This is a genomic window from Vibrio sp. Vf1514 (assembly GCF_052076135.1).
GTDB classification, from domain to species: domain Bacteria; phylum Pseudomonadota; class Gammaproteobacteria; order Enterobacterales; family Vibrionaceae; genus Vibrio; species Vibrio furnissii.
In genome coordinates, this window is the sequence record NZ_CP197268.1 from 1,554,374 (window position 1) to 1,612,044 (window position 57,671).

At 53.0% G+C, this 57,671-nt stretch carries 51 protein-coding genes and 1 riboswitch (2 of these 52 running past the window's edge); of the genes, 16 read left to right on the forward strand and 35 right to left on the reverse strand.

Annotated features, from left to right (window positions below):
- On the forward strand, positions 1–181 hold the 3' end of the coding sequence (locus ACS18Q_RS21910; protein WP_441257884.1) for a DMT family transporter. Its footprint begins 719 nt before the window's first position; the window shows 181 of its 900 coding nt (coding positions 720–900); the start codon falls outside the window, past its left edge; it ends in the stop codon at positions 179–181.
- Positions 182–254: 73 nt separating this feature from the next.
- Here ACS18Q_RS21910 and ACS18Q_RS21915 read toward each other — a convergent pair whose 3' ends face one another.
- Positions 255–890, reverse strand: a complete 636-nt coding sequence (locus ACS18Q_RS21915; RefSeq protein WP_014257834.1) for an NAD(P)-dependent oxidoreductase — start codon at positions 888–890, stop codon at positions 255–257.
- 142 nt (positions 891–1,032) lie between these two features.
- Here ACS18Q_RS21915 and ACS18Q_RS21920 point away from each other — a divergent pair, with 142 nt between their 5' ends.
- The gene (locus tag ACS18Q_RS21920; protein WP_014257835.1) at positions 1,033–1,926 is read left to right on the forward strand and encodes a LysR family transcriptional regulator; all 894 of its coding nucleotides are present in this window, start codon (positions 1,033–1,035) and stop codon (positions 1,924–1,926) included.
- A 72-nt stretch (positions 1,927–1,998) separates the two neighbouring features.
- On the opposite strand, the gene solA is transcribed toward ACS18Q_RS21920, so the two are convergent.
- The 3 genes from solA to ACS18Q_RS21935 all read right to left on the reverse strand — a co-directional run bounded on the left by solA (position 1,999) and on the right by ACS18Q_RS21935 (position 5,588).
- Positions 1,999–3,126 (reverse strand): N-methyl-L-tryptophan oxidase, encoded by a 1,128-nt coding sequence (gene solA / locus ACS18Q_RS21925; RefSeq protein WP_441257885.1) that lies wholly within the window; start codon positions 3,124–3,126, stop codon positions 1,999–2,001.
- 105 nt (positions 3,127–3,231) lie between these two features.
- Positions 3,232–4,545 carry a methyl-accepting chemotaxis protein gene (locus ACS18Q_RS21930; protein WP_143679738.1) on the reverse strand — a complete coding sequence of 438 codons (1,314 nt, stop codon included), beginning with the start codon at positions 4,543–4,545 and terminating at the stop codon, positions 3,232–3,234.
- Between the two features lie 242 nt (positions 4,546–4,787).
- A complete protein-coding gene (locus ACS18Q_RS21935) occupies positions 4,788–5,588 on the reverse strand; it encodes a DeoR/GlpR family DNA-binding transcription regulator (protein WP_014257838.1) in 801 nt (266 codons plus the stop codon).
- A gap of 266 nt (positions 5,589–5,854) precedes the next feature.
- Here ACS18Q_RS21935 and ltnD point away from each other — a divergent pair, with 266 nt between their 5' ends.
- Genes ltnD through ACS18Q_RS21965 form a run of 6 tightly spaced genes read left to right on the forward strand, consistent with a single transcriptional unit; the run spans position 5,855 to position 11,943 of the window.
- Complete coding sequence (gene ltnD, locus ACS18Q_RS21940) at positions 5,855–6,760, forward strand: L-threonate dehydrogenase (RefSeq protein WP_441257886.1); 906 nt, start codon at positions 5,855–5,857, stop codon at positions 6,758–6,760.
- A 2-nt stretch (positions 6,761–6,762) separates the two neighbouring features.
- On the forward strand, positions 6,763–8,019 hold the full coding sequence (gene otnK, locus ACS18Q_RS21945; protein WP_441257887.1) for a 3-oxo-tetronate kinase: 1,257 nt from the start codon (positions 6,763–6,765) through the stop codon (positions 8,017–8,019).
- Positions 8,016–8,648, forward strand: a complete 633-nt coding sequence (gene otnC, locus ACS18Q_RS21950) for a 3-oxo-tetronate 4-phosphate decarboxylase (protein WP_286281417.1) — start codon at positions 8,016–8,018, stop codon at positions 8,646–8,648. Before otnK ends, otnC begins: the two co-directional genes overlap by 4 nt.
- A complete protein-coding gene (gene otnI / locus ACS18Q_RS21955; protein ID WP_441257888.1) occupies positions 8,648–9,424 on the forward strand; it encodes a 2-oxo-tetronate isomerase in 777 nt (258 codons plus the stop codon). Before otnC ends, otnI begins: the two co-directional genes overlap by 1 nt.
- 44 nt (positions 9,425–9,468) lie before the next feature.
- The gene (denD, locus tag ACS18Q_RS21960; protein WP_238809850.1) at positions 9,469–10,440 is read left to right on the forward strand and encodes a D-erythronate dehydrogenase; all 972 of its coding nucleotides are present in this window, start codon (positions 9,469–9,471) and stop codon (positions 10,438–10,440) included.
- Positions 10,441–11,943, forward strand: a complete 1,503-nt coding sequence (locus tag ACS18Q_RS21965) for a GntP family permease (RefSeq protein WP_441257889.1) — start codon at positions 10,441–10,443, stop codon at positions 11,941–11,943.
- A 91-nt stretch (positions 11,944–12,034) separates the two neighbouring features.
- On the opposite strand, the gene ACS18Q_RS21970 is transcribed toward ACS18Q_RS21965, so the two are convergent.
- Positions 12,035–12,505: an Lrp/AsnC family transcriptional regulator gene (locus ACS18Q_RS21970; RefSeq protein WP_441257890.1), complete on the reverse strand. Its 471-nt coding sequence runs from the start codon at positions 12,503–12,505 to the stop codon at positions 12,035–12,037.
- Positions 12,506–12,642: 137 nt separating this feature from the next.
- Between ACS18Q_RS21970 and ACS18Q_RS21975 the strand changes: the two genes are divergently transcribed.
- Entirely contained in the window at positions 12,643–13,884 is a 1,242-nt protein-coding gene (locus tag ACS18Q_RS21975; protein WP_441257891.1) for an aminotransferase class V-fold PLP-dependent enzyme, read from the forward strand.
- A gap of 109 nt (positions 13,885–13,993) precedes the next feature.
- Positions 13,994–14,233: an RNA recognition motif domain-containing protein gene (locus tag ACS18Q_RS21980; protein ID WP_004727419.1), complete on the forward strand. Its 240-nt coding sequence runs from the start codon at positions 13,994–13,996 to the stop codon at positions 14,231–14,233.
- A gap of 67 nt (positions 14,234–14,300) precedes the next feature.
- On the opposite strand, the gene ACS18Q_RS21985 is transcribed toward ACS18Q_RS21980, so the two are convergent.
- Positions 14,301–14,717, reverse strand: coding sequence for a MerR family transcriptional regulator (locus ACS18Q_RS21985; RefSeq protein ID WP_014257846.1), 417 nt, complete (start codon positions 14,715–14,717; stop codon positions 14,301–14,303).
- Positions 14,718–14,896: 179 nt separating this feature from the next.
- Here ACS18Q_RS21985 and ACS18Q_RS21990 point away from each other — a divergent pair, with 179 nt between their 5' ends.
- Positions 14,897–15,832, forward strand: a complete 936-nt coding sequence (locus ACS18Q_RS21990; protein ID WP_441257892.1) for a GNAT family N-acetyltransferase — start codon at positions 14,897–14,899, stop codon at positions 15,830–15,832.
- Here ACS18Q_RS21990 and ACS18Q_RS21995 read toward each other — a convergent pair.
- The 4 genes from ACS18Q_RS21995 to ACS18Q_RS22010 all read right to left on the reverse strand — a co-directional run bounded on the left by ACS18Q_RS21995 (position 15,810) and on the right by ACS18Q_RS22010 (position 20,227).
- Positions 15,810–17,162, reverse strand: a complete 1,353-nt coding sequence (locus ACS18Q_RS21995; RefSeq protein WP_441257893.1) for an APC family permease — start codon at positions 17,160–17,162, stop codon at positions 15,810–15,812. The two genes, ACS18Q_RS21990 and ACS18Q_RS21995, sit on opposite strands and share 23 nt — an antisense overlap.
- A 108-nt stretch (positions 17,163–17,270) precedes the next feature.
- A complete protein-coding gene (locus ACS18Q_RS22000) occupies positions 17,271–18,563 on the reverse strand; it encodes an NAD(P)/FAD-dependent oxidoreductase (RefSeq protein ID WP_238772036.1) in 1,293 nt (430 codons plus the stop codon).
- A gap of 54 nt (positions 18,564–18,617) precedes the next feature.
- Positions 18,618–19,040, reverse strand: coding sequence for a RidA family protein (locus ACS18Q_RS22005; RefSeq protein WP_055465435.1), 423 nt, complete (start codon positions 19,038–19,040; stop codon positions 18,618–18,620).
- Positions 19,041–19,087: 47 nt separating this feature from the next.
- Complete coding sequence (locus tag ACS18Q_RS22010) at positions 19,088–20,227, reverse strand: tyramine oxidase subunit B (protein WP_055465434.1); 1,140 nt, start codon at positions 20,225–20,227, stop codon at positions 19,088–19,090.
- 227 nt (positions 20,228–20,454) lie between these two features.
- Here ACS18Q_RS22010 and ACS18Q_RS22015 point away from each other — a divergent pair, with 227 nt between their 5' ends.
- Positions 20,455–21,288, forward strand: coding sequence for an AraC family transcriptional regulator (locus tag ACS18Q_RS22015; RefSeq protein ID WP_143679749.1), 834 nt, complete (start codon positions 20,455–20,457; stop codon positions 21,286–21,288).
- A 182-nt stretch (positions 21,289–21,470) separates the two neighbouring features.
- Here ACS18Q_RS22015 and ACS18Q_RS22020 read toward each other — a convergent pair whose 3' ends face one another.
- Both ACS18Q_RS22020 and ACS18Q_RS22025 read right to left on the reverse strand, forming a co-directional pair.
- Positions 21,471–22,202: a class I SAM-dependent methyltransferase gene (locus tag ACS18Q_RS22020; RefSeq protein WP_154179467.1), complete on the reverse strand. Its 732-nt coding sequence runs from the start codon at positions 22,200–22,202 to the stop codon at positions 21,471–21,473.
- A gap of 341 nt (positions 22,203–22,543) precedes the next feature.
- The gene (locus ACS18Q_RS22025; protein ID WP_441257894.1) at positions 22,544–23,512 is read right to left on the reverse strand and encodes a LysR substrate-binding domain-containing protein; all 969 of its coding nucleotides are present in this window, start codon (positions 23,510–23,512) and stop codon (positions 22,544–22,546) included.
- A 281-nt stretch (positions 23,513–23,793) separates the two neighbouring features.
- Here ACS18Q_RS22025 and ACS18Q_RS22030 point away from each other — a divergent pair, with 281 nt between their 5' ends.
- Positions 23,794–24,981, forward strand: coding sequence for an MFS transporter (locus tag ACS18Q_RS22030; protein ID WP_441257895.1), 1,188 nt, complete (start codon positions 23,794–23,796; stop codon positions 24,979–24,981).
- 105 nt (positions 24,982–25,086) lie between these two features.
- Here the strand turns inward: ACS18Q_RS22030 and ACS18Q_RS22035 are convergent, their stop codons facing one another.
- From ACS18Q_RS22035 to ACS18Q_RS22085, 11 genes are all read right to left on the reverse strand, one after another.
- Positions 25,087–26,280, reverse strand: a complete 1,194-nt coding sequence (locus tag ACS18Q_RS22035) for a DEAD/DEAH box helicase (RefSeq protein WP_032081627.1) — start codon at positions 26,278–26,280, stop codon at positions 25,087–25,089.
- A gap of 211 nt (positions 26,281–26,491) precedes the next feature.
- Positions 26,492–27,574, reverse strand: a complete 1,083-nt coding sequence (locus tag ACS18Q_RS22040; RefSeq protein WP_004727412.1) for a glycosyltransferase family 9 protein — start codon at positions 27,572–27,574, stop codon at positions 26,492–26,494.
- Positions 27,575–27,935: 361 nt separating this feature from the next.
- Positions 27,936–28,592, reverse strand: coding sequence for a 3,4-dihydroxy-2-butanone-4-phosphate synthase (gene ribB, locus ACS18Q_RS22045; protein WP_004727411.1), 657 nt, complete (start codon positions 28,590–28,592; stop codon positions 27,936–27,938).
- 112 nt (positions 28,593–28,704) lie between these two features.
- Positions 28,705–28,845: riboswitch (FMN riboswitch) on the reverse strand.
- A 127-nt stretch (positions 28,846–28,972) separates the two neighbouring features.
- Positions 28,973–30,403, reverse strand: coding sequence for a coniferyl aldehyde dehydrogenase (locus ACS18Q_RS22050; protein ID WP_441257896.1), 1,431 nt, complete (start codon positions 30,401–30,403; stop codon positions 28,973–28,975).
- A 12-nt stretch (positions 30,404–30,415) separates the two neighbouring features.
- Positions 30,416–30,892, reverse strand: a complete 477-nt coding sequence (locus ACS18Q_RS22055; RefSeq protein ID WP_004727409.1) for an Lrp/AsnC family transcriptional regulator — start codon at positions 30,890–30,892, stop codon at positions 30,416–30,418.
- Between the two features lie 146 nt (positions 30,893–31,038).
- Positions 31,039–32,928 carry a methyl-accepting chemotaxis protein gene (locus ACS18Q_RS22060; protein ID WP_038151796.1) on the reverse strand — a complete coding sequence of 630 codons (1,890 nt, stop codon included), beginning with the start codon at positions 32,926–32,928 and terminating at the stop codon, positions 31,039–31,041.
- A gap of 197 nt (positions 32,929–33,125) precedes the next feature.
- On the reverse strand, positions 33,126–33,353 hold the full coding sequence (locus tag ACS18Q_RS22065) for a hypothetical protein (RefSeq protein WP_014257854.1): 228 nt from the start codon (positions 33,351–33,353) through the stop codon (positions 33,126–33,128).
- Between the two features lie 216 nt (positions 33,354–33,569).
- On the reverse strand, positions 33,570–35,060 hold the full coding sequence (putP, locus tag ACS18Q_RS22070; RefSeq protein ID WP_004727406.1) for a sodium/proline symporter PutP: 1,491 nt from the start codon (positions 35,058–35,060) through the stop codon (positions 33,570–33,572).
- A 72-nt stretch (positions 35,061–35,132) separates the two neighbouring features.
- On the reverse strand, positions 35,133–35,831 hold the full coding sequence (locus tag ACS18Q_RS22075; protein ID WP_004727405.1) for a 1-pyrroline-5-carboxylate dehydrogenase: 699 nt from the start codon (positions 35,829–35,831) through the stop codon (positions 35,133–35,135).
- A 24-nt stretch (positions 35,832–35,855) separates the two neighbouring features.
- Positions 35,856–38,975 carry a bifunctional proline dehydrogenase/L-glutamate gamma-semialdehyde dehydrogenase PutA gene (gene putA / locus ACS18Q_RS22080; protein WP_432582010.1) on the reverse strand — a complete coding sequence of 1,040 codons (3,120 nt, stop codon included), beginning with the start codon at positions 38,973–38,975 and terminating at the stop codon, positions 35,856–35,858.
- A gap of 271 nt (positions 38,976–39,246) precedes the next feature.
- Entirely contained in the window at positions 39,247–40,071 is an 825-nt protein-coding gene (locus tag ACS18Q_RS22085; protein WP_014257857.1) for an AraC family transcriptional regulator, read from the reverse strand.
- A 428-nt stretch (positions 40,072–40,499) separates the two neighbouring features.
- Here ACS18Q_RS22085 and ACS18Q_RS22090 point away from each other — a divergent pair, with 428 nt between their 5' ends.
- The 3 genes from ACS18Q_RS22090 (at position 40,500) to ACS18Q_RS22100 (ending at position 44,599) form a co-directional block, all read left to right on the forward strand.
- Positions 40,500–41,603 (forward strand): PEGA domain-containing protein, encoded by a 1,104-nt coding sequence (locus ACS18Q_RS22090; protein ID WP_014257858.1) that lies wholly within the window; start codon positions 40,500–40,502, stop codon positions 41,601–41,603.
- Between the two features lie 144 nt (positions 41,604–41,747).
- Entirely contained in the window at positions 41,748–43,568 is a 1,821-nt protein-coding gene (locus tag ACS18Q_RS22095) for an SUMF1/EgtB/PvdO family nonheme iron enzyme (protein WP_441257897.1), read from the forward strand.
- Positions 43,569–43,879: 311 nt separating this feature from the next.
- Positions 43,880–44,599, forward strand: coding sequence for a helix-turn-helix transcriptional regulator (locus ACS18Q_RS22100; RefSeq protein WP_004727401.1), 720 nt, complete (start codon positions 43,880–43,882; stop codon positions 44,597–44,599).
- A gap of 32 nt (positions 44,600–44,631) precedes the next feature.
- Here ACS18Q_RS22100 and pdxH read toward each other — a convergent pair whose 3' ends face one another.
- From pdxH to ACS18Q_RS22160, 12 genes are all read right to left on the reverse strand, one after another.
- Entirely contained in the window at positions 44,632–45,267 is a 636-nt protein-coding gene (gene pdxH, locus ACS18Q_RS22105; protein ID WP_014257860.1) for a pyridoxamine 5'-phosphate oxidase, read from the reverse strand.
- Positions 45,268–45,414: 147 nt separating this feature from the next.
- The gene (locus ACS18Q_RS22110) at positions 45,415–47,088 is read right to left on the reverse strand and encodes a DUF342 domain-containing protein (protein ID WP_441257898.1); all 1,674 of its coding nucleotides are present in this window, start codon (positions 47,086–47,088) and stop codon (positions 45,415–45,417) included.
- Between the two features lie 148 nt (positions 47,089–47,236).
- Positions 47,237–48,928 (reverse strand): ATP-binding SpoIIE family protein phosphatase, encoded by a 1,692-nt coding sequence (locus ACS18Q_RS22115; RefSeq protein ID WP_172475444.1) that lies wholly within the window; start codon positions 48,926–48,928, stop codon positions 47,237–47,239.
- Positions 48,929–48,954: 26 nt separating this feature from the next.
- A complete protein-coding gene (locus ACS18Q_RS22120) occupies positions 48,955–49,254 on the reverse strand; it encodes an STAS domain-containing protein (protein ID WP_238820214.1) in 300 nt (99 codons plus the stop codon).
- A gap of 9 nt (positions 49,255–49,263) precedes the next feature.
- Positions 49,264–50,454: a methyl-accepting chemotaxis protein gene (locus tag ACS18Q_RS22125; RefSeq protein ID WP_158141607.1), complete on the reverse strand. Its 1,191-nt coding sequence runs from the start codon at positions 50,452–50,454 to the stop codon at positions 49,264–49,266.
- Positions 50,455–50,481: 27 nt separating this feature from the next.
- Complete coding sequence (locus tag ACS18Q_RS22130; RefSeq protein WP_441257899.1) at positions 50,482–51,528, reverse strand: protein-glutamate methylesterase/protein-glutamine glutaminase; 1,047 nt, start codon at positions 51,526–51,528, stop codon at positions 50,482–50,484.
- Positions 51,525–52,169: a chemotaxis protein CheD gene (locus tag ACS18Q_RS22135; RefSeq protein WP_441257900.1), complete on the reverse strand. Its 645-nt coding sequence runs from the start codon at positions 52,167–52,169 to the stop codon at positions 51,525–51,527. Before ACS18Q_RS22135 ends, ACS18Q_RS22130 begins: the two co-directional genes overlap by 4 nt.
- A 9-nt stretch (positions 52,170–52,178) precedes the next feature.
- A complete protein-coding gene (locus ACS18Q_RS22140) occupies positions 52,179–53,009 on the reverse strand; it encodes a CheR family methyltransferase (protein WP_014257866.1) in 831 nt (276 codons plus the stop codon).
- A 14-nt stretch (positions 53,010–53,023) separates the two neighbouring features.
- On the reverse strand, positions 53,024–55,441 hold the full coding sequence (aer2, locus tag ACS18Q_RS22145; RefSeq protein ID WP_441257901.1) for an aerotaxis transducer Aer2: 2,418 nt from the start codon (positions 55,439–55,441) through the stop codon (positions 53,024–53,026).
- 10 nt (positions 55,442–55,451) lie between these two features.
- Positions 55,452–55,916 carry a chemotaxis protein CheW gene (locus tag ACS18Q_RS22150; protein ID WP_055465421.1) on the reverse strand — a complete coding sequence of 155 codons (465 nt, stop codon included), beginning with the start codon at positions 55,914–55,916 and terminating at the stop codon, positions 55,452–55,454.
- Positions 55,916–56,407 (reverse strand): chemotaxis protein CheW, encoded by a 492-nt coding sequence (locus tag ACS18Q_RS22155; protein WP_082469462.1) that lies wholly within the window; start codon positions 56,405–56,407, stop codon positions 55,916–55,918. Before ACS18Q_RS22155 ends, ACS18Q_RS22150 begins: the two co-directional genes overlap by 1 nt.
- A 58-nt stretch (positions 56,408–56,465) precedes the next feature.
- Positions 56,466–57,671, reverse strand: partial view of a chemotaxis protein CheA gene (locus ACS18Q_RS22160; RefSeq protein ID WP_158141601.1) — the 3' portion only. 1,005 nt of this gene lie beyond the right edge of the window; the window shows 1,206 of its 2,211 coding nt (coding positions 1,006–2,211); the start codon falls outside the window, past its right edge; the stop codon is at positions 56,466–56,468.

Below are 57,671 nucleotides of genomic sequence, written 5' to 3' on the forward strand. Positions count from 1 at the left end.
CGGCTTGGTGTTCGTGACTTGGTTTGGCGTGATGTGGTTTGACGAAGTGCCGGACATGCTCACCGTGGTGGGCATCTTGCTCATCGTGGTGCCGATGATGCCAGTCAAATGGCGTCGCTTGTGGCGCAAAATGTGGCGCACGAAACGCAACAAAGCGCTCGCGCAGCAAGAGCTGTCCTAAGCGTATTGCAGATGAAAAAGCCAGCCGTTTCGGGCTGGCTTTTGGTTTTCATTTAACCGTGAATGGCGTGAGATTAGTAAGCAAAACCGATGCGTTGACGGGGGTGCGCGCCGCTTTCTAGCTCGTCAACCAAGGCTGCTGCGTAATCTGCCACAGAGATGCGGCTGTTGCCTTGTGCATCGCTCAGCAGTTGGTCACCGCCAACGCGGTAAGCGCCTTGTTTTTCACCCGGGAAGATTTCCGCCGCTGGGCTCATGAAAGTCCAGTTCACGCTGCTGTCAGTGGCGTTGAATACATCCAGTGCTTCACCTTGCGCCAATGATTCGGCTTTGTACGCTTCTGGGAAATCAGGCACGGTCACCAGTTTCACGCCCGGCGCCACTTCCAGTGAACCTGCGCCACCCACCCAAAGCAAGCGTTCAACGCCAGCGTTTGGTAGTTGAGCAAGAAGCGTTGCTGCGCTTTGCGCCACAATCGCATGTGCGCCTGTGGCACGGCCACCAATGGAAGCGATCACTGCATCAGCACCCGCCACAGCTGCTGCCAAGTCGCCACCGGCTTGCAGATCATATTGACGAACTTCAACGCCTTCGGCGCTGACTTTGGCTGGGTCGCGCACCACTGCAATCACTTCATGACCACGTGCTTTGGCTTCTTCAACAATGTGACTACCAATCCAACCGGTTGCACCAAATACTGCTACTTTCATCTGAACTCTCCTCATCTGGAATCTGAATTTTTCAATGGATGTTTCCAATCAACGGAACTCAGTTTAGTTGCTAACCAAACCGTGAAAAATACACATAAACGATGTAGATTGTTTCAATATAAGTTACTAATCGGAGATCGTGATGGACCGACTGACCGCGATGCGCAGCTTTGTTGAAGTCGCCAACACTGGCAGTTTTACCAAAGCCGCCGACAACCTGACCCTGAGTCGTTTGCAGGTCACGCGCCATGTGCAGGAAATTGAAGACTGGCTCAAGCAGCGCTTGCTGCACCGCACCACACGCAAAGTGAGCCTGACCGCCGCCGGCGAAGAGGCGCTGACGCGCTGCGAGCAAATTCTCGACCAAACGGCCGAACTGGAGATTCGCGCGCTGGAGCAATCACAATCGCTCACCGGCAGCATTCGCATTTCCGCCCCCATAGGGTTGGCGCAGCACCTGCTGCTCGATACCGTCGAAGCCTTTACCGAGCTACACCCGCAAGTGACGATTGATATTCTGGCTTCGGATCGCCTGTCGCAACTGGTCGACGATCGGGTCGATGTGGCGCTGCGATTTACCCAACAGCCCGATGAGAGCTTGATCGCCCGCCGCCTGATTCAAGTCGACACCGTGGTGTGCGCCTCGCCGCAGTACTTGCAAACGCACGACCCCATCATCGAACCCGCCGATCTCAGCCGCCACAACTGCTTTGTTCACCTCACCAACCACACTTGGGATTTGGTGCGCGACAATCAACACTTCAGCGTCAGGGTGAGCGGCACCGTTCGCGCCAATGACATGGAAATTTTGCGCAGTGCGGCGCTGCATCACAAAGGCGTGGTGTGGCTGCCGTGCGATCTCGCCAATCCGTGCCTACGCCGTGGTGAACTGGTCAAAGTGTTAGCCGATTATCACAGCCCCAGCAGCCATCTGTGGGCGGTGTATCTGTCGCGCAGCTATCAAACGCCCTTGGTGCGCCAGTTCATCGACTTTGTCGCCGAACGCTGGCAAGACGACATTCGCGTGCCGATTTAAGCGCCATCCCGCAGAAACGCAGATGATAAAAAAGGAAGTCAAATGGCTTCCTTTCACTGAACATGCGCGTGGTTATGCCTGAAAACGGCTGAGTGAGAACAGCGAGATATCGTGCTCTGTTTCGCCGCGCACAGCCAAATCACTGAGAATTTCGCCGATCACGCTGGCGAACTTAAACCCATGGCCAGAAAAGCCAGCCGCGATAATGATGTTGTCGTGTTTCGGATGCGTATCGATGATGAAGTGCTCATCGGCGGTCATGCTGTACAGGCAGGTTTTGCCATACATCAGGCCCGATGTTTGGGGCATAACCGTCGCCAGAAAACGCTCCAAATCAACACTGTCGACCACCGTGTCAAACGGGGCAATCGGCGTGTCGGGATCTTGCGCCTCGCCGCCATCGTGGCGACCCACTTTCAGCCCCGCGCCATCAATGCTCGGGAAACCGTAGTACATGCCTTGCGGGGAATCAAACGAGAATGCCGGGAACAAACCTTCGCCGTAGAGCGCTTCATCGGCTTCAAACCAAGCAAAGGTTTTGCGATTGGGCTGCATCGGCAGTGTGAAATCCAGCGCGCTCATCAGTTTGGTCGCCCACGCACCTGCTGAAACAATCACTTTATCCGCCACAATCACGGTGTCACCGCTGCGCAGTGTCACGCCATGGTCCTGAACGTCAATCTCATCCAGCGGATGGTAGGTCAATAGCTCCGCGCCATGCGCCAGCGCCAACTGACGATAAGCGCTGATACAGTCTTCACAGCGCAGCACGCCCGAAGTCGATTCAAAGCAGCCGATGTAGTTGTCAGGCAGCGTGATCCCGGGAAAACGTTGGTGAATCTCCGCAGCAGTCAACACCTCGATTGGCAGCTGGTACTGCTTCGCACTCGCGATAATCATCTGAATAAATGGCGAGCTGGCTTCGCCCATATTGAGCACGCCAGTTTTGAGAAATAGCGTTTGGCCACTTTCAGCTTGCAGCGCTTCCCACAACGCTTGCGCGCGCAATGCCAGCGGCACGTACTTTTCGCCTTCGCCGTATGCGTGGCGAATAATGCGGGTTTCACCGTGGTGACTGGCGTGATGATGCGGCGGATCAAACGCATCCATCATCAACACTTTTTTGCCCTGTTTGGCCAGAAAATAGCCCGCGGCCATGCCCATCGAACCGGCCCCAACGACCACAACATCGTATTTCAAATCCACCTCTCCTTTGGCTGCTCGAACAAATACAGAGGGCGGATCGGTGACCCGCCCTCTGCTTTACTCTAACTGCCTCGCTGGGCGATAGATACTGAAAAATCGTCAGCGGTGCGAACTGTTGACCAAATCGCCCACCACGTGCGACACGTAATCCGCCCCTTTGAGAATCTCGTGAATGATCTCAGACGCTTCGGCAATCAAGTCGGCATTGCGTGTCGCTTGTTCGGTCACTTCGACCATGCTGCTGCGCACATTACCCACCAACTGGTTGTTGCGATCGACCATGGTGTTGATCTCTTCCGTTGAACGCGTGGTGCGTGAGGCCAGTGTACGCACTTCATCCGCCACCACCGCAAATCCACGGCCATGATCCCCTGCCCGCGCAGCTTCGATCGCCGCGTTCAGCGCCAGTAAGTTGGTTTGATCGGCAATCGATTTGATCGTGGTGACGATCTTGGCGATCTCTTCCGATTGGGTGTTGAGATCATCCACCAGCCCCGACGAACGGCGAATGTCTGAGGAGATTTTTTCGGAATTGTTGAGGTTCTGCTGCAAAATACTGGCGCCGCGTTCCGAGACTTGAGCCGTTTCCACCGACGTACTGTGCGCCACTTCCGCCGCTTTCTGGATCGCCAGTTGGCGCTCCATGCGTTCCGTAATATCGCACGCGATCTTGGTGACTTTGATCACCTTCCCGCGGTGATCAAATACCGGATTGTAGGTCGCTTCGATCCACACGCTATCGCCATTGCGACTCACACGGCGAAACAAGCCATTTTTCACCTGACCACTCGCGAGGTCGCGCCAAAAGGTCGGGTTCTGTTGATAAAATTCCGGCGGACAGAAGATCTCATGATGCTGGCCTTTGATCTCTCTCAACTCGTTGTAACCCAGCGTGTGGACAAAGTTGTCATTCGCGTCGATCACCCGACCATCGACGGTAAATTCAATCACCGCATTGGAGCGATGAATCGCCTGCAGCAGCGCTTTGTCGTCCACTGACTCTTCAAAATTCTGCGTGATGTCGTTGGCGATTTTCATCACCCGCACCACGCGGCCATCCTGCTCAATCGGAATGTAGGTCGCTTCCAACCACACATCCTTGCCTTGCTTGTCCCGGCGCAAAAAGGTGCCTCGCTGCGGTTTGCCCTTGGCTAAATCGGTCCAGAACTGGCGATATTGCGGTTTGTCGACCAATTCAGGCGGACAAAACAGACGGTGATGCTGACCTTTGATCTCATCAAGGGTGTAACCCATGGTGCTCAAAAAGAGCGGGCTGGCATCAACCACTTCCCCGTCGGGAGTGAAATAGATCGTCGCACAGGAGTTGGCAATGCTCGACAGCTCCGCCTGCAGTGCATGAATGATTTGATGATTGTTATCTTTGGTTTGAGAATTGGTTTTACGAAATAACATGCTCACTCCCTTGCGTGGCCGCAGCGCGTATTGAAACAGGTGGCACAACACTGCATAAAAAATCAGCAAAACTCTTACTAAAGTTAACCTTATTTCGTGACATATCAATAAAATCACTTCAATTATGACGTTCTATCCATGACGACAATGGGTCATGCCGCGCGTCTAGCGCGGTGCAGAAACAACAACGCCAGCAACAAGCGCTGGCGTTGGATGGGAATCGATGTCAACGGTGCCTTGCCTCAGCCAAGTACGTCGTCCAACGTCGCCTCGCTGACTGCCGCGCCGTTCATCAGCACTTGAATGCCTTTCTCTTCCAGCTCCTGACGCACACTGGTCGGGAAAGACGCATCGGTGATCACTGCGTCAAAGCTCTGAATATCGAGGGCGTGAAACGTCGCCACTTTGCCGTATTTGGATGAGTCGGAGACCAGAATCACCTTTTGCGCCGCTGCCGCAACCGCTTTTTTGACGATTACTTTTGGTTCACTGGGGGTCGAGATACCGCGCAGGTTCCACGATGAAGTCGACACAAACGCCACATCCACATTCATCCCCGCCAAAAAGTCCGACACCTTACTGCCAACGCTCGACTGATTCTCGCGATCCACGCGCCCGCCGGTGTGATAGAGGTCGCTGAGGCTGTGATGCGTGAGATACGCCGCAATCACAAAATCGTTGGTGACAAACAACAGATCATCACGTGGCGCGAGTTGATGGGCAATTTCCAGCGTGGTGGTGCCCGCATCGAGATACACGGTCGAATGACTTGGCACCAGTTGACTGGCGATGTGGCCAATCGCGGCTTTTTCGCTGGCATGTTGCGTGGCTTTGGCATCATGAGATGGCTCCTGATGCAGCACTTTGGTGAGTTGCACCCCGCCCGACACCGACAGCACCTTGCCCAATTTTTCGAGTTTGGCGATATCGCGACGAATGGTCATATGCGACACATCGAGTTGCTCAACCAATTCATTGATGCTGATAACTTCCTGCTGTGACAGCAGTGAGAGGATGGTTTTGTGACGTTCTGCTGGAATCATAAAGACTGAGCCGTGGGTAAGAAGAGTGCCCATCTTACCAGCCCACCAGCAATGTGTGAAGTTGTGTTAACTCTTGTGAAAATCAAGTCCCACTTGGCGATAAAGTGCGCATTTCAACCGTGAATCGAGGGCTAGTTTTCACATTGTTGTTAGTGAATGGTAAATTTTGTGAGTCACAACACAGGAAACTCGCCTGAAATTCACATATAATCACAACAAAGAACACAAATTAACATTTCAACACAGACGTAGAGCGAGAGAAGTGTATGGATAATCAACCAGTTAAGTCGGTTGCAGTAATCGGATTGGGGTCGATGGGCATGGGCGCCGCGAAATCTTGTGTGCGCGCCGGACTCGATGTGTACGGCGTGGACCTCAACCCGCAAGCACTGGAAACGCTAGGCAACTACGGCGCGAAAGCGGTCGCGAGCGATGCAAACCAATTTGCCAACCAACTCGACGCGGTCCTGCTGCTGGTGATCAACGCCAAGCAGGTGAAATCGGTACTGTTCGATTCAGGTCTGGCCGCGAACCTCAAGCCGGGCACCGCTGTGATGGTGTCGGCGACCATTTCCGCGCAAGACGCCAAAGCGATTGAAGCCGGCCTTAAGGCACATGACCTGCTCATGCTCGACGCGCCGGTGTCTGGCGGCGCAGTCAAAGCGGAAGCGGGCGAGATGACCATCATGGCGTCTGGCAGCGCGCAAGCTTTCGCAAAACTGGCACCGGTATTGGATGCCACCGCAGGCAAAGTTTACAACATCGGCACCGACATCGGCCTTGGCGCCACGGTGAAAATCATTCACCAGTTGCTCGCGGGCGTGCACATTGCCGCAGGCGCCGAAGCCATGGCACTGGCCGCGCGCGCCAACATTCCTCTCGATCTGATGTACGACGTGGTCACCAACGCAGCAGGCAACTCTTGGATGTTTGAGAACCGCATGAAACACGTGGTGGACGGCGACTACTCGCCAAAATCCATGGTCGACATCTTTGTTAAAGACCTCAATCTGGTCGCCGATACGGCGCAGGATCTGAAATTCCCGCTGCCCCTAGCAAGCACGGCGCTCAACATGTTTACCTCCGCCAGCAACGCCGGATTTGGTCAAGAGGACGACAGCGCCGTGATCAAGATTTTTGACGGCATCGAGCTGCCTGGCGGGGAGAAATAATCATGTTGCTAGGAGTCATTGCCGACGATTTTACTGGCGCAACCGACATTGCAGGCTTTTTGGTGGAAAACGGCATGCGCACGGTGCAGCTCAATGGCGTGCCAGCAAGCGACACGCAAGTGGACGCCGATGCGGTCGTCATCAGCCTCAAATCACGCTCATGCCCGGCCGACCAAGCCGTCAGCCAGTCATTGGCTGCGTTGCGCTGGTTACAGGCGCAGGGTTGCCAGCAGTTTTACTTCAAATACTGCTCCACGTTCGACAGTACCGAACAAGGCAACATTGGGCCAGTGACCGATGCCCTGCTGACCGAACTGAATGAACCCTTCACGATCGTCTGTCCGGCACTGCCGGTGAACGGGCGCACCGTGTTCAACGGCCACCTGTTTGTGCTGGGTGAACCGCTGAACGAATCCGGCATGCGTCATCACCCGGTGACACCGATGACCGATTCGAGCGTCGTGCGTTTGATGAATCGTCAGTCGCAAGGTGACTGTGGCCTAGTGAACTATCAGGTGATTGAGCAAGGCGCAGAGGCCGTGGTTGCCCGCTTTGCCGAGCTGCAACGTGAAGGTAAACGCTACGCAGTGGTCGATGCGATGAACAGCGCTCATCTGGTCACACTGGGTCAGGCCGCCAAATCGCTCAAACTCATGACCGGCGGTTCAGGTCTCGCCGCAGGTATCGCGCAAAACTGGGCCGACACACTGGCGGACCAAAGCGAAGCCAAATCAGCAGGCCTGCCGCAACGCGCGCGCAGTGTGGTGCTGTCCGGCTCCTGCTCGCTGATGACCAATCAACAAGTGGCCCGTTATCAAACGCTGGCACCGCATTTTGCCGTCGATGTTGAAGCGTGTTTACGTGATGCACAGTACGTGCAGCATGTATTTGACTGGGTGATCCAACAGCTGGATGGCGACTACGCACCGATGGTTTACGCCACCGCTGACGCCGAGCAACTCAAAGCCATTCAAGCGCAATACGGCGCGGCGGCATCAAGCGAAGCGGTGGAGCAGTTTTTCAGCCAGCTTGCGCACCAGTTGCAGGAGTTTGGCGTGCAGAACTTTATCGTCGCGGGCGGTGAAACATCCGGCACCGTGACCCAGAGCCTTGGCGTCACAGGTTTTCACATCGGACCGCAAATCGCCCCGGGCGTGCCTTGGGTCAAATCCATCGACGGTTCACTGTCGCTGGCGCTTAAGTCAGGCAACTTCGGCGATGAACGGTTCTTCGAAAAAGCGCAGGATTTTTATCTATGACAGAACAACAACTCAGAGCACAGATGGTCAACCTGGCACGTTCGATGTTCGAACGCGGTTACGCCACCGGCGGCGCAGGAAATCTGTCGCTCAAACTGCCGAACGGCCATTTTCTTGCCACCCCAACTGGCTCATCTTTCGGCCGCTTGGTCGCTGAGGAACTCTCAGTGGTGGATATCGACGGTAATCAGATCTCCGGCAAACGCGCGTCAAAAGAGATTGCGTTCCATCTGGCGATTTACCGCAACAACCCGAAATGCAACGCAATTGTGCACCTGCATTCGACGTATCTGACGGCGCTGTCGTGCCTCGACCACCTCGACGCAGAAAACGCCATTCGCCCGTTTACGCCGTACTACGTGATGCGTATCGGCCAGTTACCGGTCATTCCGTATCTGCGTCCGGGGGAACCGCGCATTGCTGAAGAGCTGGGTAAACGCGCCGCCGATTACCGCGCGTTCTTGCTGGCAAACCATGGCCCGGTGATTACCGGCACTGACATGGAAGATGCGGTCGATAACGCCGAAGAGCTGGAAGAGACCGCCAAACTGATGTTTTTACTGAACAATCACCCCATTCGCTACCTGACCGAAGCGGAAGTGGACGACCTGAAAGGGAGAGGAAAATAATGGCCAAATTTGCTGCAAATCTCACCATGCTGTTCACCGAAGTGCCATTTTTAGAGCGCTTTGAACAAGCGCACCGCGCCGGCTTTAAAGCAATCGAATTTCTGTTTCCGTATGCGTTCGAACCACATGTGCTGGCGGCAAAACTGACACAGTACGGTTTTGAACAGGCGCTGTTCAACATGCCTCCGGGCGACTGGGATGCCGGCGAAAAAGGCTTTGCTGCCCTGCCGGGACGCGAGCAAGCGTTCAAACAGAGCGTGGCCACCGCGCTGATGTATGCCCAAGCACTGAACTGCAAAAAAGTGCACGCGATGTCGGGCATCATCGATCCGGCCTACAGCATGCAACAACACATCGACACCTTTATCGCCAACATCCGCTATGCCGCGGATGCATTCGCCGAACATGGGATTGATGTGCTGATTGAACCACTCAACACCCGCGATGTACCGAACTACTTCGTCGCCCACCAGCGCCGCGCGGTGGAACTGATTCAGATGGTCGACCGTCCGAACGTGAAACTGCAACTGGACCTGTACCACGCGCAGATCATGGAGGGCGACTTAGATGTACTGATCCGCGATTTAGCGCCGTTTACCGGCCATATTCAAATCGCGTCTGTGCCGCATCGCCATGAACCCAGCGACGGCGAAATCAACTATCCGTACCTGTTCGATGTACTGGACGATTCCGGTTACGACGGCTGGATTGGGTGCGAATACAAACCAAAAACCACCACAGAGCAGGGCTTGGCCTGGGTCAAACCTTATCTGTAACGCTCAATAACAATAATAAAATAAAAGACGACAAGGACATGCGTATGAACATCGTAATTACCGGTGGCGCCGGATTTCTCGGCGCCATGCTGGCTCAAACCCTACTGCACCATCATGCCGACACCATTGAATCCCTGACCGTTGTGGATCGCGTCGCACCAAACAGCGCCGTGACGCAAGACTCACGCGTGAAAGCGATCGTGGCTGACATCACTGATCCACAACAAGTCGAGACGCTGATTGCCCCGACCACCACCCATGTGTTCCATCTGGCGGCGATCGTCTCCAGCCATGCCGAACAAGATTTCGACTTGGGGATCAAAGTCAACCTCACGGCCACGCAACTGTTATTGGAGCAGTGCCGCCGCGTCAATCCCGCCATTCGTTTCGTTTTTTCAAGTTCACTGGCGGTGTTTGGTGGACAATTGCCTGACGTCGTCACCCCCATGACGGCCACGCAGCCTAGCTCCTCCTACGGCACACAAAAAGCGATGGGCGAACTGCTGGTCAACGACTACGGCCGCAAACATCTGGTCGATGCGATCAGCGTGCGCCTGCCGACAATCTGCATTCGCCCTGGCGTGCCCAATCAAGCGGCGTCATCATTTGTCAGCGGCATCATTCGTGAACCCTTGAAAGGCCAACCCTCGAACTGCCCGGTCGATCTGGATTTGGGCTTGTGGATCTCAAGCCCCGAGACCGTGATTGAGAACATCATTCACGCCAGCCAGCTTGAGCGTAGCGCCATTCAGGGTTACCGAACTTTCAATCTGCCGGGCATCAAGGTCACGCCGCGCATCATGCTCGCAGCGATGGCCGCACATATCGATCCAGCACGCACCCAATTGGTGAGCGTGACGAAAGACCGCGCCATTGAAGCGATCGTCGCAAGCTGGCCACAAGCCATTGATAACACGCACGAACTCAGTCTAGGCTTTCGAGCCGATGCAGATTTCAATGCGGTATTGGCACGCTACATCAGCACACACCCAGTTGTTGAAATGGAGGGCGCGTAAATGTTATCGACCTCTGTTATCGGCCTCATCATTGCCGTCTTCGTGTTGATTTTTCTAGTACTTCGCACACGCGTGCACGTTCTTATCGCCATGCTGGCAGCGGCCTGCATCGCTGGCTTAATCGGCGGATTGAGCGTGAATGACACCATGGCGGCCATCAGTAAAGGCTTTGGCGGCACCTTGGGCGGCATCGGGATTGTGATTGGCCTTGGCGTGATGATGGGCGCGATTCTCGAAACATCCGGCGCCGGTGAATCCATTGCCTATCATTTCATTAAATGGCTTGGCAAACGCAAAGAAGAACTGGCATTGGCGATCACCGGATACATCGTCAGCATTCCGGTGTTTGTCGACAGCGCACTGATCATTTTGTACCCGATTGCCAAATCGTTGGCGAAGACTTCACAGCGCTCCATTTTAACCCTCACTGTCGCGTTGGCTGGTGGTTTGGTGGTGGCACACCACTGCATTCCGCCGACACCTGGCCCGCTCGGCGTCGCCAGCATCTTTGGGGTGGATATCGCTTCGATGTTGGGCTTCGGTTTGATCATCGCACTACCGTCGGTTTGTGGCATCGTGATGTATGCGCGCTGGCTAGAAAAGCATTTTCCGGAATACACTGCGCCGATGCAGTTGAACCACGCACCCGACGATCTGAAACAAGTGCATACCGACTACATGGCGTCGAAGTCGTCTAAAGCACTGCCATCGCTGACCAAATCCATCATGCCGATTGCGGTGCCGATCTTACTGATTTTGGCTAATTCGTTAACGCAACTGGCAGAAAAACAACTGGGATTAACTGGGCTGAGCGCGAGCTTCCTCGGTCAAGCCATTCAGTTCTTGGGTCACCCTGTCATCGCGCTGTCGATCAGCACGCTGCTGGCGGTCTACACCCTGACGCCATATTTGGACAAAGAGAAGACCACCGCAAAACTTGAAGAAGGCATTTCAACCTCCGGGATCATTCTGCTGGTGACTGGTGCGGGCGGTGCGCTTGGCAACGTGCTACGTGAATCCGGCGCAGGCGCGGAGATCGCTAACCAAATTGCGTCGCTGTCGATCTCACCGATCATGATTCCATTCATCATCGCAACGTTGGTGCGCGTCATTCAAGGCAGCGGCACGGTGTCTATGATTACCGCGGCCTCGATTTCCGCGCCCGTGTTGGCGGAAATTCAAGAAGTGAACATGCTGTTTGCTGCATCTGCAGCGACCATGGGTAGCCTGTTCGCCGGTTACTTCAACGACAGCCTGTTCCACATTGTGAACCGCTTGATGGGTGTCACCGAAGTGCGTAAACAATTGGTGATTTGGACCATTCCGACCACCATCGCATGGGCGATCGGCGGCACGCTGATCATGACACTCAACCTGATTTTTGGCACCGCAGGCTCGATTTATGATCCGTTGCTACCACTCGTCGTACTGGCCGGTTGCCTCTACTTTGTGAAGTCGCAAAGTCGCGCCGCCAACCACGTGGTCGCGCAAGCCAATCAATAACGTGCTCTCCCCCTTGTTCGCAAGGGGGTTTCTTTTTTCAGTACCTGAGCACGCTTCTTCATTCTCTCTGTCGTCTTCCGCTCTATTGCGCTCACTGCACCGACGGCAGCGCTGGCGTGTTCTTAAAGCAATCGAGCAGCATGTACGAGTGCATACCCGAAATACAGCGCGTCTGAAAGGTCTCGTTAATCAGTTGATTGAATGCCGCCATGCTGGCGCAACGCACTTTGAGCGCAAAATCGTGCTCGCCAGTGATCGAATAACATTCGTGGATGATCGGCGTTTGCTCAATCAGCGCCAGCAGCTTCTGGCGCGCATCCGGCTCCGATTTGCTGTATTGCACCATCACCAGCGCGTTGACATCGAACCCCGCTTTGGCTGGGTTGAGCACCACCGAATAACGTTCAATAATTCCCGACTGCTCCAGCCGTTTCAGGCGCCGAAAACATTGTGATGAGGAGAGATTCACGGCGTCAGCCAGTTCTAAACGGGGAATGCGGCTGTCTTGGAGCAGCATTTCGAGAATGCGCACATCGAGGCGGTCTAGAGCAATGGAATGCACGATATTGTCCTTAATATCACTGTTTATGCTTGGTTTATCGCATTAACCTGCCCTTTTCAAGTGCAGATTGCCAAGAAGAACGCATGACATTGTTCGTATGATAGACATCATCATGTTCGCCAAGGAATGGAGCCACCATGCGCACACTCGACCTCGATTTTATTCGCCAACAATTTCCTGCGTTTGAACAACCTTCCCTTCAAGCTCAGGCTTTTTTTGAAAATGCTGGCGGCTCGTACCTGTGCCGCCAGGTGTTGGATCGCTTCGATACCTACTTTCATCAACTGAAAGTACAGCCCTATTACCCCAATGCGGTGTCGGGCAAAGCGGGTCAATGGATGGATGAAAGTTATCAGGCGCTTGCGCCTTGGCTGGGCGTTTCCGCCAACGAGATTTATTTTGGCCCATCGACTTCACAAAACACTTATGTGCTGGCCAATGCCGTGATGGGGTGGCTGCAACCGGGCGATGAAATCATCGTCACCAATCAGGATCACGAAGCCAACAGCGGTGCGTGGCGACGCTTAGCCGAGCGCGGCATTGTGGTGCGCGAATGGGCCGTCAACCGAGCCACAGGCATGCTGGAGTTAGATGCTCTGACGCCGCTGTTGAACGCCAACACCAAACTGCTGACCTTTCCGCACTGCTCAAACCTATTAGGTTACGTGAATCCGGTGGCCGAGATTTGCGCGCTGGCGCATCAGCACGGCGTGCGCACGGTGGTTGACGGTGTCTCGTTCGCCGGTCATGGCCTGCCAGATGTCCCCGCACTGGGCACCGATATCTATCTGTTTTCGTTGTATAAAGTTTACGGCCCGCATTTGGGCGTGATGGTGATTCAACCCGAGATGGCGGAAAAGCTCAGCAATCAAGGCCACTTTTTTAACGCCAGTGTGCGCGAAAAAGTGCTTTATCCAGCCGGTCCAGATCACGCGCAAGTGGCCGCCACAAAAGGGGTGGGCGATTATTTTTCGGCGCTGTATCAGCATCATTTCCCCAATGCCGATCACGCCAGTGACGCCGACAAAGCGCAGGCGGTGCGCACGCTGCTGCATGATGCCGAACTGGCCCTGCTAGCGCCGTTGATGACCTATTTGCGAGCGCATCCTGCCATTCGCATCGTCGGCCCGGACACGCTGGACAACCGCGCGCCCACGGTATCGATCACGGTCAACGGGCATGTGCCACTGGAACTGGCAGAAACACTCGGCAAGGCGGGCATTTTGTGCGGCGCGGGACACTTTTACTCCTATCGCTTGCTGCAAGGCATGGACATCGACCCGGCATTGGGCGTGCTGCGTTTTTCGATGGTGCACAACACCAGCCCAGACGAGGTGCAGCATCTCATCGACACATTAGATGCAGTGCTGGGCGCATAAACGACGCATGCTGATTCACTGAACAATTGACCAAGCGAGCGAAACAATCGCTTGGTCATCGCCAGATTTACTGCGACAATAGCGGCGTTTCTTTAGATTAAGGTTCATTATGAAACTTTTAGTTCGCAACCTCGCTCGTTCAACCACTGAACAGGACATCCGCAAGCTGTTTTCTGATTTCGGCACCGTCAAAGAGTGCACGCTGGTTCTTGACCAGGAAACTGGCCAGTCCAAAGGTTTTGCCTTTGTTGAAATGCCAGACGACGCAGAAGCCAAAACAGCCCTCAATGCGCTGAACATGACAAGCGTTGCAAAAAGCAAAATCCGCGTGAAAGCGGCGCAGCAGTAATTTCGCATTCTGCCGAGAGAGAAGCCAACCATTCGGGTTGGCTTTTTTGTACCGCAACGAAACGCGCTTAAGCGTTCTCCTCCCCCTGTTTCAAACGCGACAGCACACGCTGCGCATTGGTCGCGCAATCCACGTCATCCGGTCGCGATTCAATATCTTCGACAATCCGCAGCAGATGCGCTTTGGTTTCAGCCAGTTTGGCCTGCAGTTGCTCAATATCGGCTATTTTGCTGCGCAGCCGTGCTACCAGCACCTCCCCCTGCCACTGGGTGAGATCCGACGGCAACAGCGCGCCGATTTCCTCCAGACTGAACCCCGCCTGTTGACCGAGCATGATCAGCTCCAGCGCCAGCACTGCCTCTTCGGGATAGCTGCGATACCCATTGGCACGACGCTGGACCATTTTTAACAATCCAGCACTTTCATAAAATCGAATGGCCGACGGCGCCAAGCCCGTGCGTTTAGCCAGCTCTCCAATCTTCATGGTCTTCATCCTGTGGTGACGATGAGTCATTATAAAGTTTAAGTGAACTTGAAGGTCAATGCTGCTGAAAGCCAACATAGTCGGTTTACTCGAGTAAATTGTTGACACTATCAACAAAATTTCGCTACGCTGCCCAAAATCATCTCGTTGATACAATCAACATAAAAAGGGCACGGCCTATGGCATCAGTGGAACAGATTCGCAGCGAACTGCGTTATCTAGTGCGTGAATTGGGATTATTGGACAAAAACTGCTGGAATTCGGGGCTATCGCTCAGTCAGGCACACCTGCTGACCTACCTCAGCAACAACGGCGCAACGCCGTTTTCCGAACTGTGTATTCAGCTCAACGCCGACAAAGCGTCGCTCAGTCGCACCATCAACAAACTGGTCGAAAATGGCGATGTGCAGCCGATTCCGCACCCACACGACAAACGCCAGAAATACTACCAACTCACACCAGCGGGCAGCGAAACCCTGCAGCGCGCCAATCACGCCGCCAATCACGCATTGGGCGATGTGATAGATTCGCTGGCTGAAGATGCACAAGCGGCGGTGCTCCATGGCCTGCGCACACTGCGCCTGAGCGCCTTTCACCACAACACCCGCCATCAGCAAGCCCGCGTACAAGTGGAGGCGTTGAATCCGGTTTATCGTGCCGAAGTCGAGCAGCTAGTGATGGATGTGTTTGCGCAGGAGCAGAAAATTCCGCCAGCATTGATTCCATTTGCAAAGGACAGCGATGTGAAATGGTGGGTCGCTCGCTCGGGCGAGTACATTTTGGGCGCCGTCGCCGCCTGGCGCGAAGGGGACGCTTGGCACTGGGGCCGCTTTGCCGTGAACCATCAGTTTCGCGGTTTGGGGATTGGGAAATCGCTGGCATTAGCCTCGCTGACGGAGCTGCTCGCAACGGCGCCGGAAATCTTGATTGAAGCGCGCGATACCACCGTCAACATCGTGCGCCAACTCGGCGGTGAGGTGCTGGGTGACGCATTTGATTTCTACGGCATGCCCGTCACGCCGATGCGTCTCACCGCCACGCGTTTTCGTGCCACGCCCCCGAACAGTGGTGAGCGCGATCAAAGGTGCGCGATTAACCGTCCAGATCTGGCGTAAATAGGCCACGTTTCATGTAGAACTTGACCCACAGCGCGCCAATCAGGCTAATCAGCAATAAAATGCCCCCAGCGATACTGTACACCATGTGCGTCATCTCGGGAGAAGGTGAGTTATTTAGCGCCACATAGCCCATGGCCACAATGCCGACGATTTGTGGAATGGGGAAAAACGGCGTGCGATAAGGGCGCGGCTGATTTGGCAGCCGCTTACGCAGCACCAACACATCCACATGCGCCACCATATAAGCCAGCAACCAACTGGTGGTGGCAGCAATCACCAACACAATCAGTGAATCAATGCCCACCAGCAGAAACGGAATCGCGGTACACACGGCCATCATCACAATCCCCACCCAAGGCGCATCGAAACGGTTTGTGGCTTTCAACTGCGGAAAAGCCTGCTTTTGCATCGCCATGCCATGTAACATGCGCGGCACCGAGGCCAAAATGGTGTTCATGGTACTGCACGTTGCCGCCAACGCCATCACGGTGGCAATCGCAAGGCCACTTTGACCAAACACCGCACTCACATAATTTAAGTAAGGGATCGGCGAGCCCACCAACGTATCGACATTGAGATACAAGCTCGCGCCATACGCAAACGCGAGAAAAATCGCAAAAATCATCACCAGCGATAGGTGCATTGCCCGTGGAATATTTTGGCGAGGTGATTTGACGTCGTTGATCATCGGGCAAATAAACTCTACCCCCACCATCATCCACATAGCCAGCGCAATCAAACCAATAAAACTGCCATCGAGGACGCCGCCAAAGCTCCAATCGACCGGAGTGCCCGTGAGCACGGGATGTGGTTCACTGATGCCTGAAATCGCGCACACGCCTACCAAAATAAGGGCTGACACCAGCACGAATGCCAACACATTCTGCACTTTGGCGAACACATCGGCGCCAACCAGATTGGTGAGGCATAGCAGCGCCAAAATCACCAACGGAACCGATTTGTCAGGAAACACGCCCGGCAGCAATTCACCGAGCATGGCATCGACCAAAAACATTTCGACCGGCAATGCCAGAACCGCCACCACCACATACCCGGCAAACACCGAGACAATGGCGGGAAAGTGGCCGATCGCTTTTTGCGTGTACGTGGCTAAGGTGCCTTCTTGCGGGAACATCAATGACAATTCGGCAAAGCTCATCGCGTTGAACTGCGCTAGCATAAAAGCGACCAGCATCGCCGCCACAAACGCCATCCCACCAAGACCAATGCCTTGGGTGGCGGAGATCATCGCCCCTTGAACAATCACCAACCCGATGCAAATCGCCATCATGGTGGGTAAACCCATTTTTCTTTGGGGTGATGGCATCGCTGATCCTTCAGCGCGATCGAGACCCACAGTGTGTAATGTATCGCTCATCATCTTCATCCTTTTTTTTGCCTATTCCAAATCGGTGCACAGGTTCAACCCATGCGATCAGAGCCGCGAAAACCGGTACGGTTTGGGGTCGATAATTGGAAAGTGGTCGCTGACCAAATCCGCCGCCAGGTGCCCTGCCGCTGGCCCGGTACCAAATCCATGTCCGGAAAATCCAGTCGCGATAGTCAGCCCCGGCAGCGCCGCAATGCGGTCAATCACCGGATTGGAATCCGGCGTGACATCAATCAAGCCTGCCCACGCTTCATCTACTTCGGCCTTTGCAAACGCTGGCCATGCCTGACCTAAATTGGTCATCGCTTCGTGGTTGAGCGCTTCGTTGTGCGGCGGGTTAAGTGTGCGAATCTGTTCAAACGGAGAACGGTGACCCAAGCGCCAGCGGCGCGCTAAACGCAGGTCTTGCACAAAGTAACGGCCGAATTTAATGCGCAAAAAGCCGCGTTGTGTTTTTAACTGATTCAGATACCGGTGACCGATGAGCAAGTGATCCAAACTCAGCGGCGCATCCAAAGCTCCTCGCTGGGTAATCACAAATCCGCCGTCGTGATGTTTGCGAAAAGAGAAGTTAGGCGCGCCCACCGCAATATCCGTCGGCCCTGCCATCGGCTTGGTGCGCATCACCGAACAAATCAGTGGCAATGTGGGCAGCGACACCCCAACGTTCGCCAGAAAACGTCTTGACCACGCCCCCCCCGCCAACAGCACCTGCTCGCACTGAATCTCACCCCGTTCCGTCACCACACCGCTCACTTTGCCTGCCGCAGTCGAAAGGGTGCGCACTGCGCACTGCTGCACGATCACAGCCCCTTTTCGCACCGCCGCTTGCGCCATGGCGCTGGTGGCGATCGCAGGTTCGGCGCGGCCATCCGATGGCGTAAAGATCCCACCGCGCCACTGGCCTCGGCCGCCCTGCACCATCGTGTCAATCTCTTGGGGGCTCAACAGCCGCGAATCGAGATTGAGCCCTTGGACGGATGCAAGCCAGTGTTCATGCGCGGCCATCTGCTCGTCATTCTGCGCCAAAAACATAATGCCGGCTTGGCGATAACCCACATCACGCCCGAGGCGTTCAGACATGCTCGCCCACAACCGATCAGCTGCTAACGCCAGCGGCACGTCATCGTGATGACGGCTGGTTTTGCGAATCCATCCCAAATTCCGCGACGATTGCTCACCCGCAACATGACCTTTTTCGATCAACACCACCGAGATGTTACGTTCCGCCAACGTTAACGCGGCGCTGACGCCCACAATACCGCCGCCGATGATGACCACCTGAGCCTGTTTAGGTAACTGATTTGGTGTATCAAAACGCTCCAATGTCTTTGTCATATTCCCTATCCTTTGCGCCAAAGCAGCGTTCACCGCTTGTGGCATCACATCGCTTTACAGCGTCAGCACTTTTTCTTCGACCTCGGCACGCGAAGCGCCGCGATACGCCGTGACTTCCAGTTCAACCTCGTAAATCGTCGACCCCAACGGCGGACACGTGACGGTGGTCGCTGGGTTGATGCCACGAAATTTATCGCCGATGAACGCCATCACGGCTGAAACGTGTTGCGGGTTTTGAATAAAGACTTTGGACGCCACCACATCGGCCAAGGTGGCATCGACCGATTGCAACGCACGTTCGATATTGCGAAATACCTGTTCGGTCTGCTCAAACACATTCGAAGGCATTTCTCCGGTGTGAGGATGACGTCCTGCGGTGTTGGACACGAAAATCCAGTTGTCGACAGCCACAACGCGTGAATAGCTGGCGATGTCTTCGAGCTTTGAACCGGTTTTTACTTTGATAATCTGGGTCATGATGAGTCCTGTGTGGTCAGAGGCTAAAAACAGAAGGTCGTTGCGACTCAGCGCAGCTCGGGGGTTTCCCACAGATTGAGCTTGACCCCAATCCCTTGAGCCAACGCGTTGCGATACACTTTGGTGCCCCACGCAACATCCTCCACCGGCATCCCGCCGACCGACAAAATGATGATTTCCTCATCATGACGACGCCCCACAGTATCGCCACTGACGATAGCCCCAAGATCGTCCAATTCATCAAGTGACAACGCGCCTTCGTCCACCATGTCCATAAAACGCACTCCCACCAGTGGAATGATGTTGTGCGCTGGCTTCGGAACTTCTTCAAACCACGCTTGATATAACCCAGTATTGTCGAGCACTTTACGCACGTCCGATTGCTCCATGCCCGCATCCAAACGACAGCTGGCGGGCATCGCCAAAAAGGCGCCCGGTTTGACCCATTCACGCTTCACTTCTGGATAGGTCTCGGGATCACCCGTTTCGCCAGAGTTACAATACGTCACGATGTCCGCACCTCGAACCACGTCTTCAACATGCGCCACCACTTCAACAGTGGTGATTTGCGGAAAAGTTCCGGCCACCCAAGAGAGAAAACTATCGAGGCTGTCTTTGCCCCGGCCTTTGACTTTGAGCGTATCGATGCTTGGGCAGGCGGCCATAAAGGCGGCGACAGCGGTTTTGCCCATCACACCCGGCCCCAACAAACCAATGACTTTTGCATCTTTGCGCGCGAGATGACGAGCACCGACGCCAGGAATGGCGCCTGTTCGATACGCCGATAACAAGTTAGCTGACATGTAAGCCAGCGGCGCACCGGTATCAATGTCGTTCAGAATGAACATCAGAATCGAACGCGGCAGCCCTTTTTCACGGTTGGCGATGTTGGAGCCGTACCATTTGACGCCACAGGTTTGAAAATCGCCGCCCAGATAAGCGGGCATCGCCATCAAGCGGCGGTCAGCGGTCGGTTTCGGCATGGTGGAAAATGGCGACTCATCGGGAAATGTCACCATCGCACCATGGGAATCACTGTTCGGGCCAGCCATGCGATAGTCGCCACGATGGAGCAACGTGAACATCTCCTCCATGGTGTCGACACACTTGGGCATGTCGGTCACACCCGCCTTGATCATGTCCTGCTCTGACAGGTAGATAAAATCGATTTGTGTACTCTCTGACATACGTTTACCTCTCTCCGTGGTTTTTGTTGTGCTTTCCTTACCCGCTGCACAACGGGGTTCTCTCGCGGTTGGCACGCGTCGATGAGCAGCGGTTATTCGAAATACTAGAGCGCGTTTTTTGAGCCGTATTGGATTTTTGCGACACGCTTTGCCAAGCCTTCCTCCCCCACGCGATGGCATCGCCCTTGCTTAGGCACCTGTATTGGCAGCAACAAAAGGAGTGTGTGATGTCAGATTTCTCGTTTCTGGATAACGTGGCAGGGATTCATTCAAAGCAGCCGTGGTTTGTGCTCGGCGCAGCACAATTTTTCACCCACCTGACTCGCGAAAACCCGGTGGTTTCGCACTTTTACCGCTTTGATGCCGGTCATGCGGCCACACCCACAATTGCGATTCCGGATGGCTGCATCGACTTGTTGTTTGATTGTGATGAAAGCGCGCCAAGCGCATGGGTGTGTGGCACCACGTTAGCCGCACGTTCGGTGCAATTTAATCCACATCATCACTATTTTGGTGTCCGTTTTGTGCCCGGCGCTTTTCCCGATTTTTTGCAGGTTTCAGCACAGGAGTTGATCGATCAACAGCACCCGTTGTTAGAAGTGGTTCACGGGGCTGATACCTTGTTTGAACACGTCGTCACAGCCCGAACATTCGCCGATCAAATCACCGCCGTGAACCGTTTTCTGCGTGATAAAAGTGCTCGTCGTCCCGCACCGCTGACCACACAAATCGTCGCAAAAATCTGCCAACACAAGGGCAATATTCAGATTCAGGATCTCGAACGTTATTCAGGCTTTAGCGCGCGTACCTTGCAGCGCCAGTTTCGCAGCGACCTCGGACTCACCCCCAAAGGGTTTAGCCGCGCCATTCGTTGCCAGTCCGCCATTTATGATATTCATCATCGAGAGAACATCATTTTTTCCGATCTGGCCTGCGATTTAGGCTTTAGCGATCAATCCCATTTTTTGCGTGAATTTAAGAAACTGGTCAGCACGACCCCGCTGGATTATCAAAGCCGTGTGAAACACCAAACGTACCACCAGCGCTTGCACTGCTATTGAACCACAATGGTTCATTGCCAATAAACGTTGCACTATGGACGTGCAAATCCGCCCAGCCGTATGGCGATCGACCCCTCGTTTCACCGGTCATGAATTAGAGGTTGCGCACATTTTTTAATCTTCCTTTATAACCGAACTCATGAACGGTAAAAGGCACACCGCTTGGCGGTGTGCCTTTTTAGTTACGCTTTGCGCGCCGACACCAGCACCAGCATCGGACGTTCGGCCTCTTCCGCCAGTGCAGGCATTGCGGCAATTTGCTCGGCGCTTGGTCCCCACTCATCGATGTGTTCGAGCACAAAGCCTGCTGCGATCAGGGCATTGAGAATCGAACCCAGTGTGCGGTGGTATTTGATGACGCCCTCAGCCAGCCAGTTTGACACGCGCTGGCCTTCATCCTGATAGCGATTCACAGCCCACGAACGTTGGCCATCGGCATCGGTGAGCCAGCCTTGGCGCGGCGCGCAGGTGAAAATCGGGTGCTCCATGGAAAACACCAACTGACCGCCGGGTTTCAGCGCCTGAAATACGGTGGCGAAGATGGGGTTGAGATCAGGCAGATAGTGCAGCGCGAGCGAGCTGTAAACGAGATCGAACTGCGCATCACCCAACGCGAGGTGTTCCAGATCGCCACGCTGATAAGTAATGCGCGCATCCGAAGTCATAGCGTGCGCTTTATCCAGCATCTTTTGCGACAAGTCGATTCCCAGCACTTTGGCTGCGCCTTTGTCGGTCGCCGCGCGGCAAAACCAGCCGTAGCCACACCCCAAATCCACCACGCTTTTTCCGGTGAGATCCGGCAGCATCGCTTCAATTGATGCCCATTCTGGCGCGCCGTCGAGTCCAAACTGCGAGCGCGGTAACTGCGCATAACCATCAAAAAACGCAGCGTTATCATAAATATTCTGAGACATGGTCTTCATTCCTCAATCTATAAAAATCAGTGACCTCAAATGCGAGGCATAAAAAAAGCGAACCGGGCTGGCTGGCCCCGTTCGCTCGTGCTGCCGACAAACGGCAGAAACAACAAGGGCCACGGTGAAACCTCATCCGTAGCCCTTGTTTCGCTCGCTATCGATATGACGTGATCTCTCCGTAAAGAGATCAGTCAAAACCATAGCGATGAATTTGTCGAAATGTTTATTTCGTTGGCTCTGTCCAATGTTTCATCGCAAACAATTGTCAGAGCTGACTCGGGTCACTCGCTGATCCGAGGCGTAAAGCGGTTGCATGGTCGTTTTCTTCAACTTGCTGTTTATAAATCGACGCTAATTTTATGCCGTTCGGGCATAGAGTCAAGTGCGGTGACTTGGTCAAGGTGCGCGACACGTGCTGATGGCATGGCATCGCCCGCAATTTCTTGCTTCAACCACTGAATAAAACAGCGCACTTTGGGTCGCTGTAAATTTTTTTCCGGTAAACAAATAAAATAGGCGGCTTGAGGCTGAGATTGCTGCACATCAATTCGCACCAGCGTGCCGTTTTGAATATATCGCTGCGCCAAACGGTGCTTAATTAAGCCGACCCCTTGCATCGCCAAAGCGCTTTCCACCACAAACTGAGAACCATCAAATAAGAGCGTCGGCTGCTTCACCGGTTGGTGATGCTCATTCAGCCACGTTTCCCACCGCATGTCGGTATGAATATCTTCAATCAGCGCAGCTTTCTGCAAATCCGCCAGCGTTTCAATGCCGAATTCCTGCTGATAATGAGGATGACAGACGGGATAAATCGCATCATCCATCAACCATTCACTATGCATACCGGCATACTGCCCTGAACCGAATCTCACGCACACATCCACGCGGGTGTCTTCGGGCGAAGTGAGGCGATTGGTGGGCTCGACCAGTATGCTGATGTCGGGAAACTGAGCGCGAAACGCCTGCAATCGAGGGATCAACCAGTGATGAGCGAACGAGCTGGGTGCAGAGATGGAGAGCTGGTTGGGGCGCTCATCCGCAGTCAATGCATCCACGCCCGCCTGCAAATGGTGAAAGCCGAGTTTGACCTCTTGATAGAGGCTTTCTCCGCTGGGCGTCAGGCCGATGGTGCGATGATTGCGCGTAAACAGCGACGTGTCGAGCGTGGCTTCCAGTTGGCGGATTTGCTGGCTCACCGCCGCAGGGGAAACACATAAATCCTGAGCCGCCAATTTGAAACTGCCCAGTTCGGCAGATTTATAGAAATAAAGCAATCCTTGCAGGGGCAGGTGTCGACGTTTCAATTAACTCAGCCTTAATCAGAGGTAAGGAATGATCGTTTGCCAGATTAACACCGATTCATAAAGATATGAAACCAAGATAAGCCGCGCAGCTGATTGTCACGGGGGAACGACAAATTCACCTCTCCATCATGAGTCATCTCATCATAAGGATTCGTTTTGTATCGCAAACCATTTAGAAATCACGTTGCCCCCATCTTAGGGACTATTTTCAATCGCGTTGATTGCTATTTTCCTATCGCATCAAACAGGAATCGCTCTTTAACGCCATCGGAGGCAAAACAATGAAAACCCTTAGCACTCGCTTGCTGTTGCTCTCATGCTCACTGGTGTTGATGGCGCAAATGTCCACCACGTTGTACTTGCCCGCGCTGCCTTGGGTAGCAAACGAGCTCAACATCAGCCGCTACGGCGCTGAACTCTCGATTTCATTATTTGTGTTCGGCGCGGCGCTTCCTGTCATTTACTGGGGCCATGCCGCCGAAAAATACGGCCGCAAGCCCGCGCTCTCGTTGGCGTTGCTGCTGTTTATGGGTGCTTGCTTGAGTCTCTACATGGCTCAATCGCTGACCCAGTTATTGCTGGCACGCGTGATACAAGGCGCAGCCGCTGGCGGAGCCGCAATCATTGCTCGAATCATGATTCGGGATTACTGGAGCGGTGACGTGTTGGCGCAAAAACTCTCGTTATTGTCGATGGCCTTTATCGCCGCCTTGGGCCTGGGGCAGTTTGTGGGGGCGATGCTCACGCGCTACAGTGACTGGCGCGTCGGCTTTCTGCTGCTGGCGTTGATTGCCCTGCTGGCGCTACTGACCACCTCTCGTTTCCCACTCAAAGGGCCAGCGCAACCCCAGCACACACCTGGCGCCAGCACCCACTACCTGACCATTCTTCAAGACAAGGGATTTCTCGTACCTTGTGTTCAAGGCGGCTTGGGCTTTGCTACGATCGTCACGTTGCAGCAAGCCAGCCCGTTTGTCTTTACCGAAACGCTGCACCTTTCGAGCCAATGGTTTGGTGTATTTGGTTTGGCGATAGGCTTGGTTTACCTGCTGGGGTCACTGCACGTGAAGCGCCACGTGACTCAAATCGGCAGCCAGCCAATGCTGCGGCGCGGCGCCTATTGCATAGCGATGGGTGCCCTGTTGATGTTGGGCCTGTGGCTGCTGAGCGATACGCTGCCACCCCACATCCTGACGGGCGGTTATCTCGCGCTGTACTTGGTGATCATTTGGGGTCAAGCGGTGATTTTTCCCAACAGCATGTCGCTGGCCGCAAGCCATGCTGCGCACAGTGGCGCACGCAGCATTGCCCTGTGCGGTTTCTTGCAACAATCGATGGCGGGCGTAGCAGCCATGTTGGCCGGGGGCGCCAATCAGAGCCACAGTTGGGTGTTTGGGGTGGCCATCATGAGCGTGATGATCGTCGGGCTGACCTGGAGCAAGCCGAAGGTGCACGCTTGTCAGTCATAACATCGTGAAGTAAAGAAGAAAGAAGAAGCCGTTCGCGCGATCGTCAATAGTCAATCGCGCCAAGCGTCCAGCATTGCACCGATAGCGGCGCAATGCTGGCGGAGATTAGTCTTGCGGTGTCCGTTTGCTTTTCGGAACGTAGTTCAGAATCGAGATTGGCACTGGTTTTTTCGGTTCAAATCCTTCCACCACACGACGCTCAATCAAATGACCCAGACGGCTTTCAATCATGCACAGGTTTTTGAAGTTGTCTTTGGAGACAAACGAAATCGCCTCGCCTTTGGCGTTGGCACGACCCGTACGACCAATACGGTGCACGTACTCATCCGCCGGGAATGGTAAATCGTAGTTCACCACGCGTGAGAGTTCGTGAATGTCGATACCACGTGCGCCCACGCCAGTCGCGATCATGTACTTGATTTTGCCCGCTTTGAAATCTTCCAGCAGTTGCACGCGCACCGCCTGACTGCGACCACTGTGGAACGCTTCCGCTGTAATGCCACGTTTTTCCAACTGGCTCGCCAGTTTTGCCGCGCCGTGTTTGGTTTCGATGAAAATCAGCGCCTGATCCCAGTTGTTTTCGGTGATCAGATGGCTCAGCAACGCAGATTTCTTGTCTTTATCGACCGTGATCAGCCACTGCTCGATGTTCGATTTTGATGCCTGATTCGCTGCGATACTGATTTCAAACGGGTCGTTCACCGCGGTTTTCGCCAGATCGCGCACCTTGTGCGACAACGTGGCAGAGAACAGCAGGTACTGCGCATCTCGTGGCAGGCGATCGATGATTTTGTTGATCGAGTCGATAAAGCCCATGTCGAGCATGCGGTCGGCTTCATCCAACACCACCATTTCCACTTCTTCGAAATAGACGGCGCGCTGACCGTACATGTCCAGCAAACGCCCCGGCGTCGCCACCAACACGTCCACTCCCTCAATCAGACGCTGTTTCTGAGCCTGCTCTTCCACGCCACCATACATCGCCAGCGTCGTCAGTCCGGTGTGTTGACCGTACTGCGCCACTTTGTCTGCCACCTGAATCGCCAGCTCGCGAGTCGGCACCAAAATCAGGGCACGAATGCGTTTTTTACGCTGCGTTTCACGTCCTTGCAGTTTGTGCAGAATAGGCAGCACGAAACTGGCGGTTTTACCCGTCCCGGTTTGCGCCGCAGCGATCAAATCCTGACCCTGCAAAATCACCGGGATGGCTTTGGTTTGAATGGTGGTTGGCTTTTGATAACCGAGTTCTGCCACTGCTTGTGTCAGGGCTTCACTCAGTCCAAGTTTGGAAAATGACATGAACAGACTCTGAATTGATAACCGTTAAAGTAGAGCATGCTCTACCACAGCGCGGAATTCTAGCATGATTGCACCGCGAGACAATGAATAACGACCCCATGAATCACGCACCAATGATAGCAGCAGAATGCGTTCTTAGGCACAGAAGCTCATATCACATAAAAGAAGGACGAACTGAGACAAAGGGATAGAGACGGAAAGCGTGCGGAAACTACTTCGCCTGAGGCAAGGTTTGCAGAAGCATTTTGACCTCATTCATCACCAGATCAGCAGAAATGGTTTGAATGTGTCCGTGAGTTTTCGCCACCAGCATCGAGGCAAATTCAGAGATTGGGTCACAATTTGCACGCCACTCTTCATTGGCTCTCATGATAAGCGTGCGCACGTCCAACGCTGACGCGATGTGCCCCATTGACGTATCCGTCGTAAGCACCAATGACATATCGCGCAGCCAATCGCCGGCATCACTGATCGACGCAGAACGAATGTAATTCACGCGCTCATCGTGCCCGTACGCCGCCAACTTGGCTCTATTTTCAGGAAGATCAAAGACACACACTTGAATACCCAGCGAAAGCAAACCGTCTAAAATGGAAACGGCTTGCTCATCGCTCAACGTATTGCCGGTTTGCGAACCACATGGGTTGAACAGCAATCGAATGCCTTGAGGCAGCGAATGCGCTTTGTCCGCAACGTGAGGGAGATTCAGGTTAAACGCCAGTTTCTCAGGTTGTTGCACACCGAAGTCCGGTAAAATACTCATCATGCGGCGCGTAAAGTGCGGCACCTGATGCTTGTTTTTCCCCACCACACCATTAAAGATATTCAGCGCAAACGGATCCAGCTTCTTCTTCTGTTTTTGTCGCGCTTCATCGGAATACGGCAAACTAACTTTCTGATTCGCCTTCATGCGATGGATGCGCCACAGCTCAATCCAGTTCCGACGTTCCCCTAAATACACCACTTTATCAAACTGTTGTTCATACAGTTCTTGACGTAAACGATGTTGGGAAAATGCGCGCTGCGGTTTTAAGTCGATATCGAGCAACCAACAACGACTCAAGGCAGGATGATAACGAATGATCTCGTGGTTTCGCGAGCTGCATAAAACTTCTAACTGCCACTCAGGATGCGCCTGCTTTAATGCACTAAACAGGGGCGCAGTCATCACCATATCCCCAATCGCGTTGTAAGGGATAATCAAAATTCTTGGCTTGTCAGAATCCTTCACCGTTGACTGTTTAGGCTGACCAACGAAGTTAATACTCCATTTAAACAAAAGCTTGAGTAACATAAAAAGCGGGGATTCCAAAGCCAAAAAGTTGACGACAATAAACACTAAATGAGGAGAAAATGCTAAGTATTATACGGAATATTTTACAAACAGAAACAATATCCAGAATAAAAATAACGTAGTGATACTAAGCGAATGATACTGCTGATGATACGTCAAAATTCCATCCATCACCGTAATGAAAAACAGTGTTCATTTTCCCTCTAAATCAGAATTCAGACCTCAAAATGACAACAATGTTCAACATCATTTCTGCACAGAATTTGAAATTGAACTAGCGACCAGCCAAACCCGGCGCCAAGACATCACCCAAACAAAAAAAGGCGCGACAGAGCGCGCCTTTACACTGTAAAGCGGGAGATTAAGCCAGCTTCAGGTCGAACTGCATGCGGTATTGCACCATGTCTTCAATGGTCAAAACAGGCATGTTGTGCAGTTTACCAAATGCCACGATTTCAGGCGTTTTAGCCATGGTGCCATCGGGATTAGTCACTTCGCACAGGACACCAGATGGCAGCAGACCCGCCATTTGCATCAGATCCACAGTGCCTTCGGTGTGGCCACGACGCGCCATCACGCCACCTTTGCGCGCGCGCAGTGGGAACACGTGTCCTGGGTGTGCTAGGTCGTCCGGTTTGGCGTTCGGATTGATCGCGGTTTTGATGGTGGTCACGCGGTCTTTTGCAGAGACGCCGGTGGTCACGCCATGGCGCGCTTCAATCGTCACGGTGAATGCGGTTTGGTTTTTGCTGTCGTTCACTTGCACCATGGGTGGCAGTTCCAGCTTGTTGGCTTGCTCATCGGTCAAACACAGACACACGATGCCGCTGCATTCGCGGATCATCAGCGCCATTTGTTCGGATGTGAGGGTCTCTGCTGAGTAGATGATGTCGCCTTCGTTTTCACGATCTTCATCGTCGAGCAGCAATACACCGCGACCTTCGCGCAGCGCTTGTAGTGCATTTTCAACACGGGTAATTGAGTCGCCGAATTCGGCAAGTAGCGATAACTGATTCATGGTTACTCCTAATAATGACCAGAATCAGGGCTGTTATGAGGGATCAAAAGCCAAAACCAAGTGCACCAAATCCAAGGAACGAGGGAACCTCAATCCATACGGTTGGTGTGTTTGTCATTCTCTCTCATCCGGACTGTAACCGTCGGCCCTGGCGTCTCACCAGATCTGCTGACCTCGACGAATCGAGCGCTCGTGGGCTCGCCCCATGGGGCATACCACCGGTGGGGAATTTCGCCCCGCCCTGAGAATACTTAAAAGATAGAACGTCGCGGCGTTCAGCACCGCGACTGCGAGTATGGTAGTGCTTTCATAGACGATTGAAAAGCGTTGCTAACACAAATCGTGCAAAAAGCGCCGCAGCACCTCTACCATCGCCTGAGTTAACGCAGCACAAAACGGCTCAGTAGCTTCAGCCACAGTGTGCGGTGATTCAGCAACCAACGACTGCGCGGCAGCTTGCTGAAGGAATGCAGGACGGTTTTGGCGTGGGAAAAGGTTTGGAAGCCTTCGATGCCATGATAATGCCCCATTCCCGCTTCCCCCACACCGCCAAATGGCGCGTCATCGGCCGCGACATGCAACAAGGTGTCGTTGATCGCCACACCGCCACTGTGGGTGCGTTTGAGGACGTAATCGATAATGTCTTGATCATCACTCATCACATACAACGCCAGCGGACGTGGCTGCGCATTGACCCGTTCAATCGCCTCTTCAATGGTGCGATAACCGATTAAGGGCAGAATCGGGCCAAAGATCTCTTCTTGCATCACGCGCATCGCATCGGTCACTTGCGTGATCACATGCGGTGCCATCTGTCCTTCGGCCAGTTCAACGGGATGGCTGAACGTACTCACCTCGGCACCCTGCTGACGCGCATCGTCCAGCAGCATGTGTAGTCTTTGATACTGAGTAGCGTTGATGATGTGCGTGCAATCGAGCTTGCCTTGCTTGTTGACGAAACGTTTGGCAAAGCGGCGCAAATAGCACTCGGTGAACGACGCCAACTGCGCCTCGGGTAACATCACGTAATCCGGCGCGACGCAGATCTGGCCACTGTTGGTCGCTTTACCCAACATGATCTGGTCAACCGCACGAGTTAAATCGGCATCAGGGGCGATAATCACCGGGGATTTACCGCCGAGTTCCAACGTGACGGGCGTAAGATGATGCGCAGCAGCCAAGGCCACTTTGCGTCCTACCGCCGTCGAGCCCGTGAATAACAGGTGCTGAAACGGCAACGCGCTAAATGCTGAAGCCACGTGCGCTTCACCTTCAACACACAGTGCAATGTCCCCCAGCGCGGCCACGATGCGGCGCAACACCTGATTGGTGTGCGGCGTGTGCTCGCTGAGTTTGAGCATCACTTGGTTGCCCGCCGCAACGGCCGTCACCAGTGGTGCGAGGCTCAACACCACCGGAAAATTCCACGGCACAATAATGCCCACAACGCCCAACGGTTGATAGCGCACTCGAACGCGCGAGGGGGAAAGTATCAGCCCCGCTTTGCGTCGCTGCGGTTTCATCCATCGTTTGAGGGATTTGAGCGTGTAGTCGAGCTGACTGACCGCCGGAACGATGTCGCACAGCACGCTGTCAAAACGGCTACGGAAACCAAAATCTTGGCTGAGCGCCTCTGCCAGCGCATTCTGTTCGCTGAGCAAAGCCTGTCTCAGCGCCACCAAACGCTGCTGGCGCTTTTCCAGTGAAGGATACGGGTCGTTAGCAAACTGAATGCTTAAACGGCCAAATTGAGCGTCTAACAGCGCCACATCACCTACCGGCTCCGTGGTCACATCGGCTAACTGCGCCATAATCTCTCCAACTTATATCGCACAAATGAGTTCCGGGTTGATGCCGAAACTGGTTTTGTGTTCTTCAATGACAAATTCACTGCGGGTCTGAATGACTCCCGGTAACGTGCCTAGTTTACCCGACATAAAGGCTTGATAGGCTTTCATGTCCCGAACCCGCACCTTGATCATGGTGTCAAAATCTCCGGACAGTGAATAACAGGCCTCAATTTCCGGGACATCACGCACCGCTTCGGCAAAACGCTCAAAAATAGAAAAACTGGTTTGATCGAGGCGAATGTGAATAAACACTTGCACATCCAATCCCAGTTTTTCCGCATTCAGTTCAGCGTGATAGCCCTTAATGTAGCCCTCTTTTTCCAACCGTTTGACCCGGTCTGAACACGGGGAAGTGGTGAGATTGACCATCTTGGCCAACTCCACCACGGGCAAGCGTCCTTTGTCGTGCAGAATACGCAGAATTTGTTGGTCCACTCGGTCTAAATGCATAATGTTCGAATTCCCTGTGACACATCATTGGTGCATACCATACTGGCGAATCGACGCCGCACGAAGCGTTTCAATACGGGTTGTGATTGTCTTCACAGTGAAAAAATAAAGGGCATCATCAGATGCCCTTGGTAGTTTACGGTCAATCAAAGCCTAAAGCGGGATATTTCCTGCTCTAACTCTTTCGCAAGGCTGTGCAGCTCTTTGGCTTGCAGCACCGCATCTTGCGCTTCACTTGCCAACGCATCACTGACTTCACGCACCGATTCAGTATTGCCGTTGATATCAGCCGTCACCAACGATTGCTCCTCTGCTGCTGAAGCGATTTGCGTGGCCATGTCGCTAATCAACTGAATCGCTTCACTGATCGCTTGCAAGCTTTCGCCAGTTTGATTGACGTCCGTGACGCTGGTTTCCACCAGTTTGTGGCTTTCCGTCATCACGGTCACCGCATTCGCCGTCACTTTCTGCAGGCCAGCAATCTTGGTTTGAATCTCTTCGGTCGACGCATGCGTGCGCTGCGACAACACGCGCACTTCATCGGCCACCACCGCAAAACCGCGGCCTTGGTCGCCAGCCCGCGCCGCTTCGATCGCCGCATTCAACGCCAGCAAATTGGTTTGCTCGGCAATCGCGCGAATGGTCGACAGAATGGTCGAGATTTCGTTGGCGTGATCTTCCAGTTCGCCGATGATGGTCACCGCGCCCGTCAACTCTTGCGCCAACTGATCAATCGAATGCTTGCTTTGCTGCATTTGTTGGTACCCTTGCGCCCCCAGTTCGACCGATTGGTTGGCGTTTTTCGCGGTGTTGTCGGCATTGCCAGCAATTTCTGCAGTGGCCGATGCCATCTCCGTCACGGCGGTCGCAACCATGGTGATTTCGTCCTGCTGCGTTCGAATGCGCTCGCTACGCTGCCCCGCAGAGCGCGCCGCGTGGTTCGCACCGTCGTTCAACGCGACAGATACGTCACGCACATTTTTCACCATCACGTGTAGGCGATCGACAAACATGTTGAATTTGTCAGCCAGCATGCCGACTTCATCATCACTTTTCACGGCCAGACGACGCGTGAGGTCGCCGTCGCCTTCAGCAATGTCACCCAGCGCCGCCGCAATGTTGCTCAGCTCATTGAGTTGACGCGCCACAAACCACGACGTGGCTAAAGCCATCACCAGCAGAATCACCAAACCGATCAAGGTTTGGGTCAGCAACATTTGATTTAACGGCTGTTCCAGCACGGCTTTGTCCATCACCATCACCAACATCCAATCGGTGTTGTCGATGCTTTGTGCCATCAGCACTTTGTCTTTGCCGTTGATCGCCAGTGGCAGCAGTTGGTGATTATGCGCCACCCCTTGCAGCGCCGACACGGTTAAGCCCGGTGCGATGTCTTGCGTGGGTTTAAGAATCAAGTCTTTGTCTGGGTGCGCGACGATTTTGCCTTTTTGGTTCACCAGAATGGCGTAACCTTTGCCTGGCACTTCAATCGCCAACACGTCTTGAATCAGCTTGTCCAGTGCCAAGTTGGACGCAGCCACGCCGATCAATTGGCCGTTGAGGCGCACCGGTTCCGTTAACGTCACCACCAACGTTTGCATGGTGACACTCACATACGGTTCTGTGGTGGTGGGTTTGCCCGCCGCTTTGGCTTCTTTGTACCAGCCGCGCTCACGGGGGTCGTAACCTGCTTTATTGAGAGAGGGATCTTGGCGGAACATTTCGCCCTGTTCGTTACCGTAGTAACTAAGACCAAATGAACCGGATTCGAGGGTTTGGCGCAGGTGCGGCACCAAGTCGAGATTGGGGTTACGTTCGATTTCTTCGCGCAAGCCTTTTAATGCATGTTGCTTGGTCGCGAACCAGTCGCCAATCCCCTTCGCGTGAGCTTGCAGCGTATTGCGGCTTTCGCTTTCGATGGCACGCCAACTGTCCTGCTGGAAGGTTTTGTAGCCCGCGAGAACCAACGCGATAGCGGTCAGTGCGATCGCGATCACCACAGAGAAAACCATCTTTCTCTTTAAACTTAACTGCATGAATGGGCTCCTTCGTCATGTCATCAGATAAATTACCTACAGATTAGCTGAACGAAGAGAGATTACTTTGCGAAAGTTCCCAATAAGGGAAGAACAGAGAAGGCGTCAGGTGAAATCAGTGATCTACTGCCCATTGTGAGCACAGAAACAACCATGGCTTCCCTGTGTCACACGGAAGCCATCTTGTTGTCATCAAACTAAATCACTCTGGCACGAGAGAAATCGGCGGGCGAGAGATCCGATTGTTGGTTACACACGCGGCAAAACCCCTGTTTCTCCATTTTGTAATAGTGCTCACCGTGCATCAATGCTGCCATAAACTGCTGAAAACCCTGCCAGCCTGACACATCCTCCGCCTGGCTACGCCTCATTACAACTTTGTGCGGTGTGGTTTTTCGACAACAGTTGCAATACGCTTCTGGCATGGTGGGTCCTCCTATCAGTGTGCTCAGTTATTGACAATTGACGCATTTTGAATCGATTGGTTCCATTGTCCCAAACTTTAGTTTTAAGTTTGTGATTTAGATTCAAAAAACAACACCCACTTTCGATTGAGTTTCTGCTATTGCAGTGGCCTGACACAAGCACAAAAAAGCCCCACATCGGTGGGGCTTTGCGCAGTTGTGTCAATCGATGGTCAATTAATCGAGTTCAACCAAGTGCTTTTTGAAGGTCTTGTGTTGTTGCTTCACCGTTTCTTCCGGTTCACCCGTCAGCAGGCTCACTGCCACAATCGCGATAGTCGAGAAGATGATTCCCGGTACGATTTCGTACACGTCGTACCAACCACCGGACAGCTGTTTCCACACCACGATGGTGATCCCACCAACGAGAATACCCGCCAATGCGCCGTTGCGGTTCATGCGAGCCCAGTACAGGCTCAGAACCAGTGCTGGACCAAAGGCGGCACCAAAGCCAGCCCATGCATAAGACACCAGGCCAAGAACCGAACTGTCTGGCGTCATTGCAAGAATCAGCGCAATGATGGAGATGATGATCACCGCCGCACGGCCAACTCGCACGATTTCTTCCGACGTCGCGTCTTTCTTAAACACTTGTTTGTAGAAGTCTTCAGCCATCGCTGACGACGACACCAACAGCTGAGAATCGGCGGTACTCATGATGGCCGCCAGAATTGCTGCCAACAGAATACCCGCCATCACTGGGTGGAAAATCGCGTTCACCAGCAGCATGAAAATTTTCTCGCCGTCATCCAACTGAATGTTGCCGTTGTTGGTCACGTAGATCAGGCCAACCAAGCCGACCAACATCGCGCCAATCATCGACAGACCCGTCCAAATCACCGCGATACGGCGTGCTGTAGTCAGATCTTTGTTTGAACGTGTGGCTTTGAAACGAGCCAAAATGTGTGGCTGACCAAAGTAGCCCAGGCCCCACGCAACCAGCGAGACGATCGCCACCGCCGACAGCGGCTGGCCTTTCACGTCATTCCACATGGTCAGCAGCTCTGGGTTAATCGCCACCAGGTCGTGATCCAGTTTAGTCAGACCGCCGTTCATTGCCGCCAGTGGCACAATCAGCAACGCTGCTGCCATCAATAGGCCTTGCACCAAGTCCGTCCATGATACCGCAAGAAAACCACCAAACAGCGTGTACGACACCACACACACCGTACCGATGATCACGGCAGTGCTGTAATCCATGCCGAAGACCGTTTCAAACAGTTTACCGCCTGCCACCAAGCCTGAGCTGGTGTAGAAAAGGAAAAACAGAAGAATGAAGAATGCTGAAATGGTTTGAATCAGTTTCGAATTGTCGTTGAAACGACGAGACAGGAATTCAGGCAGGGTCAGCGCATCCGTCGTAATGCTGTAAGTACGCAGACGTTTCGCGGTGATCAGCCAGTTGGCCCATGTACCGATCAGCAGGCCACCCGCCAACCAGAACGCTTCAATACCTGCCGCGTACGCATAACCCGGCAAACCCAGCAGCAACCAGCCACTCATGTCAGAGGCACCGGCAGAAAGTGCTGCAGGCCACGGGCCTAACGAACGGCCACCCAAAAAGTAATCAGACGAGTTTTTCGTTCGCTGATATGCAATGACCCCAATCGCCAACATCAAGATGAGGTAGACGATAAACGTGGTCGTAATAGCAAAGCTATTTTCCATTGAAATGTCCTCTTATATACGATCGCCTTCCATGTCCCCTCACAAAGGGTGAGGGGAGAACTACAGAAAGGATTAGTGGGCCTCGTTCCCAAGCTCAAGCAAGGTCGCGTTGCCGCCCACTGCTGTTATATTTATTGTGCGCGTGCGTTCGGTAATAAAACGCAGCGATAAGTGTGGATCGTTCGCCACAGGCAATGCGGCGAAATCCGTTTCAGACACCAGGCTCACAATTGCGCCTGAACGTTTGGCTAACTGACGGTTGAGGCTACGCTCGACCGCCGTTTTACCGACATAACCCATGCAGCGAATGTCCGATTCCATCAACTGATGGTACGCATCGAACGTGGCAAACTGCAGCACGTTAGCCGGTAAGGTGGACTGCTCGTAAGCAGACGAAAGAGCGGACGTCAGCTCAGCATCATCGCTACACAAAACGACACTGTTGCCTGCGACCAGCGCAGCACACAGTTGAGCCGCGACCGCCAGTTTTGCTTCATTACTGCTGTCATCTTGAACGATGAGGGCAACACCGCGCCCTGCAGTATAAAGCTCGTTGGTTTCTCCAGTTGGCCCCACAAATTGGTGCGGATGCGCCAGTAGTGTGGAAGCCTGTTGAAGTTGGTAAGAAATCACTTTTGCCAAAGCTGGCATCGTGCTTTCTAAATTCTTTTTCACCGACAGCAGTGACTCACATTTCGAGTCAAAGCCAGTCAGATTCCAATTTTCCCAAGCCGAAAAAGCGTCAGAAAAACGAGTTACTTGATGCACCATGGTTAGTCTCCTTCGCTGAACGGATTAGCTGTACTGTACTTGTGTGAAACGATACAGGTAGTGTGGACCACCTGCTTTCGGTCCAGTGCCAGACAGGCCCTGACCGCCGAATGGCTGAACGCCCACCACCGCACCCACTTGGTCACGGTTGATGTAACAGTTCCCCACACGCGCATGTTTCTCGATCCAACGATAGGTGGTCTCGTTGCGGCTGTGGATCCCCATCGTCAGACCAAAACCGGTCTCGTTAATTTGCTGTACCACATTGGCTAATTCGCTCGCTTTGAAACGAACAATGTGCAGGATTGGGCCAAATTGCTCTTCGGTCAGGCAATCAATGCCCGAGATTTCAAACGCCGTTGGCGCCACGAAATCACCGTGTTCACATGCTTCACCCAGTTCCAGTTGTGCCACTTTCTTCTGCGTTTGCGTCATGCGTTCAATGTGCGCCAGCAAGCCTTGCTTCGCTTTGGTGTCAATCACCGGGCCAACATCCGTGCTGTGCAGGTACGGGGTGCCCACAGACAGCTCCTGCATTGCGCCTTGAATCAGCGTAATGATGCGATCGGCGATGTCTTGTTGAACATACAGCACGCGCAGCGCTGAACAGCGTTGACCTGCAGAAGCAAATGCAGAGCGCAGAACGTCACGAACCACTTGCTCTGGCAGCGCGGTACTGTCCACGATCATCGCGTTCTGACCACCAGTTTCTGCGATAAACGGCACCGGATCCGCATCACGCTCAGCCAAGGTTTGGTTGATGCGCTGCGCGGTTGCGGTTGACCCCGTAAACGCCACACCGGCAATCGCAGGGTGAGACGTCAGCGCCGTACCGATTTGCGAGCCGCGGCCCGGCAGCAGTTGAATGACGCCACCAGGGAAACCGGCTTCCAGCATCAGTTCCACAGCGCGCGCTGCGATGAGGCTGGTTTGTTCAGCGGGCTTGGCAACCACCGTGTTGCCGGCCACCAAGGCCGCGGTAATTTGGCCAAGGAAAATCGCCAATGGGAAGTTCCATGGGCTGATACACACGAACACGCCACGACCTTGACGAGCCACTTGGCGACTCTGACCATCAAAACCGTCAATCGAGAACTGACCCAATGTATCGATGCGTTTGGCGTAGTAGCGACAGAAATCGACGGCTTCACGCACTTCATCAATGCTGTCGTGAATGGTTTTTCCGGCTTCCTGATGACAAATCGCCACCAATTCAGCCAAGTTGGCTTCCAACAGATCGGCCAGCTTGTCGAGCTTTTCACCGCGAGCTTGCGCTGGCGTTTGGTTCCAAGCAGCAAATGCAGCGTGGGCAGTTTCGATCGCAGCGGAAACATGATCATGGTTCGCGTGGAAAATCTGACCCACCTCGATACGACGATCGTACGGCGCTTTCACCAACTCAGGTTGTGCTGCTGCCTTGATCATGCTTTCGAATTGGATCTCTCCGTTGATGATCGGTGACGCTTGCCATTGCTTGCTCAGGAACGCGTTCACTTGCTCTTCAAACGGTTTCGCTTCGCTTTCGATGTCGATGTTGACACCGTACGAGTTACTGCGCTCAGGGAAGATATGCGTCGGGAGCGGAATTTTGGTGTTGTTGAGCGTATCGAACGCCAGCAACATGTCCACAGGGTGCTGTGTCAGCGTGTTGATCGGGCAACGCGCATCCACCAAACGATGGACAAACGAGCTGTTGGCACCATTTTCCAACAAACGACGAACCAGATAAGGCAGCAAATCTTTGTGGCTTCCCACCGGAGCGTAGATACGCACCGATTGCTTGTATGCGGCCATCACTTGGTTGTACAGCGCATCGCCCATGCCGTGCAGACGTTGGAATTCAAAGTCTTTGTGTTGCGCCATCACCGCAATGGCGGTCACGGTTTGCGCGTTGTGGCTTGCAAATTGTGGGAACAAATTGCCACGCACGCTCTCGCTCAATAGGAAACGCGCACACGCTAGGTACGACACATCCGTCGCTTCTTTGCGGGTGTAAACCGGGTAACCGGTGTAGCCGCTTTGTTGTGACCATTTGATTTCGCTGTCCCAGTACGCGCCTTTTACCAAACGTACCGGAATCAAATCGCCTTGATCTTTTGCCAGCGCAGTCAGCCATGCTAGAACCGGCAAAGCACGTTTGGAATACGCCTGAATCACCAGACCAAACTTGCCCCAGCCTGCGACTTTTTCGTGGCGGTAAACTTTTTCAAACAGCTCCAGAGACAGTTCGAGGCGATCCGCCTCTTCGGCATCGATCGTGATCGCGACATCCAGCTCCATCGCACGTTCCAGCAATTGGATCAGTGTGTCGTGTAGCTCGGTCATCACACGGTCGCGGTTGGCGACTTCATAACGAGGGTGCAGCGCAGAAAGTTTGATCGATACTGAGGGTGCAGGGCTGGTATCTAGACCGTATTTGTCGCGGCCAACCGCTTCAATCGCCATCAAGTAATCTTTGAAATATTTGTTTGCGTCTGCTGTGGTCAACGCCGCTTCACCCAACATGTCAAATGAGTAGGTGTAGCCTTTGTCGCGCATGGTGCGGCCGTTTTTCTGGGCTTCCGCGATGGTGCGGCCCAGCACAAACTGGTGACCCATGATCTTCATCGCCTGATGCATCGCTTTACGAATCACAGGTTCACTGAGCTTATTCACCAAACGGTTGACCGCTTGAACCGGGCTGGTGCCTTCTGCATCGGCCAGACCCACAACTTTGCCCGTCAGCATCAATCCCCACGTGGACGCATTCACGAACACGGAATCGGAGTTTTTGAGGTGCGATTTCCAGTCGGCCACACCCAAACGGTCACGAATGAACGCATCGGCGGTTTCCGTATCTGGAATACGCATCAGCGCTTCTGCCAGACACATCAACAGAATGCCTTCTTGCGTATCCAAACTGTATTCAAGCAGTAGCGCATCGATCATCTGAATCGACTTTTTGTCTCTGCGAATGGCTTCGATCAGTTCAGTGGTTTTGACGGCCATCGATGATTTTTCTGCATCGCTTGGGGTCGCCAACGGTAAGAGTTGTTTTAGCCATTGGGATTCGTCCACCATGTAAAGTGGCGAGATCTGTGACCACAATTTGCTGAGCGGCTGCTCAACAAATTCTGCTTTCAACACATCAGTTGCTGTAAACATGCGTTTTCCTTAATCTCACACCCGAGAATGATAGGGTCGGGTTTCCTACAATGGCTGGCAGTGTATTTTGAGCGCGTGAAGAATACTTGTCAAAAACTCCGAGCTTTTTGCCAAAAACTCGGTTTTTTAACAAAACAAAAACAGAATCACATCAATTTAGACAAAATAAAATGCTGTTCATTTACCAAATTTCGCAAATAAATAACCCGAAACCGCGTGAACAGTTTCGGGTTATAGAATAATTCTCATTAAAATTCGCAATATTCAGCGTTTAATTACGACACATTTTTTTGTACTGGGACGGGGAAACCCCTTGAAGGCGAGAAAATGTATGGGCAAAGGTGCTTTGGTTCGAAAAACCGCTCAGTTCTGCCACTTGACCAAACGTCAATCGGCCCTGCTCGATGAGGTGTTTCGCCATATCCACGCGCTTACCGAGCACGTATTGGTGCGGCGTGATGCCCATTTGTTCTTTGAACAGCATATGGAATTGGCTTTCACCCAGAAACACGCTGCCCGCAAGCTGCGCCACTGAAATGCGGCTACTGATGTGCTGTTCGATGTAACGGTCAATGGCGTCTAAATCAAAGCGCGACTCTTTCCGATGGGTTTCAAACGCTGAAATATGCCGCTGCAACAGCGCCAAAACGGTGTCACCACAGGCGCGGCTGAGCAACATATCTTCTGGACTGTTTTGCATTTCCTGCACTAGCATTTGCACCAGTTTCTGAATCTGGCCATCCAATTGGAAGTAGACATCAGCGCGCGATAAGTCATTGATTTTTTGCAACATCAACGGATCGTCTGCCGAAGCCTGTGGCATGTTCAACACCAGAATATCCGACTGCCCGACAATGCCACCAAAGGCATGGTCAGAGCCTGACGTCACCACGCACCCCTGCCCCGGGCCGACAATATTGCCCATGCCGCTGACTTCAAATTCAGCCTGACCTTTTAAGCCGATAACGATTTGCGTGTAACTGTGATCGTGGCAGTGCATGTGCGAAGGCAAAGTCACCAGCTCCGCCGGTTTGGGCGACAAAAGTTTGGCTCTTTGCTCCAAAATGGGCGGATTGTGTGAAGATAAATTACTCATGATCGTTTCACCTCACGATGACAGGTCTGCATTTTATAACAAATTTGTCAGAAGCGAAAATCTCGCCTCTGTCGCCGCTCAGAAAGTAAACATACGCCAATTGGATGGGTCGACCGGGTGAAATTGACCGCGTGGAACATCTCGGAACAATGATCAAGTGCACATAAATTACGGTCAATGAGTGTTCAATTGAAAAACGTCAAACCAGATCGGGAATCGGAGCTTGCATATTTCGATAATCTGCTCAAAATGGAGTTTGCAGAGTTATAAGATTCACAAAATCAGTGGCCTATTGTCCGGTTTTGGTGATTTTTTTGCTATAAAAAAGAGCATTTGCATTACAAGAGCCAGCGTATTGATAACGCTGTCAAAAGTTTGTCTATTGCCACTGCTCCCAGTGGAACCATATCAATTTGTTGCAGGGACCTATGATTAAACATCGCCTCCCAGCGCTACTGCTTGCGCTAAGCCCAGTTTGGGTATCTGCATCGGTATACGCGGATGAAATAACACAGGTAGATCCTGTCGCCGCTATCGATGAGAAAATCAGTACAAAACAGAGCGAGATCGATTCTATCGTCTCTGAGTACGACACAGAAGGCTCAAAACTTCAGCAGCTAAAGAACGAACAAGCTCGTCTGCAGCGCGAAAGCGAAGAGCTGGATGCTAAACGTAACCGTGCCAAGTCGGCGCTGGACAAACAATATAGCCGTCTTCTCGAAGATCCGGACACCGACTTAGTCACGTTCCAGAAGAAGTATCAGGAAAGCTGGACAGCCGTCAAAGACAACCAGTCTGAAAAGCTGACCAACGATCAAGCGATCACCGAAAGCGAAATGCGTCTGTCGCAGATTAAACAGAAGCAAGCGCGTTTGAAAACCGAGTTTTCGAATCTGGAAGAGAGCAAAATCGAAGCGCGCGTCAAACGTCTGGATGCTGAATTGCGTGAAAGCGATGTGATGGAAACCAGTTATAAGACGGCGTGTTCCACCACCATGACGCTGGGCGAATGTTCGAGCCAAGGCCAACACCTGACCAAGCAGAAAGCGGTGAAAACCTTTCGCGCGAAGTTGTTGGATAACCTAACCGAATCGGTGATTGCGAAACAAAACCTCAATGGCGTAGAACTCAACATTCACGTACAAGAGAGTCAAATCATTCGCAGTGGTTTCGAAGGCAACAACGAATACTTTACCCAGATGCAAGCGCAGCTTCAGGCCAAGCCAGAAGCGGTGGCGGCCTGTAAACTGCTGAACGTGTCGAGCCGCTACTGCTTAAAAGGCGCTTCTGATGAGAAGAACGTTAAAAAAGACAAGCAGTGGGCCAACGTGACCGTGCGTTCGGATCAGTACAATGATTCAGTGACCATCAATGGCATCAGCTACGGCAGTACGCCGGTTGAAATCGTTCTTCCTGCCGGTCGCCATCAGGTTACCGTGTCGAAAGACGGTTATGAAAGCTACAACCGCGTGATTACCGTGAACGGCAATGACACCGTTTGGGTGAAGCTTCGCCCAAATAAAGACAGCTAATCATCGGATTGGTCGTCGCGTATCACAACGCTGTCGTTTCAACGCCATTTTGTCACTAAGTTATTGAAAGATGACTTCTGACAAAATGGCGTTTTCGTTTAGAATACCGACAGTTTTTTCAACATTTAACTGAAGTAGACAACCATGCGACAAGGTTTACCCGCTCTGTTATTCGCACTCTCGCCTTGCTTGATTGCTGCACCCACCATGGCTGAAACCGTAGCACCCGCTACCGTTATGGCCATTGACGACGCGCTGTTCAGTAAGCACTCAGAGTTGCAGGATGCAAAAAAGGCAACCCAGACTCAGCAAACTGCTGTCGATAATCAGCAGAGCGAACTGGATCGCCTCAATCAACAAACGCAAAGCTTGGACGCAGCGCTGAGTACCGCCAAAGCGAATCTCGAACGCGATTATCGTAAGATGATTGATGAACCTGATCTGGATCTCTCGGTCTCTCAGAACGCCTATCAGGCCGCTTGGGCCAACGTCAAACAGAATCAGAAAGCGCGCTTAGAAGCCGAGCAGAAACTGCAAGAGCAACAAGCCGCACTGGTGCAAGCGCAAGCCACGCAACAGGTCATTGAGCAAAACATCGCGCAGTTGGATGACGATAAAGTTCGAGCGCGGGTAGCACGTCTGCGCACAGAGCTCTATCGCAGCGGCGATCAAAAAGTTAGTTTCACGAACGCCTGTAAAGCCGACATGACGCTGGCACAATGTGCGAAACAAACCACCGATCTGGCGCTGCAGAAAGCGGTGAAACAGTTCCAAAGTTGGCTGATTGATGAAACCAGCGAAGCAGCCATCGTGAAGCAGCATCTGTCGGACGTGTCGCTCAATATCCATGTGCTCAAGCACACCACCACCGATTCTGGCTTCTTTGACGGCAGTAAATTCAAAACGGTTATTGCTGCACAGCTCGATGCGCGCCCTGCAGAAAACACACCGTGCAAGCTGCTCAATGTGGCTTCGCAATACTGTTTCGCCCCAGGGGACAACACACAGACTAGCAAACAGCAAGAGATTGCGTGGGTCAGCTTGGCCGTGCGTTCGAATCAGTACAACGACAAAGTATCAGTTGATGGCGTCAGCTACGGCAGCACCCCGGTTGAAATCATGCTTCCGGTTGGCAAGCACATGATTACGGTCGAAAAAGAGGGCTATCGTTCGTTCCATCAAGAGCTAAGCATTCGCTCTGACCACACGCTGCGTGCCGTGCTGCGTGAACATGCAAACGTTTTAAAACAAGGCTTTAAGTTTGCCGATTCCCTCAAAGGCAACGTCAAAGCCCCTGAAATGATCACTTTGGTGCGCGGGGAATACCTGCTAGGCGAAAACGCATCTCGTCAAGTTCGCCTTGATCATGCTTTCGCGATTAGCGCCACCCCCGTCACCGTGGCTCAGTTTGATACCTTTGTGAATCAAACCAGTTACCAAACCGATGCCGAGCTGCAAAACTTGTGTATCGCGGTCAACAACTCCGAAGTCATGCCGGTTCCAGACAGCTACTGGCGCAACCCCGGCTTCAAACAGTCGGCGCAATCGCCAGCCGTGTGTGTCAGCCGCAACGACGCCAAAGCCTACACCGAATGGCTCTCGAAACAGACCGGCTTTACCTATCGTCTACCCAGCGAAGATGAGTGGGAAGTTGCGGCGCGTTCAGGGAGCAAAACCAGTTACTGGTGGGGCGATACATTTGGCAGCGGCCAAGCCAACACCGGTTGGGGCGGCACGCCATGGTCAAATAAGAGCACATCACCCGTGCGCGCATTTGAACCGAACCGATTGGGTTTCTACGACGTGGTTGGGAACGTCTGGCAATGGACCAATGATGATCGCGGCTTAGCCAAAGGCGGCGCGTGGAGTTTCTCGCCAGAAATGGCAAAAGCAGAAAGTGAGCTGTTCATTTCCCCGTCGGCGGCGGCCAATTACGTCGGTTTCCGCATACTTCGCGAACTTTAAGCGTCACTTTTTCACTAAAGGGGGGATTTCCCCCCTTTAGTGTTTCAGGGAGCTTCAATATAGTTAGCTCCAAGCGTTAGGTCAGACCTACCGCCCGATATCTTATTGATATCTCTGTGTTTTCAGCAGACCCTCGCTGAAATCATGGAACCTCTTCTACACGTCGACAAGATATGTTTCTTGTATTTGTTGCCAGCCCGTCTTCAGGCTGGCTTTTTTTTCCTCCAGCTCATATCAATTCACTGCATTTCATTGCTTACAACCGGATTCACGCTTGCTATCATTAGCCCGTTGTATATGAGGAACTGTGTGTGTCTACTCCGCTGACTGCCGAACAAATTCTACTGTTTAAACAATTGCCCGGTTATTGGGGCTGTAAAGATCTCAATTCTGTCTTTGTGTATGCCAACGACGCATACGGTGAATTAATCGGGGTGGCGTCCGCCGAGCAGTGTGTGGGACGCACAGATTTCGACATGCCCAGCCCGACCGTCGCCTGCGCAGGCGATTTTCAAGAGCAAGATCGCTACGTCATGCAAACCGGCCGCTCACTGAAAGTGCTCGACATTCACCCCTACCCCGATGGCCGTTGGCACGCGCATATTTTTACCAAAAGCCCATGGCGAGACGCCGACGGCAACATTCAGGGCACGATTTTCTACGGCCAAGACTTAACGGACACCGCAATATTGGAAGTGGGTCACTGGGTGTGCCGCGCCACTGGCTTAACGGCACCATTCAAATCGTCGAACAGTCACAGCGAAACGCCCCTGCCGAAACTCACCACCCGCGAATCAGAAACGCTGTTTTTGATGCTGTACGGCAAGAAACCGCAGCACATTGCGCGCGTGATGGGCATTTCAATCAAAACGGTAGAAGGTTACGAAGCGCGATTGCGCAATAAGTTTGGCGCGCATAGCAAAGAGAATCTGCTCGATGTGGCGCTGGATCTAGGATTTGGTTCGGTGATTCCGAAAACGCTGCTCAAAACGCAGCTCTCCGTGGTGCTAAAAAACGAACACGCCGCATAAAGCGGCGTGTGTTTATATTCTTCAACACGAGATTAAGGCGCTAAGCGATCCACGCTCCAACCCGCGTCTGCGTGGCTGTAGATGAAGCGGTCGTGCAAGCGATGTTCACCGCCTTGCCAAAACTCCATGCTTTCCGGTTTGATACGGAATCCACCCCAGAAACTCGGGACCGGAATTTCCCCTTTGGCGAACTTCTGTTTCAGCTCCAAGTATTTACCTTCCAACACACCGCGTGCAGAAATTCGACTGCTTTGATGGCTAGCAATCGCGGCAATTTGGCTCTCTTTAGGGCGAGAGGTGAAGTACTTCATGTTCTCCAGCGCCGTGAGTTTTTCCGCCGTGCCGGTAATGTGCACCTGACGTTCAAGCGGATGCCAAGGGAAATGCAAACTCACTTTGTTGTTGTGCTGAATGTGCTGCGCTTTACGGCTGCCTAAGTTGGTGTAAAACACAAAGCCGTCTTTATCGACGTTTTTCAGCAACACGATTCGTTGAAATGGTTGGCCGGTTTCATCGACCGTTGCCACCGTCATTGCCGTTGGGTCTGTTAATTTGGCATCAATCGCCTGCTGCAACCAAAAATTGAACTGGTCAATCGGGTCTGCAAGTAAGTCCTTTCTGCGTAAACCACCTTGAATGTACTCGCGGCGAATATCTGAAAGATCCATTTCTACTCCTCATTATTTTTTGCCGATTGTGCGCTTATACGCCTCAGAACTCAAGCCACAAGCGGACAAAAGGAGGCCTCACTACCGGCATAGAAAAAGGGAGCCACCGCTCCCTTTTCTCATTCCACTTTCGAGAAGATGGGGAAGTTAAATCCCGATGTCCTCTTCATCGAGTTTCGATGACATCTGAATCTCATATTGATTAAACGTAAACACAGACGGGCCATGTACGCGTTTGGTTGTCACCCGTTCCTCGCCATATTGAATGCTGACATGGGTAAAGACTTTGCCTTTGGCTTCCACCGTGTTGCTTTCTAGCATCTGCTCAAACTCTTCGTTGAGCAGCTCCAGCGCCATTTTGACTTTTTCCATGTGTTCAGAGGCATTCTGTTTCTGCTCATCAATGCTGAGCTCTTCTTCCTCCGTCCGTTCAGCTTTCGGGCGTTTTTTAAATTCCAGCTCACGACGAATCACATCCATCGTTTCTTCTTGTGCTTGTTTGTACTGTTCTTTGTGTTTGGCGATACGCTCTTTATAGCCACTAAAACGCGCAAACGCTTCGATGTTGGTCGCCGTATCTCCTTCTACCCCAAGGTTGAGGCAGACAATCTTCCCGCCCACTTTGGCAGTGCCGCCACTGAGCGTGCCTTGCTTCTCAGAGCCATCCAGCACCATTAAATCGCCACCACAGCGCAATTCATTGCTCATGCTGTGCACGGCTAACTGAACGTTTTCTGCGGCTTGTAGCGTCGCATACTGCGCGTAGTTGGCTTTGATGCTGCCGCCCGATTTAACCACGCAGCTTTTATCGTCCCCTTCGGAAACGGTATGACCGATGATGCCTTTGCCCACTTCGATGTCGCCCTGCGCCTGCACATCGGCCGATTCAACAAATCCCCCAATGGTGACCGAACCGGTCGCGCGCACAATCATGCCGGGTTCCACGTCACCCGCGATCACCACACAGCCTTTGAATTTCACGTGTCCCGTCGCCACGCTGACGTTGTTCAGACACAGCGCGTTATCGACATCAATGGTTTTGCCTTTGATGATTGGCATGCCAGATTGGTTGGCCAACAGCAGGTTAGGATCGTGAGGAGAAATACTGGTACCTTTGCCAGCCACCAGCGCCGAATCGTTGCCCGGTTTCGGCTCAATGACTTTGCCTTGCACGGTAAAACCCGGTTCCCCTTTGGTTGCAGGTTTACGCCGCATGACTTCTTCATTGACGCCGACGGTGATGGTTTCGCCAAGGTTACGCATGTCGATTTTTTCATGACTCTTGCGCTCTTTGGGCGCGAGAACGCGTTTGGTCACGTCGTCCACCAGCGCAATAAATTGCGCATCCTGCCCTTGCACCGCCTCTTTGCCTTGGGCGACGGGCTGGGTAAAGGTTTCGCCGGGTTTGAGCGTGTTACTCATCAACAGCACTTTCTTGAGCGCCAGTTTGTTGATGCCTTTGATCACATGCGATTGCGCCAATGCATGCACCAGCTCACTGCCGTAAAGGCCGCGTCCGCCATACGCCCCGGTGACCACCATGCTGGCCAGCATGTCCTGTTCACTCAACACCACTTCCACGCTGGCATTGCGCATTTCAGCGACCACGATGCCTTCGTAGACCTCTCCCTTTGACTCTTTGGCGCAGTTCACAAAGCGAGTCACTTCGCTGTCGAGCACCAAATACTTACGCGCGCCAATCTCGGCCAACGCTTCAACTAATCCGGCCGCCGAAAAAGATTTATCGACCGATTTATCTGAAGGCAGTTTGGCCATGACGCTTTTTTTGTTCTCAGAGAGAGCAATCAAATCCTTCCACATACTGCGTCACCTTACGGCATTCCTGTCGTTTACAACACAGTGTATAAAAAATGATACGGAGTCGAAATAATTCGATGTTCAAATTAAGGCTTGCATCACTTCTGGAACCAAAGTCTAGGTCATGAATCAGGTTTTACAGTGTAAATGGTTAGGGAATGGGTGACGGAAAAGGATGCGAACCGCTAAATACATACACGGCATGCACGCACTTACCGCCATTGGAATAGTGCAGCGACTCGCATAACTCAGACGCCAACAAGATACCTCGACCGTATGTGAAGTCGGCATCGACGCTGCGCTGCTGCTGGCAATCAAACCCTCTGCCACTGTGTTCCAAGGTAAATTCAATCCGCGAACGGCTCGGCTGATAATCGACATCCAATCGAATCCAATGTGCATCATCGAGCGCGTTGAGTTTCTCTTCGCGCACTTGGTAGTAACGAATGAAGCCATCGGGATCGTCTTTGATGTCCGATTTCAGCGCCAGTAAGCCATGTTCAATCGCATTGGAAAACAGCTCCGACAAAATCGAACACAACAGATCCAAATGCGCACCGCCCAGCACAATGCCTTTAAGAAAGGTGCGCACTTCATTCATCACCACCACCTCACGCAACACTGAAGCTGGGAAACTGAGCGTACTTTTGACCGGCAACTTGCTCAACAGTAATGGCGGCGTCAATTGCACTGGGCTGATGTTGGTAATGGGAAACGTCATGGTCAAAATGGAGAGATCGTCGCTGGTGCCAGCTTTGGCAAATCGCTGCACTTCATCGTACAGCGTGGGAATCAGCTCGCCCTGCGGCACGCGGCCAAGCAGCGTTTCTAAACGTGCCTCACCATACAATTCACCAGCGGCATTTTCTGCTTCCGTGATGCCATCGGTGTAACACACAATCCGCTGCCCCGGTTCCAACTTGACCTGCTGAATATCACTTTCAAATTCATGAACGTTGAGCACGCCAAGCGGCATGTGCGACGAGACTAAGCGTTTAATGATTTGGCCGGACTCATCCAACACATACCCTTCGGGTAAACCGCCGCCCCACCACGAGACTTCAAATCCATTGGCTCGCACTTCAAACACGCTCGCGGCCAACATCATGCCGGTCGGCAGAAAACTTTCTAGGGAGCGATTGAGCTCCGTGACAATTTCCCCCAGCGATAATCCCCGAGCAGCGGTCGAAAAGAAGGTGCGCGTGGCCGGAATGGTTGAGATGGCCGCTGGTAAACCACTGCCTGTCGCATCGGCAATCATCACATACACGCCGCCATAGGGCCGACTGGCCACCACAATCAGATCGCCATTGAAAATGGTGGAGGGAGTTGAAATGTACTCGATGCCAAAAATGTGCTCGACCTGCGCGCTCATCTCTTCCATCAAATTGGAGAAAATCGATTCGGAGATCGCGTAGTCGTATTGAACCTGTTCACGAAAGTGTTGCAGCTGATCGCGCTGCTCCGTCACCTCGTTGTGCATTTTCACCACTCGATAATGTGCCTGCACTTTGGCAATCAACACACTGCGTTCTACCGGTTTGAGGATGAAATCATCCCCCAGCGACAAGCAGCGTTCAAACGAGTCGTGATCATCCAGAACGGTGAGAAAGATGATGGGAATATAGTTGTCCGGAAATGCACGGCGAATGTCTTGCGCAGTGGCAAAACCATCTTTGATCGGCATCATCACATCCAGCAGAATCAAATCGGGCAGCGATGTCATCTGCTGCATCGCCTCGACCACGCCTTGGCCGTTTTCAAACACATCAATGTGTTCTGCCACATGTGCCAACATAAACCGGCACAGCTCTCGATTGGTGGCATGATCGTCGATCACCATCACTCGCATAGGGGTCGCCTCACGCTCTATTCAATGGAGAACTTCTTATCGAAGCGAGAAATCATCAGCACTTTCCTGACTTGCGGCAGCGTGTTGATGATGCGAATCATGCCATCTGGCTGTTCGAGGTAATTTTTCATGTTCAACAACATCCCCAAGGCCGCGCTATCAATGTAGTTCACTTTGCGCATGTCGACGGTGTAACGGTGGTCAAAGCGTTTGGCATAACTGCTGCGAAAATCCTGCACCAAATTAAAACAGAACGCGCCCTCCACCGAGATAGTCACGTGCTTGTTCTCATTGTCGATATTGGTTTCAATGCCCATAGTTTCTCCTTAGAACAGCTCCACTTCACCTTCGTCCATGCAGCTCTGATTGGCCGCTGGCGCGCTGCGTTGGGACGAACGCTCCTCCAGCTGTTGAATTTGTGCCGTGACCGCTTCCAGCGCCTGTGTGTTGTGGCGCAGCATACTCAGCAAGCTGATGGCCTCTTCCAAGTAATTCAGTGAATCCTGCGCATAATCCCCTTGCTGCACCACGATGTCGGCAAATTGCAGCGAACGCACGCCATCGCCAACGTGTTTCACCAACACTTGCCCCAGCTCTTGCATTTTTTGCACTTCACGCTCAATTTCGGTGTTCACCTGTTGTACCCCATGCAGCATGTCATCCACTTTGCCTTTGGAGGCTTCAACGTGTGACATATCAATGGATGCCATTTCACCCACAGTTTTATTGGCTTCTTTCACCGTTTGCTGCGCAATCTGAATCTCTTTTTCGATTTGGCTGTTGAGCGCTTCCGCTTTCACCGACAGGTTACGAACCTCTTGGGCCACCACCGCAAATCCGCGCCCAGCCTCACCTGCGCGCGCCGCTTCAATGGCGGCATTCAGCGCCAACAGATTGGTTTGCTCAGACAAGCCCCGCACCTGATCAAGCAACTGAAACACCACGTCCAACTTGAGTGACATGTCGCGAATGCTGTTGACGGCTGAGGTGCTCTTTTCCGACACATTCAACAGCGTAGAAACAAATTCATTGATGATGGCTTCGGTGCGCGGCAGCACCGTGGTTAAGCTATATTCACTGTTTTGGTTGGCCAATAGGTTATTCACCAACGTACTGGAAATCGCCGATTGCTGTTCACTGACGGTTTGCAGGCCGAAAAAGCTCTCGTTGAGCAGTTCGACGGATTCATCGACGATGCGATGCTGCTTTTCCAACGGTTCGCGCACGCGTTCGATATTCAGGCTCACCACCGATTCAAGCCGTTCGCTGGACTGATGCGCTTGATTTGATGGCGGCTGTGATGTCTGGACGGCCCCGTTAGTTTGGCGCACCGAGGCTGCCGCAGGGGTGGCGTCAACTGTTTGCCTCGCCGACAACACTAACCAAGGCAATGCCGCTGCGACCATCGCGCCGAGCATGAACCACACGCTCTGCGCCAGCATTGCTAAACCGCCTAACACCACCACTTGGGCAAGCAGAATCAAGCCTTTTCTATTGCGTGTTTTTGTCTCTTTCATATCCGCTCCTGGGCACCACATCCAACGTCATTTTTTGTGCATTTGTATTTGTTCACAGATCCATTGCGGCACCGCATTGAGCGCGCGCACATCGAGCGCGCCGCCGAGTTCAACCGCCACTCTCGGCATGCCCCACACCACACTGCTCTTTTCATCTTGCGCCACCGTCGGAGCCCCTTGTTGGCGCATTCGCAACATGCCTCGCGCGCCATCTTGTCCCATGCCGGTCAGAATCACGCCGATGGCGCGATCGCCCACCACTTCTGCCACCGAATCAAACATCACATCCACGGACGGTTTGTGACGATTGACCGGGCCGCGGTCATCCAATTCGGCATAAAACTGCGCGCCGCGTTTGACCACCACCATGTGGCGATCGCCCGGCGCCAAATACGCGTGTCCTGCCAACAGTAACGTGTGGCCGCTGGTGACTTCCTGTACGCTGATGGCGCTGTGATCATCCAAGCGTTTGGCAAATGATGGCGTAAACATGGCACTGATGTGTTGCGTGATCACAATCGGTGGCAACGTGGCGGGCAGCGCCGACAGCACACTTTTCACCGCTTCCGTCCCCCCGGTTGAAGCGCCAATCGCGAGCAGTTGGATACGCGTCTCCCCCGCCGTGAACGGCAACGGAGGCGCCGAAACCGCTTTGGTGGCAGTGGCGACATTTGCGCCCGCCGCCATTTTGATTTTCTCGTTGACCAACGTTTTGTAATTGACCATGTCGGCGGTGTTGTCGACCGACGGCTTGGGGAAATAGTCAACAGCGCCAAGCTCCAAGGCGGCTAATGTGGCGTCTGCACCATGCTGCGCCAAGGTGGAAATCATCACCACCGGCATCGGACGCAGACGCATCAAATTGCGCAGAAATTGCACCCCATTCATCTTGGGCATTTCAATATCCAACGTCAGCACATCCGGGTTGTGGCGTTTGATCAGTTCACGCGCTTGATAGGGATCTTCAGCGCCCGCGACCACGTCAAGATCCGGATCCGAATCAATCAATTGCATCAGCAGCGCGCGAAACACTGGCGAATCATCCACGACCAACACTTTGATCTTTTTGCTCATTCAAACAGCTCCACTGGGGTCAACTCGGCATGTGTGGCTTGATCGAGTTGATGCGAATAACGCGCTTCATGACGTCGAATGGCCGTCACCTCAGCGCATGGAATACGCTTAATCCACACCTTGCCGCTTTTGGGATCAAACAGGACACGTCGCGGCTCAGACCCACCCAAATCCTGTGCTTGTACGTTGAGGTGCTCGCGTTTGACATAATCGAGCACAAACTCCACGTTCTTAATCCCAATCAACGATTGAAAGCCCATCAATTGGGCACCACCAAACAACTTCACTTTCAAGCCACGCCGATCAGCCCCCATATTAATCAGTTGGTTGATCAGCAGCTCCATCGCATAACAGCCATAGCGCGAAGCCGTCGAGAGAATCTCGTTGGGCTTCCAATGATGCAGTTGAGCGCTGGTATCAAACGGCAGCAAAAAATGATTCATGCCACCCACGCCCACTTTTTCATCCCAGATACACGCCGACACACACGAGCCCAGCCCAGTACAAATGATCTCTTCTTGCGCTGTGGCATAAACACCGCCCGGCAGCACTTTGACCCACGGCATGTTGGGTTTTAAATTGGGAAAACGATCGTATTTCACGTTCTCCATTTTGATTGTCGTGGTGGCTGGGCTATCCATCGTACTGCTCTACATCTTGACGTAAATCGTCTGGCCTAAATGGTGGAACATCGAACTGCAACGCCCCAAGCTTTCAGAATGACCCAGAAACAACACGCCGCCAGGTTTGAGTCGATCGTGAAACCGCGTGATCAACAGCTCTTGTGTCGGTTTGTCGAAGTAGATCATCACATTCCGGCACAAGATCAGATCGAATTCATCGCGCATCGGCCAGTGATCGACCAAATTTAACTGATGAAACTGCACAAATTGTTGTAACTTGCGCGCCACTTTGATCTTGCCAGCTTGGTCCCCTTTCCCGCGCCGAAAACAGGGCTTGAGGTACGGCTTCGGAATGCTCGCCAACGCGTCTTGCGAATAGATGCCGCGACGCGCGTGATCCAGCACTTGCGTATCGAGGTCGGTCGCCCAGATGTTGACGGATTCCGCAAAATCGAACGTCCCCGACATCAGCAAAGACGCCGCCACGCTATACGGCTCTTCGCCCGTCGAGCAGCCCGCCGACCAAATGTTGATGTTGTGATTGCCCAAGCTGCGCCACCCCTCCACCACCACTTTTTCGAGGAATTCAAAATGATGATATTCGCGAAAAAATTGGGTCTTATTGGTGGTCAGCGTATTAATAAAGTGAATGCATTCCTGCTCATCGTGTTCAATCAACGCACGATATTCCGCAAAGCGGTTCAAGCCTCGGCGGCGCATCTGACGGCTAATACGCCCGTAAACCATGGCTCGCTTGCGGTCAGACAGATAAATGCCAACCCGTTTGTGCATAAACCACTGGATGAACTTGAAATCTTTGTCCGTCAGTTCAAATTCTTGTTCATTCAAAGCCAACATCGCTGAGTCCCTTGTTAAAACTCTTCCCACTCATCACCATCGTCGTTCAAATCGAGCCTGGCATTCGCCACTTTGCCCGGTGAACGCAGGTCGCTAACATTGCTGCGTTTCGATTGCTTGGGCACTTCGGGTGCGGTCGACTTGCGTGTTTCAAACGTGGTGATGTTGCTGTCGGTGGTAAAGAAGTTCATCAGATTCAACAGCTCTTTGCCTTCGTCTTTCAGTGACTGGCTGGCCGCAGAAATCTCTTCCACCAACGACGCGTTCTGTTGCGTCATCTCATCCATTGCCGTCACTGCACGGTTGATCTCATCAATCCCGGTCGATTGTTCGATGCTGGACGACGCGATTTGGCCGATCAAATGCGACACTTTGCTGACCGCTTCTACGATCTCATTCAAGGTGGATCCCGATTCGTTCACCAAGCGCGATCCTTCGTCCACTTTCTCCACGCTGTCTTTGATCAAGCCTTTGATCTCTTTTGCTGCTGCCGCACTGCGCTGTGCAAGGTTACGAACTTCGCCCGCGACCACGGCAAAACCACGGCCTTGTTCACCAGCGCGCGCCGCTTCAACCGCAGCATTCAGCGCCAACAAATTGGTTTGGAACGCGATTTCGTCAATCACGCCAATGATGTCCGCAATTTTCTTGCTGGCAGTGTTGATTTCACCCATGGCGTTAATCGCCTGCCCAACCACTTCGCCGCCTCGCGTCGCTTTTTTCGCGGCATCGGTGGACACGCCGTTGGCGTCTTTTGCGTTGTCGGCATTCTGGCGCACTGTCGCGGTCATCTGTTCCATGCTGGCCGCCGTTTGCTCCAGATTGGAGGCTTGCGCTTCAACACGTTGGCTCAAGTCGTTGTTGCCTTCGGCAATTTCAGTCGATGCCGTTGCCACCCGCGCCGAGGATTTGGTGATCTTGTCGACCATGGCACGTATGTTGGTGATGGAGGTATTTACCGCTTCCGCCAACCGGCCAAATTCACCCTGATGCTCGTGCGGCATCTGGTTGTTGAGGTTACCCTCGGCGACCTGACTCATGACATCAATGCACTGCCCCAGCGGCTCCACCAAGGTATCCAATAGGTTGTTAATGCCATCACCGAGTTCGCGCATAAAGCCGTTGTAAACTGAGGTATCAATGCGTTCGTGCAGCTCGCCATCAATCGCTTTTTGAATCAGGCTTTCCACCTGACGCTGACCATCACGCTGTTCGGTGATATCCACCCATTGCAGCGCTGGGCCAATATAGTTGCCTTTGCCATCACGCATCGCGATGCAAGTGAGGTTAAATTCTAATGAGCCCACTTTGATGTTCGAACTGAACGGCAGCCGATCCGGATTGCTGATGATGCTGCGCTGATGGGACGGATTTTTGTGGAAGGTGTCGATGCTGCGTCCAACCAGTTTGCTGACCTCAAAACCCGGAAACGCCTGCGCCAATTCGCTTTCTCGACTACGCAACAATGCCGCCAGCGACGGGTTGAGGTACTGAATGATGCCCTCTTGGTCGGCCATCATCAGGTTGGTGGTCATGCCCTCTACGGCCGACGCCAAACGACCGATTTCGGTCTCTTTGGCCCGCTCTTCGGTGACATCGCGCCACTCTAGCGTATTGCCAATGTAGGCGCCGCTGATGTCGAAAATCGCCGCGACGTTGAGCTCGATTTTCAACGGGCCAATCGTAATGTCGGTGCTGTAAGGTAAGTTATTGGGATCGCTGAGTAATTTACGCTGATGTGCTGGATTACGGTGAAACTCATCGATGCAGCGTCCCATCAACCATTCCGACGACGCAGTAAAGCCCGACCATACCGTGCGCAGCGTCATTTCATGCTTGCGAAACAGCGTCAGTGTCTCTGTGTTGATATAAGTGATGTTGAAATTGCGGTCGATCATCACCATCGCCGTCTGCGCCTGATCAATCGCCGCCCGCAGACGCGCCACTTCATTTTCCTGCTGACGCAGCGCAGTCACGTCTTGCCATTCCAGCGTGTTGCCGATGTAAATGCCGTTTTGGTCGATAATCGCCCCGACGTTGAGTTCAATCTTGACTCCTTTGATATCGATGGTCGTCACGTACGGCAAGTTGGCGGGCGTGGAGAGCATCTGGCGTTGATGCGCTGGATTACCGTGAAAATTATCGATGCAGTAACCCATCAAAAATTCTTCATCGGCACGAAAATTGGGCCACACCGATTTGAACAAACTTTCATGTTGCTGAAGCAAATTCATCGACTGCTTATTGAGATAGGTAATTTTAAAATCCCGGTCGATCATCATCAGTGCGGTCTGCGCCGCATTGAGCGCGGAGAGAAGCTGCTGATTGGAAATTCCCTTCTCGGCCTCGTTTTCAAACTCATCAAGCAATGAGTCGGCCGCAGGTGCGACATAGTGCTGTTCTTTTTGGGGTTTGCGATTCCAAAATGCCATGAGTGTTCCCTCACATGATTGCTTCTTCAATGGTGTGGTGATTGAGTTCTGCCACGTCAAACAGCGACTCAATATCAATCAAAATCAAATGACCGCTTTTGACGGCGGCAATGCCTTTAATAAACTGTTGTTTTGCTGCGCTCGATAAATGTGGGGCTGGTTTGATCTGCTCCGGATGCAGTTCGTACACTTCCGCGACCCCATCCACAATCAGCCCCAGCGGGCGTTTCTGACTGTCGTTGAGTACCACCACCACGGTGGTGGCCGTGATCTGTGCGGGCGACAGATGAAAACGCATGCGTAAATCGACAATCGGGACGTATTCCCCGCGAATATCCAGCACGCCGATCATGTAGTCAGGCGAATTGGGTACCGAGCGCACGTCATTCCAGCCGCGGACTTCGCGCACATCGAGAATCGACACGCCGTACTCATCCTCGTCCAAGACAAAACTGAGAAACTCTTGCGCCGCCATCACGCCTCCTCGCCCAGAATTCGGGCAATATCCAGCAGTGAATCGGTATCGAGCAGCGACATCACTTCCTCGCCAACGTTCAGTAATCCTTGGAGATACGGCGCCACGGACGTCTCACCAATGGCGGGAAATAAGTCGTTATCGCCTTGACCAATCACATCGCTGACCGCATCGACCACCAACCCCATCAGCCGTGCGTGATCGCCCACATCACTGCGCAGCACCAGCACCACCGTCGTCGGTAAATAGTCATTGGTGCCTAAGCCAAAACGCAGGCGCAAATCCATGATCGGCACAATCATGCCGCGCAGATTGATCACGCCTTTCACAAAATGGGGGGAACGGGGAATCGGCGTGGGATGCTCCCACACGCGGATCTCTTCCACGTCGCGAATCGCGACACCATAGAGTTCATTGGCTAAGCGAAAGCTGAGAAAATCGGCGCCACGTGACGAATCATCGTGGCTGGCCATCAGTGCAGCATGCACCATCGATTCATGTTGAAGTGGGTGTGCGTGTTCGATATCCATTCGTCGCTCTCCTTCACAACTAGGCGGCCATGCCTTTTTGGCCACCGAGACTGCGGCGTTTCATATACGTGGTGATCAATCCCTGAATGTCCAAAATCAGCGACACAGAGCCATCGCCCAAAATGGTGGCGCCAGAAATACCGGCCACCTTGGCGTAATTCGATTCGAGACTTTTGATCACCACTTGTTGTTGATCGAGCAGTTCATCGACCAGCAGCCCAACCCGATTGCCCGCGGCTTCAACAAAGCAAAGTAGCCGTCTGCCGAGCGCGCCACTGCTGCCCATTTCCAGTTCATCTTGCAAACGTAAAATGGGGATGTTCTCGTCCCGCAGGCGATATAACTCAACGCCGCCGGACGCTAACTTGACGCATGATGGATTGATTTGAATCGATTCTACGATGGTCAGCAGAGGAATGATGTAGACCTCGCTGCCGACACGCACCAGTTGGCCATCGAGAATGGCGAGCGTGAGCGGCAAACTAATGGTGAAGTGGCTGCCCTTACCAAGGCTTGATTCCACTTCAATGTGACCACCCAGCTCTTCAATGTTGCGTTTCACCACGTCCATGCCGACGCCACGACCGGAAATGTCAGACACTTGATCGGCGGTCGAAAAACCGGGCGCGAAAATTAGGTTGAGCACTTGTTTATCTGAAATTTCATCCCGGCGGGAGTCGGCCGGTAACACCCCTTTTTCAACCGCTTTGCGCCACACGCGATCGCAGTCAATGCCCGCGCCATCGTCTTTCACTTCAATGATAATGGAGCCGCCCTGATGATACGCATCGAGTTCGATCAGCCCAATTTCCGGTTTGCCCGCATCCAAACGTTGCTGCGGGCGCTCAATCCCATGGTCAATGCCATTGCGCACCAAATGCACCAATGGGTCGACAATGCGTTCGAGCACGGTTTTATCCAGTTCGGTATTCTCACCTTGGATCTGCAAATCGACTTTCTTTTCCAGACGACCGCACAAATCGCGCACCAAGCGAGGAAAGCGGCTAAACGCAAAGCTCATCGGCAACATGCGAATGTTGAGCACGTTTTCTTGCAGGTCTTTGCTGTTTTGCAATAGCTGCGCGAGCCCCGCTTGCAGTTTTTCCAGTTTATCCATCGAGAAGTCGTTGCCGATTTCAGTCAGCATCGATTGGGTGATGACCAACTCCCCAACAAGGTTAATCAGGCTGTCGACCTTATCGATATCGACCCGAATCGACGTCAC

What these genes read in the sequence shown, in the direction of transcription:
- ACS18Q_RS21915 (WP_014257834.1), bottom strand. Translation starts at nt 890, where the DNA reads ATGAAAGTAGCAGTATTTGGTGCAACCGGTTGGATTGGTAGTCACATT.
- ACS18Q_RS21920 (WP_014257835.1), top strand. Translation starts at nt 1,033, where the DNA reads ATGGACCGACTGACCGCGATGCGCAGCTTTGTTGAAGTCGCCAACACT.
- ACS18Q_RS21930 (WP_143679738.1), bottom strand. Translation starts at nt 4,545, where the DNA reads ATGTTATTTCGTAAAACCAATTCTCAAACCAAAGATAACAATCATCAA.
- ACS18Q_RS21935 (WP_014257838.1), bottom strand. Translation starts at nt 5,588, where the DNA reads ATGATTCCAGCAGAACGTCACAAAACCATCCTCTCACTGCTGTCACAG.
- ltnD (WP_441257886.1), top strand. Translation starts at nt 5,855, where the DNA reads ATGGATAATCAACCAGTTAAGTCGGTTGCAGTAATCGGATTGGGGTCG.
- otnK (WP_441257887.1), top strand. Translation starts at nt 6,763, where the DNA reads ATGTTGCTAGGAGTCATTGCCGACGATTTTACTGGCGCAACCGACATT.
- otnC (WP_286281417.1), top strand. Translation starts at nt 8,016, where the DNA reads ATGACAGAACAACAACTCAGAGCACAGATGGTCAACCTGGCACGTTCG.
- otnI (WP_441257888.1), top strand. Translation starts at nt 8,648, where the DNA reads ATGGCCAAATTTGCTGCAAATCTCACCATGCTGTTCACCGAAGTGCCA.
- denD (WP_238809850.1), top strand. Translation starts at nt 9,469, where the DNA reads ATGAACATCGTAATTACCGGTGGCGCCGGATTTCTCGGCGCCATGCTG.
- ACS18Q_RS21965 (WP_441257889.1), top strand. Translation starts at nt 10,441, where the DNA reads ATGTTATCGACCTCTGTTATCGGCCTCATCATTGCCGTCTTCGTGTTG.
- ACS18Q_RS21975 (WP_441257891.1), top strand. Translation starts at nt 12,643, where the DNA reads ATGCGCACACTCGACCTCGATTTTATTCGCCAACAATTTCCTGCGTTT.
- ACS18Q_RS21980 (WP_004727419.1), top strand. Translation starts at nt 13,994, where the DNA reads ATGAAACTTTTAGTTCGCAACCTCGCTCGTTCAACCACTGAACAGGAC.
- ACS18Q_RS21985 (WP_014257846.1), bottom strand. Translation starts at nt 14,717, where the DNA reads ATGAAGATTGGAGAGCTGGCTAAACGCACGGGCTTGGCGCCGTCGGCC.
- ACS18Q_RS21990 (WP_441257892.1), top strand. Translation starts at nt 14,897, where the DNA reads ATGGCATCAGTGGAACAGATTCGCAGCGAACTGCGTTATCTAGTGCGT.
- ACS18Q_RS21995 (WP_441257893.1), bottom strand. Translation starts at nt 17,162, where the DNA reads ATGCCATCACCCCAAAGAAAAATGGGTTTACCCACCATGATGGCGATT.
- ACS18Q_RS22000 (WP_238772036.1), bottom strand. Translation starts at nt 18,563, where the DNA reads ATGACAAAGACATTGGAGCGTTTTGATACACCAAATCAGTTACCTAAA.
- ACS18Q_RS22005 (WP_055465435.1), bottom strand. Translation starts at nt 19,040, where the DNA reads ATGACCCAGATTATCAAAGTAAAAACCGGTTCAAAGCTCGAAGACATC.
- ACS18Q_RS22010 (WP_055465434.1), bottom strand. Translation starts at nt 20,227, where the DNA reads ATGTCAGAGAGTACACAAATCGATTTTATCTACCTGTCAGAGCAGGAC.
- ACS18Q_RS22015 (WP_143679749.1), top strand. Translation starts at nt 20,455, where the DNA reads ATGTCAGATTTCTCGTTTCTGGATAACGTGGCAGGGATTCATTCAAAG.
- ACS18Q_RS22020 (WP_154179467.1), bottom strand. Translation starts at nt 22,202, where the DNA reads ATGTCTCAGAATATTTATGATAACGCTGCGTTTTTTGATGGTTATGCG.
- ACS18Q_RS22030 (WP_441257895.1), top strand. Translation starts at nt 23,794, where the DNA reads ATGAAAACCCTTAGCACTCGCTTGCTGTTGCTCTCATGCTCACTGGTG.
- ACS18Q_RS22035 (WP_032081627.1), bottom strand. Translation starts at nt 26,280, where the DNA reads ATGTCATTTTCCAAACTTGGACTGAGTGAAGCCCTGACACAAGCAGTG.
- ACS18Q_RS22040 (WP_004727412.1), bottom strand. Translation starts at nt 27,574, where the DNA reads ATGTTACTCAAGCTTTTGTTTAAATGGAGTATTAACTTCGTTGGTCAG.
- ribB (WP_004727411.1), bottom strand. Translation starts at nt 28,592, where the DNA reads ATGAATCAGTTATCGCTACTTGCCGAATTCGGCGACTCAATTACCCGT.
- ACS18Q_RS22050 (WP_441257896.1), bottom strand. Translation starts at nt 30,403, where the DNA reads ATGGCGCAGTTAGCCGATGTGACCACGGAGCCGGTAGGTGATGTGGCG.
- ACS18Q_RS22055 (WP_004727409.1), bottom strand. Translation starts at nt 30,892, where the DNA reads ATGCATTTAGACCGAGTGGACCAACAAATTCTGCGTATTCTGCACGAC.
- ACS18Q_RS22060 (WP_038151796.1), bottom strand. Translation starts at nt 32,928, where the DNA reads ATGCAGTTAAGTTTAAAGAGAAAGATGGTTTTCTCTGTGGTGATCGCG.
- ACS18Q_RS22065 (WP_014257854.1), bottom strand. Translation starts at nt 33,353, where the DNA reads ATGCCAGAAGCGTATTGCAACTGTTGTCGAAAAACCACACCGCACAAA.
- putP (WP_004727406.1), bottom strand. Translation starts at nt 35,060, where the DNA reads ATGGAAAATAGCTTTGCTATTACGACCACGTTTATCGTCTACCTCATC.
- ACS18Q_RS22075 (WP_004727405.1), bottom strand. Translation starts at nt 35,831, where the DNA reads ATGGTGCATCAAGTAACTCGTTTTTCTGACGCTTTTTCGGCTTGGGAA.
- putA (WP_432582010.1), bottom strand. Translation starts at nt 38,975, where the DNA reads ATGTTTACAGCAACTGATGTGTTGAAAGCAGAATTTGTTGAGCAGCCG.
- ACS18Q_RS22085 (WP_014257857.1), bottom strand. Translation starts at nt 40,071, where the DNA reads ATGAGTAATTTATCTTCACACAATCCGCCCATTTTGGAGCAAAGAGCC.
- ACS18Q_RS22090 (WP_014257858.1), top strand. Translation starts at nt 40,500, where the DNA reads ATGATTAAACATCGCCTCCCAGCGCTACTGCTTGCGCTAAGCCCAGTT.
- ACS18Q_RS22095 (WP_441257897.1), top strand. Translation starts at nt 41,748, where the DNA reads ATGCGACAAGGTTTACCCGCTCTGTTATTCGCACTCTCGCCTTGCTTG.
- pdxH (WP_014257860.1), bottom strand. Translation starts at nt 45,267, where the DNA reads ATGGATCTTTCAGATATTCGCCGCGAGTACATTCAAGGTGGTTTACGC.
- ACS18Q_RS22110 (WP_441257898.1), bottom strand. Translation starts at nt 47,088, where the DNA reads ATGTGGAAGGATTTGATTGCTCTCTCTGAGAACAAAAAAAGCGTCATG.
- ACS18Q_RS22115 (WP_172475444.1), bottom strand. Translation starts at nt 48,928, where the DNA reads ATGGTGATCGACGATCATGCCACCAATCGAGAGCTGTGCCGGTTTATG.
- ACS18Q_RS22120 (WP_238820214.1), bottom strand. Translation starts at nt 49,254, where the DNA reads ATGGGCATTGAAACCAATATCGACAATGAGAACAAGCACGTGACTATC.
- ACS18Q_RS22125 (WP_158141607.1), bottom strand. Translation starts at nt 50,454, where the DNA reads ATGAAAGAGACAAAAACACGCAATAGAAAAGGCTTGATTCTGCTTGCC.
- ACS18Q_RS22130 (WP_441257899.1), bottom strand. Translation starts at nt 51,528, where the DNA reads ATGAGCAAAAAGATCAAAGTGTTGGTCGTGGATGATTCGCCAGTGTTT.
- ACS18Q_RS22135 (WP_441257900.1), bottom strand. Translation starts at nt 52,169, where the DNA reads ATGGATAGCCCAGCCACCACGACAATCAAAATGGAGAACGTGAAATAC.
- ACS18Q_RS22140 (WP_014257866.1), bottom strand. Translation starts at nt 53,009, where the DNA reads ATGTTGGCTTTGAATGAACAAGAATTTGAACTGACGGACAAAGATTTC.
- aer2 (WP_441257901.1), bottom strand. Translation starts at nt 55,441, where the DNA reads ATGGCATTTTGGAATCGCAAACCCCAAAAAGAACAGCACTATGTCGCA.
- ACS18Q_RS22150 (WP_055465421.1), bottom strand. Translation starts at nt 55,916, where the DNA reads ATGGCGGCGCAAGAGTTTCTCAGTTTTGTCTTGGACGAGGATGAGTAC.
- ACS18Q_RS22155 (WP_082469462.1), bottom strand. Translation starts at nt 56,407, where the DNA reads ATGGTGCATGCTGCACTGATGGCCAGCCACGATGATTCGTCACGTGGC.